52 protein-coding genes, 1 pseudogene and 1 riboswitch (1 of these 54 cut by a window edge) are annotated in these 56,218 nt (G+C 71.8%); of the genes and pseudogenes, 24 read left to right on the forward strand and 29 right to left on the reverse strand.

Going from position 1 to position 56,218, the window contains the following annotated elements; all coding sequences use genetic code 11:
* Positions 1-242: 242 nt before the first annotated feature.
* Positions 243-842, reverse strand: a complete 600-nt coding sequence (locus ABZ956_RS27530; RefSeq protein ID WP_361899154.1) for a sigma-70 family RNA polymerase sigma factor — start codon at positions 840-842, stop codon at positions 243-245.
* Between ABZ956_RS27530 and ABZ956_RS27535 the strand changes: the two genes are divergently transcribed.
* A complete protein-coding gene (locus tag ABZ956_RS27535; RefSeq protein WP_361899157.1) occupies positions 766-1,068 on the forward strand; it encodes a zf-HC2 domain-containing protein in 303 nt (100 codons plus the stop codon). The genes ABZ956_RS27530 and ABZ956_RS27535 overlap by 77 nt on opposite strands.
* A 144-nt stretch (positions 1,069-1,212) precedes the next feature.
* Here the strand turns inward: ABZ956_RS27535 and ABZ956_RS27540 are convergent, their stop codons facing one another.
* The 3 genes from ABZ956_RS27540 to ABZ956_RS27550 form a co-directional block, all read right to left on the reverse strand.
* Positions 1,213-1,884, reverse strand: a complete 672-nt coding sequence (locus ABZ956_RS27540; protein ID WP_361899164.1) for a hypothetical protein — start codon at positions 1,882-1,884, stop codon at positions 1,213-1,215.
* A gap of 690 nt (positions 1,885-2,574) precedes the next feature.
* Positions 2,575-3,129 (reverse strand): hypothetical protein, encoded by a 555-nt coding sequence (locus ABZ956_RS27545; RefSeq protein ID WP_361899167.1) that lies wholly within the window; start codon positions 3,127-3,129, stop codon positions 2,575-2,577.
* Positions 3,130-3,150: 21 nt separating this feature from the next.
* A complete protein-coding gene (locus ABZ956_RS27550; RefSeq protein WP_361899170.1) occupies positions 3,151-3,387 on the reverse strand; it encodes a holin in 237 nt (78 codons plus the stop codon).
* Between the two features lie 239 nt (positions 3,388-3,626).
* Between ABZ956_RS27550 and ABZ956_RS27555 the strand changes: the two genes are divergently transcribed.
* The 4 genes from ABZ956_RS27555 to ABZ956_RS27570 all read left to right on the forward strand — a co-directional run bounded on the left by ABZ956_RS27555 (position 3,627) and on the right by ABZ956_RS27570 (position 7,939).
* On the forward strand, positions 3,627-4,895 hold the full coding sequence (locus ABZ956_RS27555) for a GAF domain-containing protein (RefSeq protein WP_361899173.1): 1,269 nt from the start codon (positions 3,627-3,629) through the stop codon (positions 4,893-4,895).
* 74 nt (positions 4,896-4,969) lie between these two features.
* Positions 4,970-6,493, forward strand: coding sequence for an aldehyde dehydrogenase (gene adh, locus ABZ956_RS27560; RefSeq protein ID WP_361899176.1), 1,524 nt, complete (start codon positions 4,970-4,972; stop codon positions 6,491-6,493).
* Between the two features lie 405 nt (positions 6,494-6,898).
* A complete protein-coding gene (locus tag ABZ956_RS27565) occupies positions 6,899-7,303 on the forward strand; it encodes an FKBP-type peptidyl-prolyl cis-trans isomerase (protein ID WP_058047731.1) in 405 nt (134 codons plus the stop codon).
* Between the two features lie 234 nt (positions 7,304-7,537).
* Positions 7,538-7,939, forward strand: a complete 402-nt coding sequence (locus tag ABZ956_RS27570; protein WP_361899179.1) for a hypothetical protein — start codon at positions 7,538-7,540, stop codon at positions 7,937-7,939.
* Between the two features lie 72 nt (positions 7,940-8,011).
* Here the strand turns inward: ABZ956_RS27570 and ABZ956_RS27575 are convergent, their stop codons facing one another.
* A complete protein-coding gene (locus ABZ956_RS27575) occupies positions 8,012-8,332 on the reverse strand; it encodes a hypothetical protein (RefSeq protein WP_361899356.1) in 321 nt (106 codons plus the stop codon).
* 169 nt (positions 8,333-8,501) lie between these two features.
* Between ABZ956_RS27575 and ABZ956_RS27580 the strand changes: the two genes are divergently transcribed.
* Positions 8,502-9,710, forward strand: a complete 1,209-nt coding sequence (locus ABZ956_RS27580) for a PP2C family protein-serine/threonine phosphatase (RefSeq protein WP_361899182.1) — start codon at positions 8,502-8,504, stop codon at positions 9,708-9,710.
* A 20-nt stretch (positions 9,711-9,730) separates the two neighbouring features.
* On the opposite strand, the gene ABZ956_RS27585 is transcribed toward ABZ956_RS27580, so the two are convergent.
* From ABZ956_RS27585 to ABZ956_RS27610, 6 genes are all read right to left on the reverse strand, one after another.
* Positions 9,731-11,797 (reverse strand): iron ABC transporter permease, encoded by a 2,067-nt coding sequence (locus ABZ956_RS27585; protein ID WP_361899185.1) that lies wholly within the window; start codon positions 11,795-11,797, stop codon positions 9,731-9,733.
* Positions 11,798-11,801: 4 nt separating this feature from the next.
* Positions 11,802-12,779 carry an iron-siderophore ABC transporter substrate-binding protein gene (locus ABZ956_RS27590; protein WP_361899188.1) on the reverse strand — a complete coding sequence of 326 codons (978 nt, stop codon included), beginning with the start codon at positions 12,777-12,779 and terminating at the stop codon, positions 11,802-11,804.
* A complete protein-coding gene (locus tag ABZ956_RS27595) occupies positions 12,776-13,636 on the reverse strand; it encodes an ABC transporter ATP-binding protein (RefSeq protein WP_361899190.1) in 861 nt (286 codons plus the stop codon). The genes ABZ956_RS27590 and ABZ956_RS27595 overlap by 4 nt, the downstream gene beginning before the upstream one ends.
* Before the next feature lie 82 nt (positions 13,637-13,718).
* Positions 13,719-14,354: a pyridoxamine 5'-phosphate oxidase family protein gene (locus tag ABZ956_RS27600; RefSeq protein ID WP_361899192.1), complete on the reverse strand. Its 636-nt coding sequence runs from the start codon at positions 14,352-14,354 to the stop codon at positions 13,719-13,721.
* A gap of 39 nt (positions 14,355-14,393) precedes the next feature.
* Complete coding sequence (locus ABZ956_RS27605) at positions 14,394-15,482, reverse strand: globin domain-containing protein (RefSeq protein ID WP_361899195.1); 1,089 nt, start codon at positions 15,480-15,482, stop codon at positions 14,394-14,396.
* Positions 15,483-16,127: 645 nt separating this feature from the next.
* Positions 16,128-17,153, reverse strand: coding sequence for a helix-turn-helix domain-containing protein (locus tag ABZ956_RS27610; RefSeq protein WP_361899198.1), 1,026 nt, complete (start codon positions 17,151-17,153; stop codon positions 16,128-16,130).
* Positions 17,154-17,225: 72 nt separating this feature from the next.
* Between ABZ956_RS27610 and ABZ956_RS27615 the strand changes: the two genes are divergently transcribed.
* From ABZ956_RS27615 to ABZ956_RS27635, 5 genes are all read left to right on the forward strand, one after another.
* Complete coding sequence (locus ABZ956_RS27615) at positions 17,226-17,819, forward strand: WHG domain-containing protein (RefSeq protein ID WP_361899201.1); 594 nt, start codon at positions 17,226-17,228, stop codon at positions 17,817-17,819.
* Positions 17,816-18,652: an alpha/beta hydrolase gene (locus ABZ956_RS27620; protein WP_361899204.1), complete on the forward strand. Its 837-nt coding sequence runs from the start codon at positions 17,816-17,818 to the stop codon at positions 18,650-18,652. Before ABZ956_RS27615 ends, ABZ956_RS27620 begins: the two co-directional genes overlap by 4 nt.
* A gap of 283 nt (positions 18,653-18,935) precedes the next feature.
* A complete protein-coding gene (locus ABZ956_RS27625; protein ID WP_361899207.1) occupies positions 18,936-19,958 on the forward strand; it encodes an alpha/beta fold hydrolase in 1,023 nt (340 codons plus the stop codon).
* Between the two features lie 221 nt (positions 19,959-20,179).
* Positions 20,180-20,899 (forward strand): hypothetical protein, encoded by a 720-nt coding sequence (locus tag ABZ956_RS27630; protein ID WP_361899210.1) that lies wholly within the window; start codon positions 20,180-20,182, stop codon positions 20,897-20,899.
* A 19-nt stretch (positions 20,900-20,918) separates the two neighbouring features.
* The gene (locus ABZ956_RS27635; RefSeq protein ID WP_361899213.1) at positions 20,919-21,713 is read left to right on the forward strand and encodes a class F sortase; all 795 of its coding nucleotides are present in this window, start codon (positions 20,919-20,921) and stop codon (positions 21,711-21,713) included.
* 10 nt (positions 21,714-21,723) lie between these two features.
* On the opposite strand, the gene ABZ956_RS27640 is transcribed toward ABZ956_RS27635, so the two are convergent.
* Entirely contained in the window at positions 21,724-22,374 is a 651-nt protein-coding gene (locus ABZ956_RS27640) for a DUF4291 domain-containing protein (protein ID WP_361899216.1), read from the reverse strand.
* A gap of 166 nt (positions 22,375-22,540) precedes the next feature.
* Here ABZ956_RS27640 and ABZ956_RS27645 point away from each other — a divergent pair, with 166 nt between their 5' ends.
* Positions 22,541-22,963: a DUF779 domain-containing protein gene (locus ABZ956_RS27645; RefSeq protein ID WP_361899219.1), complete on the forward strand. Its 423-nt coding sequence runs from the start codon at positions 22,541-22,543 to the stop codon at positions 22,961-22,963.
* Between the two features lie 71 nt (positions 22,964-23,034).
* Here the strand turns inward: ABZ956_RS27645 and ABZ956_RS27650 are convergent, their stop codons facing one another.
* The gene (locus ABZ956_RS27650; protein ID WP_361899358.1) at positions 23,035-25,215 is read right to left on the reverse strand and encodes an EAL domain-containing protein; all 2,181 of its coding nucleotides are present in this window, start codon (positions 25,213-25,215) and stop codon (positions 23,035-23,037) included.
* A gap of 514 nt (positions 25,216-25,729) precedes the next feature.
* Between ABZ956_RS27650 and ABZ956_RS27655 the strand changes: the two genes are divergently transcribed.
* A complete protein-coding gene (locus ABZ956_RS27655; protein ID WP_361899222.1) occupies positions 25,730-26,866 on the forward strand; it encodes an MBL fold metallo-hydrolase in 1,137 nt (378 codons plus the stop codon).
* A gap of 12 nt (positions 26,867-26,878) precedes the next feature.
* Here ABZ956_RS27655 and ABZ956_RS27660 read toward each other — a convergent pair whose 3' ends face one another.
* Positions 26,879-28,252: a peptidase C39 family protein gene (locus tag ABZ956_RS27660; protein WP_361899224.1), complete on the reverse strand. Its 1,374-nt coding sequence runs from the start codon at positions 28,250-28,252 to the stop codon at positions 26,879-26,881.
* A gap of 169 nt (positions 28,253-28,421) precedes the next feature.
* On the opposite strand from ABZ956_RS27660, the gene ABZ956_RS27665 reads away from it, so the two are divergent.
* Both ABZ956_RS27665 and ABZ956_RS27670 read left to right on the forward strand, forming a co-directional pair.
* On the forward strand, positions 28,422-29,045 hold the full coding sequence (locus ABZ956_RS27665; protein WP_361899226.1) for a hypothetical protein: 624 nt from the start codon (positions 28,422-28,424) through the stop codon (positions 29,043-29,045).
* Between the two features lie 532 nt (positions 29,046-29,577).
* Positions 29,578-31,494, forward strand: a complete 1,917-nt coding sequence (locus tag ABZ956_RS27670; RefSeq protein ID WP_361899229.1) for an AAA family ATPase — start codon at positions 29,578-29,580, stop codon at positions 31,492-31,494.
* A gap of 38 nt (positions 31,495-31,532) precedes the next feature.
* Here the strand turns inward: ABZ956_RS27670 and ABZ956_RS27675 are convergent, their stop codons facing one another.
* The 10 genes from ABZ956_RS27675 to ribD form a co-directional block, all read right to left on the reverse strand.
* Positions 31,533-32,642 (reverse strand): hemolysin family protein, encoded by a 1,110-nt coding sequence (locus ABZ956_RS27675; RefSeq protein WP_361899232.1) that lies wholly within the window; start codon positions 32,640-32,642, stop codon positions 31,533-31,535.
* Positions 32,639-33,988: a hemolysin family protein gene (locus ABZ956_RS27680; protein WP_361899233.1), complete on the reverse strand. Its 1,350-nt coding sequence runs from the start codon at positions 33,986-33,988 to the stop codon at positions 32,639-32,641. The genes ABZ956_RS27675 and ABZ956_RS27680 overlap by 4 nt, the downstream gene beginning before the upstream one ends.
* Before the next feature lie 159 nt (positions 33,989-34,147).
* Complete coding sequence (locus ABZ956_RS27685; RefSeq protein WP_361899236.1) at positions 34,148-34,591, reverse strand: PH domain-containing protein; 444 nt, start codon at positions 34,589-34,591, stop codon at positions 34,148-34,150.
* A 49-nt stretch (positions 34,592-34,640) separates the two neighbouring features.
* Positions 34,641-35,489, reverse strand: a complete 849-nt coding sequence (gene hisG / locus ABZ956_RS27690; protein ID WP_361899239.1) for an ATP phosphoribosyltransferase — start codon at positions 35,487-35,489, stop codon at positions 34,641-34,643.
* Between the two features lie 53 nt (positions 35,490-35,542).
* Positions 35,543-35,812: a phosphoribosyl-ATP diphosphatase gene (locus tag ABZ956_RS27695; RefSeq protein WP_071963644.1), complete on the reverse strand. Its 270-nt coding sequence runs from the start codon at positions 35,810-35,812 to the stop codon at positions 35,543-35,545.
* A gap of 33 nt (positions 35,813-35,845) precedes the next feature.
* Positions 35,846-36,331 carry a 6,7-dimethyl-8-ribityllumazine synthase gene (gene ribH, locus ABZ956_RS27700; protein WP_361899242.1) on the reverse strand — a complete coding sequence of 162 codons (486 nt, stop codon included), beginning with the start codon at positions 36,329-36,331 and terminating at the stop codon, positions 35,846-35,848.
* Positions 36,332-36,399: 68 nt separating this feature from the next.
* Positions 36,400-37,695 (reverse strand): bifunctional 3,4-dihydroxy-2-butanone-4-phosphate synthase/GTP cyclohydrolase II, encoded by a 1,296-nt coding sequence (locus ABZ956_RS27705; RefSeq protein ID WP_361899245.1) that lies wholly within the window; start codon positions 37,693-37,695, stop codon positions 36,400-36,402.
* Positions 37,692-38,351: a nicotinamide mononucleotide transporter family protein gene (locus ABZ956_RS27710; protein ID WP_361899248.1), complete on the reverse strand. Its 660-nt coding sequence runs from the start codon at positions 38,349-38,351 to the stop codon at positions 37,692-37,694. Before ABZ956_RS27710 ends, ABZ956_RS27705 begins: the two co-directional genes overlap by 4 nt.
* Positions 38,348-38,959, reverse strand: coding sequence for a riboflavin synthase (locus tag ABZ956_RS27715; RefSeq protein ID WP_361899251.1), 612 nt, complete (start codon positions 38,957-38,959; stop codon positions 38,348-38,350). The genes ABZ956_RS27710 and ABZ956_RS27715 overlap by 4 nt, the downstream gene beginning before the upstream one ends.
* A 1-nt stretch (position 38,960) precedes the next feature.
* Entirely contained in the window at positions 38,961-40,094 is a 1,134-nt protein-coding gene (gene ribD / locus ABZ956_RS27720; RefSeq protein WP_361899254.1) for a bifunctional diaminohydroxyphosphoribosylaminopyrimidine deaminase/5-amino-6-(5-phosphoribosylamino)uracil reductase RibD, read from the reverse strand.
* A 205-nt stretch (positions 40,095-40,299) separates the two neighbouring features.
* Positions 40,300-40,430: riboswitch (FMN riboswitch) on the reverse strand.
* Between the two features lie 247 nt (positions 40,431-40,677).
* Between ribD and ABZ956_RS27725 the strand changes: the two genes are divergently transcribed.
* On the forward strand, positions 40,678-43,089 hold the full coding sequence (locus ABZ956_RS27725; RefSeq protein WP_361899257.1) for a glycosyl hydrolase family 18 protein: 2,412 nt from the start codon (positions 40,678-40,680) through the stop codon (positions 43,087-43,089).
* Positions 43,090-43,132: 43 nt separating this feature from the next.
* On the forward strand, positions 43,133-44,353 hold the full coding sequence (locus tag ABZ956_RS27730) for an MFS transporter (RefSeq protein WP_361899260.1): 1,221 nt from the start codon (positions 43,133-43,135) through the stop codon (positions 44,351-44,353).
* 85 nt (positions 44,354-44,438) lie between these two features.
* Here ABZ956_RS27730 and ABZ956_RS27735 read toward each other — a convergent pair whose 3' ends face one another.
* Positions 44,439-45,167 carry a hypothetical protein gene (locus ABZ956_RS27735; protein ID WP_361899263.1) on the reverse strand — a complete coding sequence of 243 codons (729 nt, stop codon included), beginning with the start codon at positions 45,165-45,167 and terminating at the stop codon, positions 44,439-44,441.
* 122 nt (positions 45,168-45,289) lie between these two features.
* Positions 45,290-46,684, reverse strand: a complete 1,395-nt coding sequence (locus tag ABZ956_RS27740) for a solute carrier family 23 protein (RefSeq protein WP_361899266.1) — start codon at positions 46,682-46,684, stop codon at positions 45,290-45,292.
* A gap of 212 nt (positions 46,685-46,896) precedes the next feature.
* Between ABZ956_RS27740 and ABZ956_RS27745 the strand changes: the two genes are divergently transcribed.
* The gene (locus ABZ956_RS27745; protein ID WP_361899269.1) at positions 46,897-47,589 is read left to right on the forward strand and encodes a DUF5995 family protein; all 693 of its coding nucleotides are present in this window, start codon (positions 46,897-46,899) and stop codon (positions 47,587-47,589) included.
* A gap of 34 nt (positions 47,590-47,623) precedes the next feature.
* Here the strand turns inward: ABZ956_RS27745 and ABZ956_RS27750 are convergent, their stop codons facing one another.
* Together ABZ956_RS27750 and ABZ956_RS27755 are read right to left on the reverse strand one after the other, a co-directional pair.
* Positions 47,624-49,330, reverse strand: a complete 1,707-nt coding sequence (locus tag ABZ956_RS27750; RefSeq protein ID WP_361899272.1) for an NAD(P)/FAD-dependent oxidoreductase — start codon at positions 49,328-49,330, stop codon at positions 47,624-47,626.
* Positions 49,331-49,394: 64 nt separating this feature from the next.
* Positions 49,395-50,195: a carbon-nitrogen hydrolase family protein gene (locus ABZ956_RS27755; RefSeq protein WP_361899275.1), complete on the reverse strand. Its 801-nt coding sequence runs from the start codon at positions 50,193-50,195 to the stop codon at positions 49,395-49,397.
* 608 nt (positions 50,196-50,803) lie between these two features.
* Here ABZ956_RS27755 and ABZ956_RS27760 point away from each other — a divergent pair.
* From ABZ956_RS27760 to ABZ956_RS27785, 6 genes are all read left to right on the forward strand, one after another.
* Positions 50,804-51,502, forward strand: a complete 699-nt coding sequence (locus tag ABZ956_RS27760; RefSeq protein WP_361899277.1) for an HAD-IA family hydrolase — start codon at positions 50,804-50,806, stop codon at positions 51,500-51,502.
* Entirely contained in the window at positions 51,465-52,163 is a 699-nt protein-coding gene (gene rpe / locus ABZ956_RS27765; protein ID WP_361899280.1) for a ribulose-phosphate 3-epimerase, read from the forward strand. Before ABZ956_RS27760 ends, rpe begins: the two co-directional genes overlap by 38 nt.
* A 131-nt stretch (positions 52,164-52,294) precedes the next feature.
* Positions 52,295-53,128, forward strand: a complete 834-nt coding sequence (locus tag ABZ956_RS27770; protein ID WP_361899283.1) for a mycofactocin-coupled SDR family oxidoreductase — start codon at positions 52,295-52,297, stop codon at positions 53,126-53,128.
* A 2-nt stretch (positions 53,129-53,130) separates the two neighbouring features.
* Positions 53,131-54,285 carry a transaldolase gene (gene tal / locus ABZ956_RS27775; protein ID WP_361899286.1) on the forward strand — a complete coding sequence of 385 codons (1,155 nt, stop codon included), beginning with the start codon at positions 53,131-53,133 and terminating at the stop codon, positions 54,283-54,285.
* Positions 54,282-55,529, forward strand: coding sequence for an MFS transporter (locus ABZ956_RS27780; RefSeq protein WP_361899289.1), 1,248 nt, complete (start codon positions 54,282-54,284; stop codon positions 55,527-55,529). The genes tal and ABZ956_RS27780 overlap by 4 nt, the downstream gene beginning before the upstream one ends.
* A gap of 22 nt (positions 55,530-55,551) precedes the next feature.
* On the forward strand, positions 55,552-55,848 hold the full coding sequence (locus ABZ956_RS27785; protein ID WP_361899292.1) for an antibiotic biosynthesis monooxygenase family protein: 297 nt from the start codon (positions 55,552-55,554) through the stop codon (positions 55,846-55,848).
* A 15-nt stretch (positions 55,849-55,863) separates the two neighbouring features.
* Here the strand turns inward: ABZ956_RS27785 and ABZ956_RS27790 are convergent.
* A pseudogene (locus ABZ956_RS27790) lies at positions 55,864-56,218 on the reverse strand (IS5 family transposase) (it continues 467 nt past the right edge of the window).

Here is a 56,218-nt window from a genome sequence, read left to right on the forward strand (position 1 = left end):
ACCCACCCCCCCCGCCCACCCCCCTCCCCCCCTGCTCCTGAGAACCGGGGGCCGGCGGGCGCAGCCCCCGAAACCCACCCACCCCGGCCACATCCAGCCTGTCCGGCGCTTGAGGACCGGGGGCCCGGGGGCGGAGCCCCCGGTTACGGGAAGGGGCGGGATCGGGGAAAGGACAGCCCCCCCCAACGGCGCCGGGGGCCGAGGCGCACACACGCCCCGGCCCCCGGCCACCCCGCACCCGCCTACCCGGCAAGCGCAGCCACCCGCACAGCGGGCATCCGCCGCACAACGGCCTCCCTCTCCGCCGCGTCCAACTGCACGATCAGCGCCTCCCGCGCCCGCGCCACCCGCGACCGCACCGTCCCCACCGGACACCCGGCGACGACGGCAGCCTCCGCATACGGCAACCCCAGCAGCTGCGTCAGCACGAACGCCTCCCGCCGCTCGTAGGGCAAACGATCCAGCAGCTGCGACAGGGCGACGCCTTCGTCGAAGCCCGGCAGCTCCGCCGACTGCGCCCGCTCGGCGGCCGACTGCCAGTCGTCCGTGTCGGACAGCCGCGGCCGCGCCGCCTGGAACCGCAGCCGGTCCACGACCGTACGGCGCGCGATGGACAGCAGCCACGTACGGGCCGACGAGCGCCCCTCGAAGCGCGGCAGCGACCGCAGGGCCCGCAGGAACGTCTCCTGCACAAGATCATCGGCACCCTGCGGATCGTTGCTCAGGCGCGCCACGTACCGCCGCACGTCGCCCTGCGTGGCGCGGATGAACCGTTCCACCGCGTCGGCGTCGCCGCCGCGCGCCGCCAGGGCCCAGGCGGTCACCGTCTCGTCGTCACGCACGACGGCCCCCGGTGGGGAGGGCCGTACCCGTGCCGGGGACGATGGCGGGGTGCATTGCAGTGAGTTTCGTACCGCTATATCCGCGCGCGTCGACGGCGAGGAGCTGCCGCCGGGCATCTCCCCGGCGGCACTCGACGCGCATCTGGGCAGCTGCGCCGAGTGCCGCGAATGGGGCGCGCGGGCCCGCAGGCTGAAGGGGCTGGCGGTGGGCCTGGGCCTCATGTGAGAGGCCGGGCTGTGTGAGGGCAGGGGTCATCGCCCTGGGTCCTTCCTGAAATCCGGGCGCCCGGCACTGAGGGAACGTGCGGCGGGCCGGCCCGGTGACGTGATCCGACCTGGTCGGTCGCACGCCGGCCGGCCCCCGAGGGGGTCAGCAGGCGGCGACGCGGGCCGGCGGACCACGCGTGGCCAGGACGTGGGCGTACAGCAGCTGGCGCAGCCGCTGGTCGGCGCGGTCGAGGCGGGCGCGGACGCGGGGCGGGCCCGTGCGTACCGGTACGTCGTGGAAGAGGAAGAGCAGCGGCGCGCGGAGGCGGGCGCCGATGGTCCGGCCGAGCCGGAAGGCGGCCTGTTCGCCGCCGGAGAGCCAGGCGCCGCAGATCACGGCGACGAGGATGTGGGCGGACCACATGCCGAGGGCGCCATGGCCGCCGTGCATGCCGCCCATGGCGTGATCCATGGGCGGCATGGAGCCGTCCATGGCCGCGGGGCCGCCGCCGCCCATGGCGTGGCCCGTCCCGCCGCACATGGCGGACGAGCCCAGGGCGCCGAGGTCCACGACCACTCCACCGGCCGCGTGGGCGGCTTCCCGGGCCGCGTTCTGGGCGACGTTCTGGGCGAGGGTGAAGAAGGAGTGGAGCCCGGTCTGGGCGCCGACCGTGGCGAGCGTGATCAGGAGGGGGCCGCGTTCGCGGCCGGCCAGGAACCAGGCGCAGGCGCCGGTCGTCGACAGCGCGACGGCGATGGCCCACCACGGGACGGTGGCCTGGGACATGACGGCGTGGCCCAGGGCGGCGAGCAGCACGCAGACCGCTGCGAACACACCGGCTCGCAGCGCACGTGGACCTTGCCCGGTCTCCTGCCCTGCTCTCATGACGGAGACATCGTTGCACCCGCCCCGCGCGGCCCGACGGCGGGGGGCGCGCTGACGCCCGTACGACCCCCCGCTCGGGCGCATGGCTCCGCCCCGTACCGTCCGCCCGGCGGTACGGGGCGGTGGGCCGCCGGCTCGGGGGGAATGACCGGCAACCCGGTCCCGTCGCGCCAGTGGGACTCGCGCTGTCGAGTGAACCGCGCGAAGAGCCCGGGCGGCAGCGTGTGGAGGGGGGTGGTCGCGGGTGCGCGGCGCACACCCCGTGTGGATTGCGGACTTCCGGTAGGCGGCGGGCAGGGTCGCTTGCCGGGCCGGTGGCGCCCGCCGGGCGGAGAACGCCCGCTGGACCCGCGGCGCCCGCCGGACCCCTGGCACCCGCCGGGCCGGTAGCGCCCGCCCAGCGGAGATCCCCCGCTGGGCCCCTGGCTGCTGCCGGGCCGGTGTCGCCTGCCGGGCCGTGGCGCCAGCCGGGCTGGGATCGCCCGCCGGGCCGGTGGCGCCCGCCGGACCCCTGGCGCCCGCCGAACGGAGAGCACCCGCCGGGCCGGTCCCCTGTCGCCCGCGCCAGCCGGCCGCTGCGCGGCCGTGCCGCCCGCCGCCCGCCGCCCGTTCTCACACCTCGCGCTCCCAGACCAGCCTTCAGCGCTCCGCGCGGGCGGCACCGAGGGCGGGAGCGGGCTCGGGGGGCCGTACGGCGAGGCTCGCCCCGCAGCCGGTGCAGAGCCGGTGTGCGGTGAGCCCGTCGTGCCAGGGGCGTGTGCCGCGGCCCGGGCCGCACACCGGGCATGCGGACAGGTCTCCGGCGGGGGCGCGGAGAATGAGCGGCATCACCGCCGCGAGCGGTTCGGCCGGGTGGCACTCCGGGTCGGGGTACCGCAGCACGCGCCGCAGTGCGGGCGGGTCGGGAACGCGTACGCCGGCGGCCTTCTGCGCACGGCGGCGGACCTGCCACCCACGGAACTCCGCCCGCCAGATCTCCCGCGCGGCGTGCAGCTCCTCGACCGCCCGCACCACCGCCTCCGGGTCCATCCCGGGCGCGGCCGGAATCCCGGCGCTGCGGCACAGGTGGTGGTAGGTCGCGGAGAAGCCGTACGGGGCGAACTCCCCGAGGCAGGTGCGCAGCGCGCCGAAGCGCCGCACCGGTGAGCGCGTACGGTCGTGCGCCCGCAGGCGGTGTGTGGCGAAGCTGCCCATCCGCCCGAGCGTAGTCAGCCCTCAGGCCCGGTCGCCGCTCCGCCGGCGCGGCAGCCACGCGGCGGTGCCCTTCTCGCCGAAGCGGCTGCCGATCGCCCCCTTGATGACGGAGAGCGCGGCGGGCAGTGAGGCGATGGCGGCGGCCTTGATCGCCGAGACGTCGGTGAGATCGAATCCGTCGGCTATGAGCAGACCGAGGAAGGTGGTCACGTAGGCGGCGAGGGTACGTTCGGCGATGTCGACAAGCACCTTGCGCATGAATGTGTTTCCGTTTCAGGGAGTTCTCGGAGGGCTTCGGACGTGCGGCGAGGAGCGGGAGTTGATCCGTCCTCAGGTGGCAGACTCGCTGTTGTGACGTGTGCACCGCAAGCCCCTCCGGCGGGCCAGGAGGCGGCTGCTCCACGGCTGTTCGACGCCAAGGCGTGCAGCAGTATCGTCACGGCGACGGCCGGCGCGGACCGTCGCTCCACCGAGCCCGGACCGCGAGGAGGGGCCCCATGGACGACACGGTCAACCCCTGGCTGGCGCTGGCGTGCGGCGTCGATCCCGCCGAGCGATGCCGTGCGGTCCGCGGCGCGCACGCCGCGTTCGTCTCCGGCGGCGAGCTGAACCCGCACGTGCGCACGGTGGTCGCCGACTCCTGGCGCCGCTCCGCGGCCGCCCTGCCCGCACCGGAGTTCACGGTTCCGGTCGATCTGGCCGACGCCGCGCTGGAGAGCCACCGCCGGGCGCATCCGCTCGCACGGGCCATGCCGCTCTTCCGTGAACTGCTCGGTTCCATCGCCGACGACGGGGCCCATCTGCTCGCGGTCTGCGACGCGAGGGGCCGCATGCTGTGGGTGGAGGGGCACCGGGGCGTACGGAAGCGCGCCGAGGGCATGAACTTCGTTCCGGGCGCCCTCTGGGACGAGCGGCACGCCGGCACCAACGCACCCGGCACGGCGCTCGCCCTGGACCACGCCGTACAGATCTTCGCCACCGAGCACTACAACCGCCGGGTCCAGCCGTGGACGTGCGCCGCCGCCCCCGTCCACGACCCGTGCACCGGGCGGCTGCTCGGCGCGGTGGACATCACCGGCGGCGACCATCTGGCGGGCCCGCACAGCCTGGCCCTGGTCCAGGCGACCGCACGGGCGGCGGAGGCACAGCTGGCGGATGCCGCGGCCGGACCGCGCCACACGCTGTCCGTACTGGGCCGGGACGAGGCCCTCCTGGTGGCGGACGGCCGGCGATTACGGCTGGGCAGACGGCACAGCGAGATCCTCGCCCTGCTGGCGGCCCACCCCGACGGCCTGCCCGGCGACCGCCTGGCCGTGGCCCTGTACGGCGAACGCCCGGTGCCCGCGGTCACCCTGCGGGCGGAGCTGTCGCGGCTGCGCCGCCTGGCGGGCGAACTGGTGGCTTCGCGCCCGTACCGGCTGAACGTCGCGCTGGACACGGACGTGGCGGCGGTGCAACGGGAGTTGGATGCCGGGGACCTCCGGGCGGCCCTGCACGCGTACGACGGCCCGCTCCTCCCCCTCTCCGAGGCGCCGGGCGTGTGCCGGATGCGCCGGCTGCTGGAGGACCGGCTGCGGCGGATGGTGCTGGGCAGCGCCGACGCGGGGGCACTGCAGCTGTGGGCGGACAGCCCGTGGGGCGAGGACGACCTCGAGGTGTGGGAGCGGCTGCTGGCCGCGCTCCCGGAGAGCGCGGCGCACCGCGGCTCGGTGGCGGCGCGGGCCCGGCGCCTGCGTGCAACGTTCGCGCAACCCGCGCGCGGCTAGCGTCCTGACGGCGCCGGCACGCCACCGCGCGCCCTGCGCACCCCTCGCACCCGTCACGAAAGGGCCACTCCACCATGACCCGCTACGCCAACCCGGGCTCCCCCGAAGCCGTCGTCACCTTCCGGCCGCGCTACGACCACTGGATCGGCGGCGAGTACGTACCGCCCAAGCAGGGCGGCTACTTCGAGAACCCGACCCCCGTCACAGGCCGCCCCTTCACCGAGGTCGCGCGCGGCACCGCCGAGGACGTCGAACGCGCCCTGGACGCCGCCCACGCCGCCGCCCCCGCCTGGGGCCGCACGTCCCCTGCCGAACGCGCCGCTGTGCTGAACGCCATCGCCGACCGCATGGAACGCAACCTCGAGGCCCTCGCCGTCGCCGAGTCCTGGGAGAACGGCAAGCCGGTCCGCGAGACCCTCGCGGCCGACATCCCGCTCGCCATCGACCACTTCCGCTACTTCGCCGGCGCGATCCGCGCTCAGGAGGGCAGCCTCTCCGAGCTCGACGAGGACACGGTCGCGTACCACTTCCACGAGCCGCTGGGCGTGGTGGCCCAGATCATCCCGTGGAACTTCCCCCTCCTGATGGCGGCCTGGAAACTGGCCCCGGCCCTGGCGGCAGGCAACGCGGTCGTCCTCAAACCGGCCGAGCAGACCCCGGCCTCGATCCACGTCTGGCTGGACCTGGTGGCGGACCTGCTGCCCCCGGGCGTGGTCAACATCGTCAACGGCTTCGGCGCCGAGGCCGGCAAGCCTCTGGCCTCCAGCCCCCGCGTCGCCAAGATCGCATTCACCGGCGAGACGACGACGGGCCGCCTGATCATGCAGTACGCCTCCGAGAACCTGAAGCCGGTGACGCTCGAACTCGGCGGCAAGAGCCCGAACATCTTCTTCGACGACGTCTCGGCCGCCGACGACGACTTCCTCGACAAGGCCCTGGAAGGCTTCACGATGTTCGCCCTCAACCAGGGCGAGGTCTGCACCTGCCCGTCCCGCGCCCTGATCCAACGCGGCCACTACGCACCGTTCCTGGAAGCGGCCACAGCCCGCACCGAGGCGATCGTCCCCGGCCACCCCCTGGACACGGACACCATGATCGGCGCCCAGGCGTCGAACGACCAGCTGGAGAAGATCCTCTCCTACCTGGACATAGGCCGCCAGGAAGGCGCCCGCACCCTCACCGGCGGCGCCCGCGCCGAACTGGGCGGCGAACTCGAGGGCGGCTACTACGTCCAGCCCACCATCCTCGAGGGCCGCAACGACATGCGCGTCTTCCAGGAAGAAATCTTCGGCCCCGTGGTGGCGGTGACCCCCTTCACGGACTTCACCGACGCCATCACCCTGGCCAACGACACCCTCTACGGCCTGGGCGCCGGCATCTGGACCCGCAACGGCACCACGGCCTACCGCGCGGGCCGGGCCATCCAGGCAGGCCGCGTCTGGACGAACTGCTACCACGCCTACCCGGCCCACGCCGCTTTCGGAGGATATAAGCAGTCGGGGATAGGACGGGAAGGCCACAAGATGATGCTGACCCACTACCAGCAGACGAAGAATCTTCTAGTGAGCTACTCGCCGAAGAAACTGGGCTTCTTCTAAGCGAGCAACAAAGCTGTCAAACGGAAGAGTTGCGGGCCGAGCTTCCTCCCACAGCCAGCAGGACGCAAGCATGCCGCTTGCCCCATTGGGACGCTTCGGCCCAGTTTGCTCATCCGTCTGATCAAGGCTTCCGGCCCAGTCACGGCCCAATGTCGGCTTTGCGCAACCAACGCGGCCCCGGGACAGGCACCGTCGTCTGCGCCTCGTCTCGTTCGGTCGATTGCTGCGTGACCGTGCGTGCGGGGTCGCGTTCATCGGCTATGCGAAAGATCATCACGTGTGGCCGCCGGATTTGGTGTGCTCCGGGAATCGGCATTCTCGGTAGCGTGACCATCTGCCGCATGAGGTGCCCACGTGTCCGGCTGGTCCGTGCGGGGGCTTTCGACCGAGAGTGATGAGGCTGCAATGAGTGAACTGACGAAGCCCGAGGTCGACGTTCCGGAGGGTGACGCTCCTACCGAGCTGACCATCCGGGACCTGGTCGTCGGGGACGGGGCCGAGGTGAAGCCGGGCATGGTGGTCAGGGTCCACTATGTCGGGGTGACCTTCGAGTCCGGGAAGGAGTTCGATGCCTCCTGGGACCGGGGCCAGCCATTCAAGTTCGCCCTGGGCAGTGGCAGGGTCATCAAGGGCTGGGACCGGGGGGTGAGGGGGATGAAGGTCGGCGGTCGGCGCGAGATCATCGTTCCCCCGCGTCTCGGCTACGGCAATCAGTCGCCCTCGCCGTTGATCCCGCCGGGCTCGACCCTGGTCTTCGTGGTGGACCTGCTGGACTCGTATTCCAGCACAGCCGGGTGGAGCAACGCCTAGTGACCCTGGCCGCTCCTCCCCTTCGTCGCGCTGCGCCGCCTCCCGGGGTTGGCGTAGGGGAGCTTGGTAACGGTCGATGGTGACCCTGAAGAGTCCAGCGGAAAGGGAATTCACCCCGCTACCCGGCGGCAGGCGAACACGACACCCGAGGACAGAACACCCATTCCCTGAATTGGCGTCAACTACCCTCCCTGCACTAGAATTTACGTACCAACAAAAGGGGAGGCGCCATCCATGGGCACCAAATTCATTGAGGTAGACGAATCCCACAAGGGTCAGCCCAATGTGGAGGAAGGGGTTAAGACGATCGAGGTCGGCGGTCAGACGATTACGACGCCGATTTTCGTTCAGCGGATCGATTTCGACGACCTCGCGCCCGAGGTGACCGACAATCTGACCACGGTCAAGTTCGCCGTGACGGTGACCGAGGAAATGGAGGACCTGACGGGGGAGGTGGATGAGGACGGTTCTCCGGTGACGGAGATCAAGGAAATCCAGGTGCCCAAGTGGCTCGAGGTCGACCTGGGGGCCGAATCCCTGAAGCAGTACGAGGAGGCCATGGCGCCCTTCTTCGCCGCCGCCCGCGAGACCGAGGCACCGACCGTGCCCGCGCCCCGCAAGCGCCGGAAGAAGTGACCTCGCGCCCCTCTCCTGCCGCCAGGAGAGGGGCTCCGTTGTTCGGAGGCCGTGTGTGCGTCGTGCCGTGTTCTACGGTGTGCCGTGGCCGTCGAGGAAGCGCAGCAGCACAGTGGCCTCCGCGCGGAGCCGCGTGGCTCGGTCCGCATGAACCGGCGCGGTCAACTGGGCCGCGACGTCCAGGCGTTCGGTGGCCTCGGCCCGTACGATAGCCACCACATCGCACTCGCTCAGCTCACGTCGTGCTGCCTCGGTGGCGCCGGCCCCGACCGGCGACTGTTCGAGGGCCATGCCGCGCATGTCGGCTTCGTCCACGGGCACCGCCTCCGCGTTGTCCAGTGCGGCGAGCGTTGCGCGCAAGGCGCTCACCGCTGCCTTGTCGCGGGCGCGCATCGCTTCCGGTAGGGCTTGACGCATACGAATACGTAGGGACATGCCAGGACCCTATGTCCCCGATCGCACCCACTCGGTCGCACCCCACACGCTCGCACCCCACGCGATCGTGCTCGACGTGAGAGAGGTCGGGATCGGTGTGAAACTGGGAGCGGAAGGGGTGATCCCCGTGCCGGATCCACCGCTCGCGCCCGCCGGCCCCGACACCGCCATCGACGAGATTCGGCTGGAAGAGCTGATCATCGAGGCGCAGACCACCCTGCCGGTCGAAATGCCCGGCCTGGCGAACCGGTGCGCCTCGGCCCTCGGTCTGGGCACCGTGCTGATCTACCTCGTCGACCTGCAACAAGAGCTGCTCATCCCACTCGACGAGGCCATGGAGCCGCTGCCGGTGGACCGCTCGTTGGCCGGCTGGGCGTACCGCACGGTCTCCCCGCGCGTGACCGACGCCGACGACGGTGTGGTCGTCTGGCTGCCTCTGATCGACGGTGCGGAGCGGCTGGGCGTGCTGGCGGTGCAGGCGGCCTCGCTCGACGGGGTGCGGCTGCGTCGCAGCCGGATGCTGGCCTATCTGTTCGGCATGCTGATCACTTCCAAGCGCGCCTACAGCGACTGGCTCGCCGCCCGCACCCGCACCGCGACCATGCGGTTGCCGGCCGAGATGCTGCGGGCCTTCCTGCCGTCCCACACCATCGGCAGCAGCAGGTGCGTGTCGACCGCGGTCCTGGAGCCGGCGTACGACGTCGCCGGTGACGCCTTCGACCACTCGGTCGTCAAGGACATCCTGCACACGATGATCCTCGACTCCATGGGTCACGATCTGAACTCCGGTCTGACGACGTCGGTCGCCATGGCCGCGGCGCGCAACGCCCGCCGCGGCGGTGGTGACCTGGCCGACGTCGTCAGCTCCGTCGATCAGGCGCTCGCCCAGTGGCTGCCCGACCATTTCTGCACCGGCGTGCTGTGCCGGCTCGACGCGCTCACCGGGGTGCTGCGCTGGGTCAACTGCGGTCACCCGCCGCCGCTGCTGATCCGTGGCGAGCGGGTGCTCGACGGGGCGCTGGACAGTCCGCCGCAGCCGCCGATCGGCCTGGCCGGCCAACTCGCCCCGGCGCCCCGGCAGGTCCATGAGACGACACTGGAGCCGGGGGACTGCGTCCTGCTCTACACCGACGGTGTCGTGGAGGCTCGCGACGCGGAGGGGGCGGAGTTCGGTCTCGACCGGTTCACCGACTTCATCATCCGCTCCTCCGCCGCCGGCCAGCGCCCGGCAGAGGTACTGCGGCTGCTCATCCACGCCATCCTCGACTACCAGCGCCACCGGCTGCGGGACGACGCGACCATCCTGCTCTTCGAATGGCGCCCGCAGTACCAGTGACGCCGCCCCGCCGTGCCCCCCTACCGGCGGCTCCGCACCAGCAGGTACAGGAAGTACGGCGTGCCGATCACCGCGGTCATGAGGCCGGCGCCGAGTTGGGCCGGTGCGATCACCGTCCGGCCCACCAGGTCCGCGGTGCAGACGAGGAGGGCGCCGAGGAGCACCGCGACCGGAACCACCCGGGCGTGCTGCCGGCCCACGAGGGCACGGGCCGCGTGGGGTGCCACGAGCCCCACGAAGCCGATCGTGCCGGCGGCGGCCACGGCGGTGGCGCTGAGCAGGACGCTGAGGAGGAGGAAGCCGAGGCGTCCGCGTCCCAGGTTCAGGCCGAGCAGCCTCGGGGTGTCCTCGTCCAGCGAGACGAGGTCGAGTTCGGTGCGTCGCGTGAGAGCGACGGCCATGCCCACGGTGAGGACGGCCGCGAGGGGCACCGTGTCGGACAGGGATCTCCCGTAGGTGGAACCCGACAGCCAGGTGAGCGCCTTCGTCGCGTTGAACGGGTCGGTGAGGATGATGAGCAGGCTGACCAGGGCGGTGGAGGCGGTGGCGGCGCCGAATCCGACGAGGACCAGCCGGTTCTGCTGGAATCCGTCCCGCGCGGCGAGCCCGAAGACGAGGACGGAGCTGAGCGCGGCGCCCGCGAACGCCGCGGCGGCCACGCTCCACGACCCGGCCAGGGGCACGGTCGTGACGAGGAGTACGGCGCCCAGCGCGGCGCCGCCGGAGACGCCCAGGGTGGCCGGTTCCGCGAGGGGGTTGCGGGTCACGGCCTGGACGAGGGTGCCGGCGAGGGCGAGCGCCGCACCGGCGAGGAGGGCGGCGAGGACGCGGGGCACCCGGGTGTCGAGGACGAAGGCGGTGGTCCGCCCGGCCCGGCCCTGTGCCCAGTTCAGCACGTCGCCCAGCAGCAGCTTGCTGTCTCCCAGCAGCACGGCGGCGACCGTCACGCCGACGAGCACGACCGCCAGGACGGTCGTGGTGGTGAGGAAGACGGCCCGGCTCCTGATGCGCAGCCGGTCGGGCGCGGTGGCTCCGGCCGTGTCCCGGACCCGGGTCGCCATGACGATCAGGAAGACGGCGCCGACGAGGCTGGTGACGACGCCGGTCGGCACGGCGACCGCCAGGTCCGCCGGTACGACGGCGCGCAGCAGCACGTCGGAGCCGAGCACCAGGGCCGCACCGGTGAGACCCGCGGCGGGCAGGCTCCCGCGCGTCCGGGTGAACCCGCGGAACCTGCGGGCGAGGGGGCGGACGAGGGCGGGAGCGCACAGGCCGACGAAGCCGATGGGTCCGGCGAGGGTGACCGCGGCCGTGGAGAGCAGGGCGGCGAGCACGACGGCGGTGAGCCGGGTGGCCCGGACGGGGACGCCGAGGCCGCGGGCCGCGTCGTCGCCGAGGGCCAGGGCGTCGACACGGCGGGCGAGGAGCAGCAGCCCGATGACGCCGACGATGCCGATCGGCGCCATCTGCAGCACGCCGTCGAACCCGTTCTGGGCGATGCTGCCCTGGTTCCACTGGAAGATGCCGTCCGTCTGCCGGGGGAACAGCAGGAGCAGCCCCTCGGTGGCGGCGGTGAGGCCGAGGGTGAGGGCGCTGCCCGCGAGGACGAGCCGGACGGTGCCGGTGCCCAGGCCGGACAGCCCGAGGACGACGGCCGCTGCCGCGAGGCCGCCGGCGAAGGCGACACCGGAGGAGGCCAGCAGGGGGAGCGAGACGCCGGTGGCGGCGGCGAGGCCGAGGGCGAGGTAGGAGCCCGCGTTGACGGCGAGGGTGTCGGGCGAGGCGAGGACATTGCGGCTGACCGCCTGCAGGGCGGTGCCCGCCACGCCGAGCAGGGCGCCGACGAGCAGGCCGGCGGTCATCCGCGGCAGCCGGGAGGCGATGAGGACGGACGCGTCGGCCGGATCGGACCGGCCGGTGAGCGCCTTCCATATCTCCGGCGTGCCGACGGACGCCGTGCCCTGCGTGATGTCCACGGCCGCGAGGGCCATGACGAGGAGCACCAGGGCGGCCGTCACCGCGGCCGCGCCCGTCCGGGACGTGGTCGCGGGCGGCCGGGTGGCGGGGGTGGTTGCGGTGACGGCCATGGCGTTACTTGGTCAGTGCGGCGACGACGGCGTCGATGTACTTGCTCATCGACTCGGGACCGCCGAACATCCAGATGCCGTCGGGCAGCCGGTGGACATTGCCCTTCTCCACGAACGGCAGGGAGGTCCACACCTTGTCCTGGGCCAGGGCACCGGTGAACGGCGTGCTGTTCTTGTCGCCGTCGCTGCCGATGTAGGCGAAGCGCACGTCGTCGCCCAGCTTGGTGAGGCCCTCGACATCGGTGGAGCCGAGGCCGTAGCTCTCGTCGCCCTTGACCGTCCAGGCGTTCTTCAGGCCGAGCTTGTCGTTGACTCCGCCGATGAGCGAGCCGCTGGTGAAGGGCCGGATGGTCACCTGGTTGGAGACGACGTAGCCGTCGGCGAAGGCGAACTCGGTGCCGGCGCGGCCGGCGTCGGCGAGGGCCTTGCGGCCGGCGTCGATCTTCGTCTGGAACTGCTTCTTGAGCTTGTCGGACTGCTCCGTGGTGCCGGTGGCCCGGGCGATGAGGTCCAGGTTCTTCGTCATCCGCCCGACCGGGTCGGAGGCCTCGGCGGCGCGCACCGCCAGGACGGGGGCGACCTTGCGCAGCTGCTTCATGGCGGCCGCCGGCAGATCGGTGGTGGCGACGATGAGGTCCGGCTTCAGGGCGGCGATGGTGTCCATGCTGGGCTCGCCGCGCGTGCCGATGTCCTTGGGCTCGTTCTTCAGCGGGGCGGCGGTGTCCCAGGTCTTGTAGCCCTTGACGTCGGCGACGCCCACCGGGGCGACGCCCAGCGATATCAGGCTCTCGACGACGTTCCACTCGGTCCCGACGACCTTCTTGGCGGGCCCGTCGAGCTCCACCTTGGCGCCCGTGTCGTCGGTGAGGGCGATGCGCTCGGCGCTCTTCCCGGAGTCGTCGGACGCGGGCTCGGTGGTACCGCAGGCGGCCAGGGTGAGGGCCGCGGCGGTGGCGGCCGCGGTGAGGAGAAGGCGTCTCATGAGGTGGTGCTGAGCCTTTCGCTTCGCGAGTGGTGTCGGCCGATCGCGCGGGTGCGCAGCCGGCCGGTGAGGGGGTCGGTGTCGACCTCGATGCGGATGCCGTAGGTGTCGGTCAGCCGCTGGGGGGTCAGGACGTCCGCGGGGCCGCCGTCGGCGATGACCCGTCCCGCGTGGAGCAGGACGATCCGGTCGGCCACGGCCGCGGCCTGGTCGAGGTCGTGCAGGACGACGCCCACGGCGATCCCGTGGTCGTCGGCCAGGTCGCGCATGAGGTCGAGGAGTTCGACCTGGTACCGCAGGTCGAGGTAGGTCGTCGGCTCGTCGAGCAGGAGTACGCCCGTCTCCTGGGCGAGGCAGCCGGCCAGCCAGACGCGCTGGAGCTGTCCGCCGGAGAGGTGCTCGGCCCCTCGTTCGGCGAGTTCCCCGACGCCCGTCATGGCGAGCGCGCGGTCCACCGCGGCCCGGCCGCCGGGGTCGTCCTTGCCCCAGCGTCCCCGGTGCGGGTAGCGCCCGAAGTCGACGACGTCCCGTACGGTCAGCCCGCTCGGCGTGGGGCGGCCCTGAGTGAGCAGGGCGACGTGGCGCGAGAAGTCACGGGGGCTCAGCGCGAGGCCGTCGGTTTCGCCGTCGATGACGAGCGTGGCGGTCCTGGGCCGCTGCAGCCGCGCGATCGTGCGCAGCAGCGTCGACTTGCCGCTGCCGTTCGGCCCCACCAGGACGGTCACCTCGCCGGGCCGCAGCGTCAAGGAGGCGTCGTGGACGACATCGACGCCCTCGTACGCCACGGTGACACCGGTGGCCGACAGTTCATGACCATGGGGAACCTTGGCCGCCGCGGTCTCTTGAGTTACTCGCACGACGGGAAGGTTAGCCTAACCTTATGAAGCGGAAAAGGGGCTTCCGGATCCAGCCCGTTCCCGGTCCGGCGCGCCTCGGGATTCAGGCTCCGTACGAGTTCACGGAAGGTTCGGCCCACTGCGGCGCATAGGGCTGGGTGAAATAGTCCGCGTCCTTGGGGCGGGCCGCGTCGCGGCCGGCGGGGCGGGGAGCCGGCTCCAGGTGGGGTATGTACTTGGAACAGTGGATATAGGCCTCCTCGACGGTGAGGTGGACCCACATTTCCGGACCGCGCCCGGGCGCGACGTCAGTGGGCAGGCCGGGATGGATGCTGCGCAGGTCGTCGTCGCCGTAGAGATGCGCCACGCCGTTGACGTGAAGTCCCACATGATGGTGGGTGAAGTCCACGAAAAGCATGCCGAGATGAGGATTCTCGAGCATGTTGCCGGCGCTCGCCATCACTCCGTTACCGCGGAATTCGGGGTAGGCGAGCGTCTGGGCGTCGAGTACGTGGACGAATCCCGGCGGCCCGGCCCGAAAGCTGGAATCGCACTCCCCATGGGAGTCGGCGGTGGCCAGGAAGACCATGGCCTGACGACCGATGAAGTCCCGCATCTCGGGCGTCAGATGACGACGCACCTGCCGGTCGTAGAACCGGGCGGCACGGTCGGCGGTGCCGAGATGGTGCTGCAGCTGGTGTTCACCCGCTGATCCGAAAGGCGGCGGCGGCAAGGTCACGAGGGGATCTCCTGGCGGGGCGGATAAGAGGGGTGCGGCTCAGGGGGTGGACAGGACGGGCGTCTCGAACGGGTCGTGGTGGATGCGGTCGGGCCGGGTGCCCTGGAGGGTGAGCGCCTCCTTGGCGGAGACGACCATCTGGGCCGGACCGCTGAGAAAGACGTCGCTCTCGTACCACGGCCCGTACTCGGCCAGTACGTCCGGCAGGGACCCACGGATTCCGGGGATGTACTCGTCGGAGACCGCGGCCCTGATGGTCAGCCAGTGGTGCCGTTGGGCCATCCGGAGCATGTCGTCGACCCCGTACAGCTCGGCCCCGGTCCGGGCGCCGAGGAACAGCTGCACTTGATGACGTCCGCCCCGGCGGGCGACTTCCTCGATGAGCGCGCGGATCGGGGCGAGACCGGTGCCGCCGGCCACGAAGAGCAGTTCTCTGTGTACGGCCGCGTCCAGGACCATGTCGCCCATCGGGGAACCCAGGTGCAGCACGTCCCCCACCGCCGCGCGGTGCACCAGCGCGTCACTGACCGAGCCGCCGGGCACCGCCCGCACGTGGAAGGTGAGCGTGCCGTCCTCGCGAGGCGCGTTGGCGGCGGAGTAATAGCGCCACCGCTTCGGCCACCAAGGCGTCTCGACGCTCACATACTGGCCGGCGGCGTACGGATAGGGCAGGTGGGGGCGTACGGTGATCTCGGCGATGCCATGGCCACGCGTGACACGGTGCACCACCGTGGCGGGCCACACGGCGGGCCGTACCGCCTCGTCCTCCTCGGCCGCGCTGATCATGACGTGGGCGACTATGCCGTACGCCTTCGTCCAGGCGGCGGCGATCTCCGGGGTCCACGCGGAGCCGGCGTACCGGGCCAAGGTGGCGAGGAGGCACTCGCCCACGGCCGGGAAGTGCGCGGCGAGGGTGCCGAACTTTCGGTGATCGCGGCCGAGGTTTCCGCAGAAGCGGACGAGGTTCTCGGCGTCGTCGACCAGGTCCACGATGCGCAACAGCGCGCGCAGGAGGCGATCACGCTGGGGGTCCATCCCTTGCGGGAACATCGGGCGGACTTCGGGGTAGCGAGCGAACAGGATCGCGTAGAAGTAGACCGTTATCTCCCCCGCGTGGGGCTCGACCACGGACAGGGAAGTCCTTATCAGTCCTATTTCGTGGTCCGACAAAGGCGCTTCGGCGGTCTCCGGCTCTCCCGTATGTACGGCCTGGGCAGGTTCTACCGGTTCCGCCGGAAACGGGCGCGCGGACGCGCCGCTCGGACGACGACCGATCCGGAACCTCAAGGGGTCTGCGCTCTTTCGCTGAATCTCCACCGAGAGGAAGCGACATGGGGGTCGAATGGGGCCAACATGAGTCCTCATTGGAGTACAGAGGTGACGAAGCGGACGGAGTGCTTCCGGATGTCACACGATCCTCAATGACGATCACGAAGTGGGGTAGGTCCATACCCACTAGAACTCGGGGCAAGAACTTGTGGAATTGCACTGGCCATAAACATCCGGTGTGAGGATTTACGGCATATATCGAGCGGGCGGCGGCTACTGCCGCCCCGGTCGCGGCGCGCCTCCGGATCCCGCGGCCGAAACCGATCGCGTCCGTGTGGCGCCGATTGCGGCAGTACGTCGTACCTGCAAGGAAAACCCCCGTATTTCCTTGCAGGTACGCTCACCGCAGCATGCGCCGGAGGCCGGTCCGCCTCGCCGGGCGCAGCTGTCAGCCAGCATGCCGGAGACGATGTCGGAAGTCGTTAGCACGGCGTCCCCGGCTTCTTAGCAATGAGTCCACTCGGTCGCCTCAAGGCCACGGAGGCATTGGTGGCGATAGTTCTTGGGCGGCATGCCGTAAGCGGTGCGGAACGCTCGGGTGAAGTCGGCGGCGCGGGGGAAGCCCCAGCGGGCGGCGATGGCGTGGATGGCGACAGAGCGCATCGCGGGATCGGCGAGGTCGCGCCGGGCGCGTTCCAGGCGCTGGTGGCGGATCCAGGCCGCGACGGTCTCGTGCTCGTCCTGGAAAAGGCGGTGCAGATAGCTGGTGGAAATGTTGTGCGCGGCGGCGATCGCGCGCGGAGTCAACCCCGGGTCGTGCAGGTTCCGTTGGACATGGGCCCGGATACGCAGCACCAGGGTCCGGCTGCGGGATTCCGGCGGAAGGGAGCGGTCGGCGTCCAGAGCGTGAGCGAACAGCGCGGACAGCAGGTCGATCACGACCGTTCCCAGACGCGGGCCGTCGGACGGCAGGTAGGAGCTGGTGTCGGCCGTCAGCTGGGTGAGGAACTGGACGAGCAGGGCGCCCACCCCCTCCCGTCCGGACATCCCATGGGCGAACAGCCGGTCCATCTTGTGCTGGGGCAGATGCAGGAGCGACTTGGGGATCTCGATCCCGATCCCCGAGAACAGATCGGTTCCGTTGACGGAAGTGCCTTCGGAGGTGACTTCCGAGGTGACTTCGAAGGCTCGTGAGCTGTCGAAAGCCTGTATCTCGTACGGCCCGTACTGAGCCTTCTGGTCGGCCCAGGCGACCCGGTTGGTGCCGTGCAGGGGGATGCCGATGTGGTACTGCTCGGGATCGGACTGGCGGATGAGCTTCGGAGTCCGGCGAAACCGGAGGGCCTGATGGGTCGTCGGCCAGACGTGCACCGCGCCGAGCTCCACTACACGCTGACGCGCGCGGTAATCGGCCGCGTAGGGGCTGTGAAGGTCCAGCGGCGCGTGGGTCCGGCCGATGCGCTCCCGCCAGTAGTCGAACCGGTCCGCACCAGGTAGGTCTTCGGTCCGGAACTCGGTCTCGGTCAGCATTCCGTCTCCTCCGCCTCGTGGCCTAGGACCCCTAGGGTATAACTAGAACCCCTAGGAACACGTGGAGGGCATATGGCACGGGCCGGGTTGTCGGCGGAGCGGGTGACGCTCGCGGGTGCCGAGCTGGCGGACGAGGTCGGGCTCGACCGGGTGACCATGTCGCAGGTGGCGCGGCGGCTCGGCGTGCGGGACGCGAGCCTGTACACGCACGTGCGCAACCTGGAGGATCTGCGCGGACGGATCGCGCTGCTGGCGGCGGACGAGAAGACCATCCGTATCGCGGAGGCGACCGCCGGGCGGTCGGGCAAGGACGCGCTGGTCGCGTATGCCAACGCCTGGCGGGAGTACGCCCACCGGCATCCGGGCCGCTACATGGCGACGCAGACCCCGATCCAGATCGACCCGGAGCTGGCCGCGCGGGCGCCCGGACCGCGGCGCGCGGTCGAGCTGACCTACGGCATGCTGCGCGGCTACGGACTGGCCGAGCCCGACCTGACCGACGCTGTCCGGTTGTTGCGCAGCACGTTTCACGGGTTCGTCGCCCTGGAGGCCGCGGGCGGGTTCGGGCACGAGCGTTCGCCGCGGCAGTCCTGGGTCCGCGCCCTCGACGCCCTGCACACCCTCCTGGAGCACTGGCCCCCGTCCCGAGAAGGAGACCCCTCATGACCGACCGGACCATCGGCAACCTGCGCGTGAACGGCGCGACCCTGCACTACGAGGTACGGGGCCGGGGCCCGCTCCTGCTGCTGATCCCCGGAGGGACGGGCGGCGCGGCCTCCTTCGACGACGTCGCGGACGACCTGGCCGCCGAATACACCGTCGCGACCTACGACCCGCGCGGCATGTCCCGCAGCCCGCTGGACGACCCGGAAGCCGAGCAGCGCGTGGCCGAGCACGCCGACGACGCGTTGCGGATGCTGGACCTGCTGTCGCCCGGTGAGCCCGCCCGGGTGTTCGGCGGCAGCTCGGGCGCGATCGCCGCCGTGCACCTGCTCACCACCCGTCCCGATCGCGTCGAACGCCTCGTGGCGCACGAACCGCCGCTGGTGGAGGTCCTTCCGGACGTCCTCGAACACCGTGCGCTCCTAGCACGCGTGGAGGAGACGTTCCGTACCGAGGGGCTCATGCCGGCGATGGCCGTGTTCGCCGCCGGCCTGAAGAAGGACGGCGACACGGCCGGGCCGAAGACCGAGGTCAAGCTTCCGCCCCAGGCGGCGGCCCGGGCCGAGCGGACGATGGCCGACCTGCCGTACTTCGTCGGACGCATCGTGCCCGGCTTCATGTCCTACGCGCCGGACATCCACCGCCTGGAGACGCTGTCGGACCGGCTCGTGCTCGCCTGCGGCCAGGACTCACGCGGCGAACTGCCGTACCGTCCGGCGGCGCTCCTGGCCGAGCGGCTGGGCACGGAGCTCCTGCACTTCCCCGGCGGCCACACCGGCCTGACCACGCACCCCGCCGAGTTCGGCGAACTCCTGCGGAAGGTCTTCCGCGCGTAGCCCCGGCTCCGCCACCGGGGGCTCATGGCGCCCCCGGGCGCCTGCCCCTCCCTGTGGCGATGTTCACGGCCGTTCCGGGAACGCCGAGGGCCCGCTCACCCCTCCACAAGGGCACATCACCTTGCCATGTGCCCTCCGGGGCAGCGGACCCTTGCGGAGCCAGCCGATGACGCGTTCACCTTCCGGTACTCACCCACCACGGGGGCCTCGCCGGCCGTGGGCGAGGCGATGGGGCATCGTCGCGGCGTGCGTCGTCGTGCTCGGGCTGATCGCCTGGCCCGTCATGAGCCACTTCGAGATACCTCCGTTCACGGACAAGGGCGACCCCGTCAGCTACGGCAAGGTCGATCCGGGCCGGTCCCAGGACACGGGGAATGGCAGAAATGGCGGAAATGGCGGCAAGAACGGGAGTGGCGACAAGGCCGCCGACTCCAAGGTGCTGATGCCGACCGGTCCCGCCGCTGCCTTCAAGAACGCGAGGACCCTGGAGGACGGCACCCACGTCAGCGTCGTCACCCTCGACGGCAAGAAGTCGGGCTTCAAGGGGAAGGTGTGGGTCTGGGCTCCCAAGGAGTACACGGACGACCCGAAGTACGCCACGAGTGGCTTCCCCGTCATGATCGCTCTGCCCGGCGGGCCCGGCTACGGCACCAACTATTGGTGGGCCGGATTCAGGTTCCAGGAGAACATGGCCAAGTGGTACAAGGAGGGCAAGAGCAAGCCGTTCCTGCTGGCCATGCCGGTACTGAATCCGGGGCCGGACGACAAGGGAATCTACTGGGACGGCAGTGACATCCCGGGGCAGCCGAAGATGGGTACCTGGCTGACCGAGGACGTCCCGGACCTGATGAGGGCCAATTTCCGTACCCTGAAGTCGCGCGACGGCTGGGCTTTCATGGGCTCTTCCACCGGTGGATTCGCCGGGCTCAAGGCCGTACTGAAGCACCCGGACAAGTTCAAGGCCGTCATCGCCAACGGGCCGGACGTCGTCCCCGACTCTCCCCTCTGGAACGGTCACGAGAAGGAGAAGGCGGAGAACAACCCCGAGGTCCTCGCCAAGCGGCTGATCGACACCAAGGGGCCGGACGTCTATCTCGCCTTCCAGGTCGGCACCAGGGAGAGCAACAAGCACACGTTGCCCGACGTCAAGAAATTCATGGCCACCTACACCCAGGGCCCGGTCCACACCTACCTGCACACCATCGAGGGCGGCAGGCACGACGGCGCCTCCTATGCCCCGAATCTCGGCAAGGGCCCCATCGAGTGGATCAGTGAGCACATAGCGGGGCCGACGCCCGCCTCCTGACGACGCGTCCCCCGCCCACCTCGCGCAAGGGCCTTCCACCTGCGGCGCGGGGGCTCGGTTCGGCGCCGCCGCCCAAGCCTCCGCCGCCCGGAATTCAGCCGAAATCCCGGGCCATGCCACCCATCCGGCCGGAATCCCTTACCGAATGGAGCAATACGGCTACCCTGCGGATGCTCCGCCCGGGTTGCCGGGTGAACCTCGGAAGCAAGGAGGTACACCCCGTGAAATCAATCCGTACCGCACTCTGCGGCACTCTTACGGCAGTTGCCGTCTGCGCGGCCCCCGCCGCCTACGCCCTCAACGACCCGTCCGCCAAGGCCGGGACGGTTGAGCTGTCCACCACCAAGGTCGACAGTCGCCTCGCCACCACGCACGACGACGATGACGACTGCGACGACGATGACGGTCGCAAGCACAACAAGGGCCGCGACCATCACAACGGTCGTGACGACGACGACTGCGACGACGACCACGACAAGGGCAAGCACAGCAAGGGCCACCACGACGGTCGTGACGACGACTGCGACGACGAGGACAACGGCCGTGACGACCATGACGGTCGTAAGCACCACGACCGGGACGACCACGACAAGGGCCACGACAACGGCCGGGACGACCACGACGACCACGACAAGGGTCGCGACCACGACAAGGGCCGTGACCACGACGACCACGACAAGGGCCGCGACCACGACCACGGCCGCGACCACCACAACGGCGGACGCGACCACGACAACGGGCGCGACCACCACGACGGCGGCAAGGAGCACCACGGCCGGCCGAGTCACCACGCGCACGCGGGTGGTGGCGCCACGGCCAACGTGGCCGGTTCCGAGTCCTCGGCTCTCGACACCCCGGCACTCGCCTTCGCGGGTGCCACGGTGGGCATCGCCGGCGGGCTGATCTGGTACCGCCGTCGCGCCAACGCGGCCAAGCAGTGACAGGAAGCGAATCCGCGATATGTCAGAGGTGCGCACAGGCGGCTACAGCCGTCTGCTGACAAGGGTGGCCTGGGCGGCATTGCTCATGGCCCTGTGGCTACTGGGCAACGGCAACACCGAGGAGCCGATAACCACGGCCCCGAAGACCGGTGACGTCGCCACCGCAGGCCGCCCTCCCGCGCACAGCCTGCCCCCGGCACACGGACCGTTGCCGGGGGCAGGCCCCCGGACGCTCGCCATCAAGGCGATCGGGCTCCGGGCCCCCATCGAGGCGCACGGACTCGACGCGCTGGGCGGCGTCGAGGCACCCCCGTACGAGCGGCCCAACGCTGTCGCCTGGTACCAGGACGGGCCTCAACCCGGCAGCAGTGGCGCCGCCGTCCTCGTGGGCCATGTCGACACCAAGCAGTCCCCCGCCGTCTTCTACGAGCTCGGCAACGTCAAGCGCGGACAGAAGATCAACGTCACGCGCACGGACGGAACGGTCGCCGAGTTCACCGTCGAGAGCGTCACGACCGTCGCGAACGACCAGTTCGACGCCGACAAGGTCTACGGAGCGCCCGACCTCAAGCGCGCCGAGCTGCGCCTGATCACGTGCGGCGGGGACTACGACCGCGCCCAGCACGAGTACACCGCCAACGTGGTCGTCTCCGCGTATCTGACCGGAGCCGGCCGGGTGCCCCCCGGCGCCGTCACGCCGACCGCCCCGGGGAACGGCCAGGGGACCGACTCCGGAGCCGACCCGGACTCCGGGTCGGGAGCCGGATCCGCGGGCACCGCGGACCCGTCCGACGAACCCGGCGCGGCCACCTGACCGAGGGGCCTCAGGGCCGCAGGCGCGACAGCGGTCCGTCCTCGTCGGCCACCTCGTACGGGCGCTCCCGCGGCAGCAGCCGGGCCGCCTCGTCCACGGCGCCCTCCGCCACGAGCCCGCGGATGCGCTTCGCGAGCGGGGTGACGTCCCTGATGGCGACCGTCCACTCGTCCGCGTAGCGGCGGGCCGCCTCGCCCGACAGCCCCAGTTGCAGCGAGCGATACGGCAACGCCCGTAGCCACAGGTCGCGTTCGGGGTCCCACTGGACGCGCGTCGGAGCGGCCTTCAGCTGCTTCTTCCAGGTCGCCCGGTCGGCGTGGAGGCCGCGTTCGTAGTGCGACAGGCAGGCGTGGCGCAGCGCCCACTCGAAGCCCTCGCGGCTGATCTCTATGGCCAGGACGGTCTCCTGGCCCTCCTTGGCGCCCCAGCCGCAGCGGTACATCATCCACAGGAACGACGGCTTGATCCATGTCATCCGGTCCCGCTTCCAGGCGGCCGGGAAGCGGCCGTCGCGCGCCGCGGGCAGCCCGAGCCGCGGGGCGTAGGCCTGGTAGACGGTCACGGTGTCCGCCGTGTGCAGGGCCCGTATCCGGTAGCGCGGCTCCGCCTCCCCCGGGGCCTGTCCGCCGAGCCGTTCCTCTGTGACCTGTGGTTCTTTCACCCCGACAGAATGGGGTAACCGGCCCGCGTGTGCCACCGCATTACCGCGCGGTGCGCGCCGTACCCCTGGCGATCAGTTGGCGGCACGGGCAGGCTGTCGTCCCCCAGCACATCGAGGAGGGATATTCCATGATTTCGCACTTACCCCGCACGCCCGGGTGCCCCTCATGAACGAGAGCGTCTCCCGCATCGCGCTGACCCCTGCGGCCGCCCGGCTTCTGCGTCAGTTGCGGGCCAAGCACGGGCCGTTGATGTTCCATCAGTCCGGCGGCTGTTGCGACGGCAGCTCGCCCATGTGTTATCCGCGCGGCGAGTTCCGCACGGGCGGTTCCGATGTGCTGCTGGCGGAGCTGACCGTGGAGGAGGTGGAGGAGCCGGTCGGGTTCTGGATGTCGGCCGAGCAGTTCGAGCGCTGGCGCCACACCCACCTGACGGTGGATGTGGTGCCGGGGCGCGGCAGCGGCTTCTCGCTCGAGGCGCCCGAGGGAGTGCGGTTCCTGATCCGCTCACGGCTGCTCACCGACGAGGAGGCACGCCTGCTCGACGGCCGCGGGCGCGAGGCACCCGTGCCCGGCAGCCGGCCGAGCTGACCCGACCGGCCCCGGCACTCCCCCCTGCCACCCCTCCCACCCCGGACAAACGCGTACGACGCGTACGACCCCTACGACGCCGCGTCCGCCAGCGACAGCGTGTGCAGGCGCTCCGGCGGCCCGGGGCGGGCGTAGTACCAGCCCTGAGCCGTGTCGCAGCCCAGTAAACGCAGGTGGTCGGCCTGGGTCCCCGTCTCCACGCCCTCGACCGTGACCGACAGGTCGAGGGTGTGGGCCAGGGAGACGATCCCTTCGACGATCTTCACGTCGACGGGGTCGGCCGGCGCGCGCTGCATGCCGCGGGTGAAGGAACGGTCGAGCTTGAGCGTGCTGACCGGCAGCCGGCGCAGGTACGACAGGTTCGAGTAGCCCGTGCCGAAGTCGTCGAGGGCGATGTCGACGCCGAGGTCGGCGAGCTGGCGCAGGGGGCGCAGCTCCTCCTCGTCGGCGCCGATGAGGGCGTTCTCGGTGACCTCCAGGCACAGGGCGGAGGGGTCGAGGCCCACGTCGGCGAGGACGGCGACGGTGTCGGCGACCAGGGCGGGGTAGCGCAGCTGGGAGGGCGAGAGGTTGACGTTGACGCGCAGGGGGGCGCGGCGGTCGCCCTCGGTGTGCCAGGAGCGGGCCTGGCGGGCGGCCTCCTGCAGGACCCAGCGGCCGAGCGGCACGATCAGCCCGGTGCTCTCGGCGAGCGGGATGAACTGGTCCGGGCCGAGCACCCCGTGCACGGGGTGCAGCCAGCGCACGAGGGCCTCCGCGCCCCGTACGGTGCCGTCCTCGAGGCGTACGAGTGGCTGGTATTCGATGAAGAACTCGCCGTTGTCGAGGGCGGCGGGCAGGCAGTTGGTGAGGCTGTGCCGGGCGATGACGCGGGCGTCGCAGGCGGCGTCGGCGAGTTCGTAGCGGTTCCCGCCGGCGGCCTTGGCCCGGTACATGGTGATGTCGGCGCTGCGCAGCACCTCGGCCGCGCCGAGCTGTCCGCCGCGGCCGTCGACGACGCCGATGCTGGCGCGTACGGACAGGTCCCGGCCGTCGAGGTGGACGGGCTCGGCGAGCGCGGCGAGCATGCGGCGGGCGAGGGCGGTCACGTCGCCGGCGGCGCCGGGGCCGGTGGTCAGGGCCACGAACTCGTCGCCGCCGAGGCGGGCCACGAGTTCGTGCGGGGCGGTGGCGCAGGCGCGCAGCCGGTCGGCGACGGCGACGAGCAGCCGGTCCCCGACGGTGTGGCCGAGGCTGTCGTTGACCGATTTGAAGCCGTCGAGGTCGAGGTAGCACAGACCGAAGCCCCCGGTTCCGCCCCCGCTCTCCCCCAGCGCGCCGTCGAGGCGCTCGAAGAAGAGGGTCCGGTTGGGCAGTCCGGTGAGAGCGTCGTGGGTGGCCTCGTAGCGCAGGCGCTCGTGCAGCTGCCGGCGTTCGGTGATGTCCTCCAGGAGGGCTATCTGGTACTGGGGTTCACCGTCGGCGTCGCGCAGGAGGGAGACCGACAGATCCGTCCACAGGACGCTGCCGTCGCTGCGGTAGAACGGCTTCTCGACGCGGTAGTGGTCGCGGTCGCCGCGGGCGAGCTCGCGGTAGAGGCCCCAGATCTCGGGGGAGTCGTCGGGGTGGACGAACTCGCCGACGTTGCGGCCGTTCGCCGTGCGGCCGGGGCTGCGGAACATGCGCATCAGCGCTTCGTTGACGTCCATGATGCGGCCGTCGACGTCCGCTATGCCGACGCCGACGGCGCTGCCCTCGAAGATCGCCCGGAAGCGTGCCTCGCTGGCGTGCAGGGCGCGTTCGGTCTCGCTCTGCGCGGCGCGGGCGGTGCGGGAGGCGGCCGCCTGCTCGGCACGGGCGCGTTCGGCCAGCGCGCGGGCGAATCCGGTGGCGACGGCGTGCTGCACGCGTGAGCAGCGGGCGCGGGTCTCCTCGGCCGGCATGGGCTGGTCGGGCGGGAGGTAGAGGACGAGGTAGGCGTCGATGACGCCGAGGATCAGCGGCAGGGCCTCGGGGTCGGTGCAGTGCGCGCGGACCAGTGCCGCGCCGACCTCGCCGGCGGGCCGGGGGTCGAAGGGGCGGGCGTACAGGGTGTCGCGCAGCACGCCGGCCAGGGGGACGAGGTAACGCTCGAACTGAGCCCGTGTCATGGGGCGCACCATGACGCCCGCCGTGGCCGGGTAGACCGCACGGCTCCAGATGGCGGCGAACCGCCGCAGCCGGTCGTCCCGGAAGCCGGGGCCGGCCTTGCCCACGGCCATGGCGGTGCCCATGGCCGAGTCCACGGCGCCATACGAAACCGGGGTGACGGTTTGATCCACGGACAGCATTCTGCCACTGGACATTCCGGTCATGGCCGCCACCCCACCCCCGCGAGCCCGGCTTTCGCCGGATCTCCGTGCGTGGCGCCTGGGCGCACGGCATTCTCACGAGGGCTCGTCAGCCACGGAGAACCGACCGCGCGGTAGCCGCGCACGGGCAGGTCGACGCCCCGGGGGGCCGGGGTGGGACGCTCCATCAGAGTGTGTCTCCAGCTCAATCGCAGGAATGTCGTGGGGTGTTGAGCGAAGGCTACTGATCGTTCGTTCGAATGGAAGCAACAAGCGGAAATGGGTCATCCGCATTCGGCCAACGCCCGTGTTCACCCCTGTGGGGTGCCCCTCACGACGGCGCGAAACCCTCCTCGCGCGTGAGATGCGTCTCCTGTGACCTGCGCGAACGCCGCAACCCGGGCGCCTGCGGCGCGCGTCAACGTTTCGTCATGATCTTCAGGAGGGGCGGAAAGCCATGTGCGGTACGTGTGCGGGTCTCGGCGGCCAGGCGAGCGGGACGGGCGGGGCGGGCGGCGCGGATGAGCCCGGCGGGGCTCAGGTCGGGCGGCGCGGGCTGCTGCGGGGCGCGGTGGCGGGCGCGGCGGGCGGCCTGGCCGTCGGGGCGGGCCTGGGCGCCGCGCCCGCGCAGGCGGCCCCCACGGCCGGCGGCGACGTGCGGGAGGAGACCCGGCGGCGGCGCGAGCGCGCGGCCGGCTCGGGGGCGAGACTGCGCTGGCTGGGAGTGGCCGGCTGGGAATTGTCGTTCAACGGCCACCACATCCTCGTGGACCCCTACCTCTCCCGCCAGGAGTACCGCGTCCCGGGCGGTGAGGCCATCGACGCCAAGGGCGCGCTCCGGCCGGACGCGGCGGTGGTCGAGGAGGTGGCGGCCCGGCACCTGAGCGGCGCGCCGGAGCTGGTGCTGGTAACCCATGGCCACTTCGACCACCTCCTCGACGTGCCCCAGTTGCTCGACCGGGGCGGCGACTGGGCGAAGGCCACCATCCGGACGCTGTGCGGCGAGACGCACCGGCACCTGCTGGCCGGCATGGGGGTGAGCGCCAGGCGCCTGGAGAGCTGTGTGGTCGTCAGCGGAGGCGAGTACCTGCGCTTCCCCGCCGGCCGCGACGAGGCGCCGGCCTACACGGTGGAGGTCTTCCGCAGCCTGCACAGCCAGTACGGCTCCTACGGCTACTTCGCCCCCGGCACGCTCGTCTCCCGGCCCGCCAGGCCGCGCACCCTGGCGGACCTGGTCGAGGGCGGCTCGCTCGCCTACCAGGTCACCCTGGGCGCCGACGGCCTGCGGGTGATGTTCCTCAGCGGCACGGCCAACTTCGCCGAGCGCGAGGTCGCCGGGGCGCGTCCGGACGTACTGGTGCTGGGCGTCAGCGGGCACACGGCCGTGCACCAGTACGTCGAGCGCGCCATGAGGGCGCTGGGCAACCCGCCGGTCGTCGTACCGAGCCACCACGACTCGATGCTGACCCGGCTGACCTCGCCCGGCATCGGATCGACCGTCGACACCGGGGCCGTGGAGAACCTGCGCCGGATCGTCGAGCCCCTGGGCAGCCGCGTGCTTCAGCCGCGCCACCTGCGGCAGCTGGAGCTCTAGCCCGGCCGCGGCTCAGCGCACGCCCACCGACGCCAGCGCCCGCGCCTGACGGGTGGTCGGACGCAACGGGAAGTAGAGGTAGCAGATGCCTCCCGTGCCGCTTCTGACCTCCCCCTGGGCGTTGTGGCGCTTGGTGCGCAGCCAAATGGTCTCGAACTGGCGGCGTTTGTAGACCCGTTCCACCGCCGCGTTCGACGGGCTGGCCGGGTCGTTGGCGATCACGTCGCCCTCCTCGGTGAAGCCGACCACGCACATCAGGTGGCCGGCCGTGCCGTAGCCGGCCCCGTCGAGTTCGGAGGCGAGGAAGGACTGGGAGGTGATCAGCGGGATCCCGGCCTTCACCAGCCGCTCGGCCTCGTTCAGCGAGCGCAGGCGCGTGACCACCGCCTGGAAGTCGTGGTACGTGGCGGCGTACGCGGCGTTGAACGGCCAGTTGCCGCAGCCCTTGTACTGGTAGTCGTAGGTGTGGCGGGCGGCGTGGCAGACCTGGGGGTCGGCGTAGGCGGGGTTGACCCAGGCGAGGTCCTCGGCGGTGGGCCTGCGGCCCCAGTACTCGAGCACCATCTGGGAGGAGGTGGGGCTGCACCACGCCTCCCCGCCGTTGTCGTACTCCGGGTACTGGCCCTTGTGGATCTCCTGGGAGTAGCGGGGCACCCTCAGCTTGTGGCCGGCCCCCTCCCCCGGCCGCGAGGCGGGCACCGTGAAGCGGTCGGGGATGTCGGAGCCCATGGCGCCCAGCCGCCAGACGGTGGGCGTCAGCCGGCTGCCCGGCTTGCGGTGGAGGGTGAGCCGGAGCTCGTAGGAGGCCAGGCGCAGCCCGCTCGCCGGGTCGTCGACGGCGAGGGTGTCGGTGGAGACGCTGCTCTTCTTGTCCCCCTGCCCGTCGACGCTGGTGCGCCGTATGTCCCCGGCCGCGTCCCCGGAGGTCCAGCGGCCCATCACGTACCAGGGCGAGCGGGTGCCGTCGGTGTACGTGGCGCGCAGCTCGGTCTGGAGCCAGGTGCCGGCGGGGGTGCGGGCGTTCCAGGACACGACGATCTCGGTCGCGGGCGCGGGCAGGGCGCTGACGGGGGAGAGCCAGGTGGCGTACTCCCAGCGCCCCGTGGTGCCGGTGTGCGGGTCCCGGTATTCGAGGGTGCCGATCGGCCGGTCGAGGACCAGGCCGGGGCGGTCGCCGCCGAGGACGCGGGTGCCGGCGCCCCGGCCGCCGGCCCACTGGGGAAAGGTGGTCCAGGCCCGGTAGTCGACGGAGCCGGCCGGCCGCTCCGGGCCGCCGCCGCGCGCCGCGGCGAAGGCGGACGCGACCGAGGACAGGGGCGAGGCGGCCGCCGTGACCGCGAGGGCTGCGGCGAGCACGGTGCGGCGGGGTGTGGGTCTGCTGGACATGACGGTGGTCCCCCAGTCATGGGTGGATGGGGCTGCGGGCACGGTCCGGCCGGTAAGGAGAACAGGGGCCGCACCACTATCGCGCCGCGCGGACGGTCCAGGCCAGTGATTCCCCGTGCGGCGCGCCCTCAATGCCCGGGCGGGCGGGGACCGGTCCTAGGGTGGTCCGGTGAACGATCTCCACGGCCGGGGTCCGGGCCCCGGGCCCTCCCCCGACCCGCTCGACGCCCTGGCCCGCCGGCTGCGGGCGCTGCCCCCCTCCGTCGGCCCGGTGCGGCTGGTCGCCGTGGACGGCCACGCGGGGTCGGGGAAGACCACCTTCGCCGGGCGGCTGTCGGCCGCCCTGGGCGGCGCGCCCGTGCTGCACCTGGACGACCTGGCGACGCACGAGGAGCTGTTCGAGTGGATCGGGCGGCTGCGGGAGTGGATCCTGGCGCCGTTCGCGCGCGGGGAGGACGCCCGCTACCGCACCTACGACTGGGTGGCGCGCGCCTTCACCGAGGAGCGCGTCCTGCGGGCCGCGCCGGTCGTGCTGGTGGAGGGCGTCGGGGCGGGGCGGCGCGCGCTCCGCCCTTACCTGGCATGCCTGTTGTGGATGGAGTTGACGGATGAGGGCTCCTGGGAAAGGGGTCAACTCCGCGACGGTCCCGAACTGACCGAATTCTGGGACGGCTGGAAGCGAGCGGAGCGCAGGCATTTCACAACCGACCCCACCCGCCCGTACGCGGAACTACTGGTACTACAGCGAAAAGAGGGTTACATGTTGCTGCCGGGGCCTCAGAAAACCGACTGATCCGGGCCGTACCTCACCCTGAGTGAGCGCCCGCCGTCGGTCCGCTCCCCACCTGCGAGCATTCCCCGCCGAGTGCCCCAACTCGGCTTGACCCGGGGGGCGTACAGGACTTACGTTCTCAATGTGCGGCGGACGAAAGCCGCTTGCAGCAGCGAAGCCCCCGGTTGTTCCCCCGTGATCGGGGGCTTCGTACTGCGTCCCGCGCAGCGATTTGAGCCCTTTGTTCCGCGAAACCCTCCCGGCGCGTCACCCTGGGTGACCGCTCTCCGGGTCGCTTTCGCGACCGCCCCCGGCTCACGCCCACGCGGCGATCTGCGCCCCCGCACCCTTCGGCCGACCCCGACCGCGCAGGTACGATGCGAGGCGGCGCACCCATCGGCGGGCGGCTCCGGGCACCGCCTCGGGCACCCTCGACGGGACCGCGCCGGTACGGCCGGCAACTCCCGTCCACAGCACAGTAGTTCGGAAAGGCGCGGCCAAGGCACTCGCCCGGCGCACGGCACGCTACGGGGGCAGGTTTGTGGGGGACGTGATGGATCTCGGCATGCAGGGCCCGCCCGCCCCGGCCGATCTCGCCTGGCTGCGCGCCGTCGACGCCTACACCATGGGCGCGTACACCGAGGCGGAGAAGGAGTTCAGGGCCGCCGTCCGCGTCGACCCGGGAATGGCCGACGCCTGGCTCGGCCTGCACGCGCTGCGCGCCGAGACCACCACCGCGCTGCTGCGCATGTACCGCCACCGCGACCGGTTCGGCGAACAGCGCTCCCGCCACCGACGCCCCCTCAACTCCTGGTACTGGCTGGGCTGGTGGGTACAGCCGGTGCTGGAGAGCCACCGCGACCTGCTGCTCGCCCACGCCTCCCACTGGCTCGACGGCCGTCACGTGCCCGAGCTGGACCGGGCCCTCGCCGGCTGCCCGCCCGTCGAGACCGACCCCCAGGTGCGCTTCCTGCACGCCTGCCGCGCCTATCTGGTCAAGGACTGGGAACAGCTCGTACGCCACACCGAACCCCTCCTCGACGACCCGCTGCTCGGCATCGAGGCCGGGCTCTTCGGCGGCATGGCCCGGGTGCGGCTGGAGATGTACGGGCACGCCGAACCGCTGCTGGCCGCCGCGCTGATGCGCTGCCGCAGCGAACAGCCGCAGCGCAAGGAGCTGCGCTACTGGCTCGCCCGCGCCCACGAGGGCACCGGCCGCAGCGCCGCCGCGCTGCCCCTGTACCGCGCCGTGCACCGCGTCGACCCCTCCTTCATGGACACCTCGGCCCGGCTCACCGCCATCGCGGACGGCGACGGACTGGACGACGAGCACGTGGACCTGCCGCCCGTGCCCCTGGGCGCGTCCCTGCCCGATCCCCCCGACGCGGGCGGCGAACCGGAGGCCCAGACCGCTCCCGACCCCCTCGAGGGCCGCGACGTCCTCACCGGCACCGGCCCCGCCCCCACCGGCAACGCCCCCGTCGAGGCCGACGGCGTCCGCGAGAAGCTGCGCGTGCCCGCCCAGCCCGGTCCCCCGCCGCTGCCCGGCCGCTCGGACCCCGTCCTGCTCGCCAAGGCCCTGGCCGAACTGGAGCGCATGGTCGGCCTGGAACCCGTCAAACGACAGGTGCGGGCGCTGTCCGCGCAGCTGCACATGGCCCGGCTACGGGCCGGCCAGGGCCTGCCCGTCCAGCCCCCCAAGCGCCACTTCGTCTTCTCCGGCCCCTCCGGCACCGGCAAGACCACGGTCGCCCGCATCCTCGGCCGCGTCTTCTACGCCCTCGGGCTGCTCGGCGGCGACCACCTCGTCGAGGCCCAGCGGGCCGACCTGGTCGGGGAGTTCCTGGGCCAGACCGCGGTCAAGGCCAACGAACTGATCGACTCCGCCCTCGGCGGCGTGCTCTTCGTCGACGAGGCCTACAGCCTCTCCAACTCCGGCTACAGCAAGGGCGACGCCTACGGCGACGAGGCCCTGCAGGTCCTCCTCAAGCGCGCCGAGGACAACCGCGACCGCCTCGTCGTCATCCTCGCCGGCTACCCCGAGGGCATGGACCGCCTGCTGGCCGCCAACCCCGGCCTGCACTCCCGCTTCACCACCCGCGTGGACTTCCCCAGCTACCGCCCCGCCGAACTCACCAGCATCGGCGAGGTACTGGCCGCCGAGAACGGCGACGCCTGGGACGAGGAGGCCCTGGAGGAGCTGCGCAGCATCAGCGGCCACGTGGTCGAACAGGGCTGGATCGACGAGCTCGGCAACGGCCGCTTCCTGCGCACCCTGTACGAGAAGAGCTGCGCGTACCGCGACCTGCGCCTGTCGGCCTATCCGGGCACGCCCACCCGCGACGACCTGGCCACGCTGCGGCTGCCGGACCTGATGCAGGCGTACGGGGAGGTGCTGTCGGGCCCCGGCTGGGGCTCCCCGCGCCGCCGCCAGGGCGACGCGCGGGATCCGCAGGATCCCGCGCCCTGATGCCGGACGGGCTGCGTTCAGCCCGTCCGGGTGCGAACTCAGCCCGCCATCGCCTCCTGGGCCTGCGGCACGCGCGCTTCCGTGACGCGGACCGCCGGAGCGGGCGCCGTCTCGCGGTGCGCCGGATCGCGCACCTCGCCGACCAGCTTCTCCAGCACGTCCTCCAGCGCCACCAGCCCCAGCACGCGGCCCGACGCGTCCGTCACCGCCGCCAGGTGCGCGGCGGCCCGGCGCATCACCGTCAGCGCGTCGTCGAGCGGCAGTTCCGCCCGCAGCGTCTCGACGCGCCGCCAGATGTGCTGCGGCACGGCCCGGTCCCGGTCCTCCAGGTCCAGCACGTCCTTGACGTGCAGGTAGCCCATCACGGCGCTGCCGGCACGGCCCGTCGCGCATATCGGGAAGCGGGAGTAGCCGGTGCGTACCGTCAGCTCCTCGACCTGGCGGGGCGTGACCGAGGGGTCGACCGTCACCAGCGTGGCCGGGTCCAGCAGGACGTCCGTGACCGGGCGGCTGCCCAGCCCCAGCGCGTCCTCCAGCCGCTCCTGCTGTTCCGGCTCCAGCAGCCCGGCCTGGCGGGAGTCCTCCACGAGGTGGGTCAGCTGCTCGCTCGTGAAGACCGCCTCCACCTCGTCCTTGGGCTCGACGCGGAAGAGCCGCAGCACGCCGTGGGCGCACGCGCCCAGCAGCCGGGTGACCGGCCGGCACAGCCGGGCGAACGTCACCAGCCCCGGCCCCAGCCACAGGGCCGCCCGGTCGGGGGCGGACATGGCCAGGTTCTTCGGCACCATCTCGCCGATGACCAGGTGCAGGAAGACCACCAGGGCCAGCGCGATCACATAGCCCAGCGGATGGATGAGCCCCTCGGGCAGCCCCACCGCGTGGAAGAGCGGCTCGAGCAGCTTCGCCACCGTCGGCTCGGCCACCGCGCCCAGCGTCAGCGAGCAGACGGTGATCCCGAACTGGGCCGCCGCCATCATCTGCGGCAGGTTCTCCAGCCCCGTCAGGACCGTACGGGCGCGCCCGGAGCCCTCGGCGGCCTTCGGCTCGATCTGGCTGCGGCGCACGGAGACGAGCGCGAACTCGGCGCCGACGAAGAAGCCGTTGGCGAGCACCAGGAGCACCGCGAAGAGCAGTTGCAGCACGTTCATCGCCGCGCCCCCGTCAGGCTTTCGGCACGGACCTCGGTACGGACGAACCGCACCCGTTCGGCGCGGTGGTGTCCGACCCGGCGCACCGAGAGCCGCCAGCCGGGCAGCTCGGCGCCGTCCCCGGGGGCGGGGATGCGGCCCAGCAGGCCGGCGACGAGTCCGGCGACCGTCTCGTACGGGCCGTCGGGCGCCTCCAGGCCGATGCGCCGCAGCGCGTCGACGCGGCAGCCGCCGTCGGCCTCCCACGCCTGGCGGCCGTCCTCGCAGGCCACCGGGGCCAGCTGCGGCCGCCCGGCGTCGGCGGCGTCGTGCTCGTCGCGGACCTCGCCGACGAGCTCCTCGACGATGTCCTCCAGCGTGACCACCCCGGCCGTGCCGCCGTACTCGTCGACGACGACGGCTATCGGCTGCTCGCTGCGCAGCCGCTCCAGCAGCGGCTGTACGGGCAGGGTTCCGGGGATGAGCATGGGGGCGACGGCGATCCGGCCGACGGGGGTGCGCAGCCGTTCGTGGCCGGGTACGGCGAGCGCGTCCTTGAGGTGGACCATGCCGACGACCTCGTCGAGCCGCTCCCGGTAGACGGGGAAGCGCGAGAGGCCCGTGGCACGGGTGAGGTTGAGGACGTCCTCCGCGGTCGCGGTGGACTGCAGGGCGCTGACCTTCACCCGGGGGGTCATCACATGCTGGGCGGTCAGCCCGCCCAGCGACAGGGTGCGGACGAAGAGGTCGGCGGTGTCCTGCTCCAGGGCGCCGGCCAGGGCCGAGTGCCGGGCGAGCGAGACGAGTTCGCCGGGGGTGCGGGCGGACGCCAGCTCCTCGGCGGGCTCGACGCCCAGGGCCCGTACGAGCCGGTTGGCGACGGTGTTGAGCAGGGTGATCACGGGCCGGAAGAAGTGGGCGAACAGGCTCTGCGGGCCGGCGACGAACCGCGCGACCTGCAGCGGCCGGGAGACGGCCCAGTTCTTGGGCACCAGCTCGCCGACGACCATCTGGACGGCGGAGGCGAGCAGCATGCCGGTGACGACGGCGACGCCCGGGGCGGCGCCGTCCGGGAGCCCGGCCGCGGTGAGGGGGCCGGTGAGCAGCCGGCCGAGCGCGGGCTCGGCGAGCATGCCGACCACCAAGGAGGTGATGGTGATGCCCAGTTGGGTGCCGGAGAGCTGGAAGGAGAGCTCGCGCAGCGACGCGACGACGGTGCGGGCCCGCGGGTCGCCGTCGGCGGCGGCCCGCTCGGCCTCCGGCCGCTCCACGGTCACCAGGCCGAATTCGGCGGCGACGAAGAAGCCGTTCGCGAGGATGAGGAGCAGCGCTGCCGCGAGCAGCAGAAGAGACACGGTGATACTCATGACGCCGCCTCGCTGTGGGGGGCGGCGCAGGTACTACAGGACGGTCCGTCCATTGCCGGAGTAAGTCACTCCTCGGTTCGCAGGTGTGCCCCGGTGCGGGGCGGGGCACGTGTGTGCCCGTGACACCAGAGTAATCATGGAACCGGGAGCCGCGCCGGTTCAGGTCGCGGAGCGGCCCGTGCCGTGCGTCTCGGCGAGCGCGCGCAGGGCACGGGCGTCGGCGATGGCCTGCTGTTTGGCGATGCCGGTCTGGATGCCCATGGCGGGCAGGCTGGTGCCGTCGGAGAGGTCGAGGTAGACCCAGGGGTCGCCGGCGCGCAGATTGACCCGCACGATCTGCGCCCAGGCCAGCCGCCGGGTCGTCGTGAGGTTGGTGACGGTGACACCGTCCTCGGTGGCGACGACCTTGGGGCGGCTGAGCAGCCCGAGCACGGCCAGGCCCAGGAGGCCGGTGCAGATGAAGGTGGTCCGGTCCCCCGCGGTGAACGACTCCAGCATCAGCGAGAGCGCCGTGAGCACGGCGAACAGGGCGCCGCCGATGCTCAGCAGCACGACGCGGGTACGGGTCGGGCGGAAGGTGACGGGCAGCTCGGGGGTGGACACGTCGTGGGTCGCCTTCGTGCGGATACGGGCCGGGCGGGGAAGGGGGCGCTCAGAGGCGGCAGGCGTGGATGCCCGTGGTGAGGATGGCGCGGGCGCCCAGTTCGTACAGCTCGTCCATGATGCGCTGGGCGTCCCTGGAGGGGACCATCGAACGGACCGCGACCCAGCCCTCGTGGTGCAGGGGGGAGACGGTCGGCGACTCCAGGCCGGGGGTCAGGGCGACGGCGCGCTCGACCTGCTCGACGCGGATGTCGTAGTCCATCATCACGTAGCGCCGGGCCACCAGGACGCCCTGCATGCGGCGGAGGAACTGCTGCACCTTGGGGTCGTCGGCGGGGGCGCCGTGGCGGCGGATGACGACGGCCTCGGACTTCAGGATCGGCTCGCCGATGATCTCCAGGCCGGCGTTGCGCAGGGTGGTGCCGGTCTCGACGACGTCCGCGATGACCTCGGCGACGCCGAGCTGGATGGCGGTCTCGACGGCACCGTCGAGGTGGACGACGGAGGCGTCCACGCCGTTGTCGGCGAGGTGCTTGGTGACCAGGCCGGAGAAGGACGTGGCGATCGTCATGCCGCCGAACTCGCTGACGTCCTTCGCCGTGCCGGGGCGGGTGGCGTAGCGGAAGGTCGAGCCGGCGAAGCCGAGCTGCATGATCTCCTCGGCCCGGGAGCCGGAGTCGAGCAGCAGGTCGCGGCCGGTGATGCCGATGTCGAGCTTGCCGGAGCCGACGTAGACCGCGATGTCGCGGGGGCGCAGGAAGAAGAACTCGACCTCGTTGTCGGCGTCGACGAGGACGAGCTCCCTGCGGTCCTTGCGCTGGCGGTAGCCGGCCTCATGGAGCATCGCCGACGCAGGCTCGGAGAGAGAACCCTTGTTGGGGACGGCGATGCGCAGCATGAGGTGGTTTTCCTTTGTGGAGTGCGGTGCTGAAGGGGGGTGGGTGGTGCGGGTCAGAGGTGAGCGTATACGTCGTCGAGGGAGATCCCCCGGGCCACCATCATCACCTGAAGGTGGTACAGCAGCTGGGAGATCTCCTCGGCGGTGGCCTCGGCGCCTTCGTACTCGGCGGCCATCCATACCTCGGCGGCCTCCTCGACGACCTTCTTGCCGATGGCATGGACGCCCTTGCCCACCAGCTCGGCGGTGCGGGAGGTGGCGGGGTCGCCGGAGGCCTTCTGCTGGAGCTCGGCGAAGAGCTCCTCGAACGTCTTCTTGGACATGGTGGTCCTACCCTACGGGGTCCACCCGGTGGGTCAGTGCCAGGGCTCGGACACCGAGCGCAGGATCATCGCCGTGGAGACGGCCGCGGTGACCGCCTCGTGGCCCTTGTCCTCGGCCGAGCCGTCGAGCCCGGCGCGGTCCAGGGCCTGCTCCTCGGTGTCACAGGTCAGCACGCCGAAGCCGACGGGCACGCCGGTGTCGACGGAGACCTTGGTGAGCCCCTGGGTCACGCCCTCGCAGACGTAGTCGAAGTGCGGGGTGCCGCCGCGGATGACGACGCCCAGGGCGACGATCGCGTCGTAGCCGCGGCCGGCGAGGACCTTGGCGACCACCGGCAGCTCCCAGCTGCCGGGTACGCGCAGCAGGGTGGGCTCGTCGATGCCCAGGTCGTGCAGGGCGCGCAGGGCGCCGTCGACGAGGCCGTCCATGACCTTCTCGTGCCACTGCGCGGCGATCACGGCCACCCGCAGGTCCTGGCAGTTCTTCACACTCAGCTCGGGTGCGCCCTTGCCGCTCACGTGTCGCTCTCCTCGTTCGGTACGTCGGTCGTACGTCGGTTCGGTGGATCGGTGGTGCTCGGGGTCGGCTACTGGTTGCCGCAGGCGGACACGTGTTCGGCGTCCAGCCAGGGCAGGTCGTGTCCCATGCGGTCGCGCTTGGTGCGCAGGTAGCGCAGGTTGTGCTCGCCGGCCTGGACGGGCATGGGCTCGCGGCCGGTGACCTTGAGACCGTGCCGGACGAGGGCGGCGGTCTTGTCGGGGTTGTTGGTCAGCAGGCGCAGCGAGCGCACGCCGAGGTCGGTGAGGATCTGGGCGCCGGCGGCGTAGTCGCGGGCGTCGGCCGGCAGGCCGAGCTCGAGGTTGGCGTCGAGCGTGTCGCGGCCGTCCTCCTGGAGCTCGTAGGCGCGCAGCTTGGGCAGCAGGCCGATGCCGCGGCCCTCGTGGCCGCGCAGGTACAGCACGACGCCGCGGCCCTCGGTGGTGACGCGCTCGAGGGAGGCGTGCAGCTGGGGGCCGCAGTCGCAGCGCAGGGAGCCGAAGATGTCGCCGGTCAGGCACTCGGAGTGGACGCGCACCAGGACGTCCTCGCCGTCGCCGAGGTCGCCGGCGACCAGGGCGATGTGCTCGACGCCGTCGACGGTGGAGCGGTAGCCGTGGGCCCGGAAGTCGCCGAAGGCGGTGGGCAGCCGGGTGGTGGCCTCGCGGCGGACGGTGGGCTCGCTGGACTTGCGGTAGGCGATCAGGTCCTCGATGGAGATGATCGACAGGCCGTGCTTGCGGGCGAAGGGGACCAGCTCGGGCAGGCGCAGCATGGCGCCGTCCTCGCCGGCGATCTCCACGATGGCGGCGGCCGGGCGCAGTCCGGCGAGGCGGGCGAGGTCGGTGCCGGCCTCGGTGTGGCCGTTGCGGACCAGGACGCCGCCGGGCTTGGCGCGCAGCGGGAAGACGTGCCCGGGGCGGACGAAGTCGCCGGGGACGGCGGCGGGGTCGGCCAGCAGGCGGATGGTGGTGGCGCGGTCGGCGGCGGAGATGCCGGTGTCGGTGCCGTGGTCGCGGCTCGCGTCGACGGAGACGGTGAAGGCGGTGCGCATCGACTCGGTGTTGCGGTCGACCATCTGGGGCAGGTCGAGCCGGTCGAGGTCGCGTTCCTCCATGGGCACGCAGATCAGGCCGCGGCACTCGCTCATCATGAAGGCCACGATCTCGGTGGTGATCTTCTCCGCGGCGACGATCAGGTCGCCCTCGTTCTCGCGGTCGGCGTCGTCCACGACGACGACGGGCCGGCCCGCCGCGATGTCGGCGATCGCCCGCTCGACGGGGTCGAGGGTGAGGACGTCGGCGTCACCGTCGTCGGTGTCGTACCAGCTCTGAACGGCGGTCATGCCGTTACTCCTTCCACAGCGGTTGCGGGCCGGGCGCTCGCCCGCGAACGCAGCCACCAGTCGCGCAGGCCCCACAGGACCAGGACGAGGTAGACGATGTAGACGAGGCCGGAGAAGGCGAGCCCGCTGTCGAAGGCGAGCGGCACGCCGACCACGTCGACCAGCAGCCAGGCGAACCAGAACTCCACGAGCCCGCGGGCCTGGGCGACCATCGCGGCGAGGGTGCCGACGAAGATGTACGCGTCCGGCCAGGGGTTCCAGGACAGTTCGGGTACGGCGGTGAACAGGGAGCCGACGGCGAGGGTACCGACGGCGGTGCCGGCGAGCAGCAGGGCGCGCTCGCGCCAGGTGGCGAAGCGGACGGCGATGGAGCCGTCCTGGGCGTCGCGCCGGCCGCCGGTCCACTGCCGCCAGCCCCACAGGGCGACGGTGATGACCAGGAGCTGCTTGCCTATGCCGCCGCTGAGGTGGGCGGAGGCGTAGGCGGCGACGAGGATGAGGCCGGACAGGAGCTGGGCCGGCCAGGTCCATACGGAGCGGCGCCAGCCGAGGGCGAGGGCGGCGAGGCCGATGGTGTTGCCGATCATGTCGGACCAGATCACATGCTGGCCGAAGGCGGCGAAAGCCTCGCCGCCCAGCCAGTCGAGGGTGCTCATGCGGCCGGCTCCTTCGTGCCGCGCTGCCCCAGGAGGCGCTCGACGTACTTGGCGAGGACGTCCACCTCGAGGTTGACCGGGTCGCCGGCCTGCTTGATGCCGAGGGTGGTGAGGTCGAGGGTGGTGGGGATGAGGCTGACGGTGAAGTGGTCGTCGCCGGCCTCGACGACGGTCAGGCTCACTCCGTCGACGGTGATGGAGCCCTTCTCCACGACGTAGCGGGCGAGTCCGGCCGGGAGGGCGATCTTGACGATCTCCCAGTGCTCGCCGGGCACGCGTTCGACGATGGTGCCGGTGCCGTCCACGTGGCCCTGGACGAGGTGGCCGCCGAGGCGTCCGCCGAGCGCCATGGGGCGCTCGAGGTTGACGCGCGAGCCGGGGGCGAGGGCGCCCAGGCTGGAGCGGTCGAGGGTCTCGGCCATGACGTCGGCCGTGAACTCGCCGTCCGCGGTCTCGACCACGGTGAGGCAGACGCCGTTGACGGCGATCGAGTCGCCGTGCTTGGCGCCCTCGGTGACGACGGGGCCGCGCAGCCGCAGCAGCGAGGAGTCGCCGAGATTCTCGACGGCGACGACCTCACCCAGCTCTTCGACGATTCCGGTGAACACTTCAGCTCTCCTCGGTGGCGGAGACGGGGACGGATACGGGGGCGACGGGGGTGGCAGTGATCCGCAGGTCGGGGCCGACGCGGGCGACGTCGGTGATGTCCAGGCGCAGGGCCTGTGCGATGGTGCCGATCCCGGCGTCGCCGAGGGCGGAGGGCCCGGCGCCCAGCAGGGCGGGGGCGAGGTAGCCGACGACGCGGTCCACGGCCCCGGCGGCCAGGAAGGCGCCGGCGAGGGTGGAGCCGCCCTCCAGCAGGAGGGAGCACACGCCGCGTGCGTAGAGCTCGGCGAGCAGGGCGTGGACGTCGATGCCGGTCGCGTCGGCGGGCAGGCGGGCGGTCTCGACGCCGGGCAGGTGAGTGGTGTCGGCGTCCTCGCCGACGACGATCAGGGTCGGTGCCGCGTCGTCCAGGACCCGGGCGCCGGGCTTGACGGTGGCGCGGGTGTCGACGACGACGCGCAGCGGCTGGGTGACGGGGTCCCGGCCGGGCACGGGGCCGCGGACGGCCAGGTGGGGGTCGTCGGCGCGCAGGGTGCCGGAGCCGACGACGACGGCGTCGGCCTCGGCGCGCAGCCGGTGCACGTCGGCGCGGGAGGCGGCCGAGGAGATCCAGCGGCTGGTGCCGTCGGCGGCGGCGCTGCGGCCGTCGAGGGTGGCGGCGTACTTCCAGACCACGAAGGGGCGCCGGTGCAGCACGGAGGTGAGCCAGGCGGCGTTGCCGGCCGCGGCCTCGTCGGCGAGCAGCCCGCCCTCGGTGTCGACGCCGGCCGCTTCGAGGGTGGCGGCGCCGCCCTTGGCGGTGGGGTTGGGGTCGGCGACGGCGTAGACGACGCGGGCGATGCCGGCGTCCAGGAGCGCCTGGGCACAGGGGCCGGTGCGGCCGGTGTGGTTGCAAGGCTCCAGGGTGACGACGGCGGTGCCGCCCCGGACGTCGTGGCCGGCGTCGGCGGCGGCGCGCAGGGCCTCGACCTCGGCGTGCGGGCCGCCGGCGCGGCGGTGCCATCCCTCGCCGGCCGGGCGGCCGGCGGCGTCCAGGACGACGCAGCCGACGACGGGGTTGGGGCTGGTCGAACCGAGGGCGCGGGCGGCGAGCGCGAGGGCGCGTCGCATCGCGTCGGCTTCGGTCGCGGTGGCCACCGGGGTCCTCCTGCCTCTTCGGGCACGGACTCCGGGGCTGTCGTACGGGACGACGATGAGCGGGTACGCCACGGCGGTGACCACGGAGCCGGGGACGGGAGGAGGGGGTGGCCGGATCCCGGAGGATTTCCGGGACGTCCCGGGAACTGCCAGGACGACTGCCACCCATCCGCGTCACCGGTGACGGTGTGCCGATGCGTGCCCGCCGCGCACTGCCTCCCATCCGGACTTTAACCGTCGGTCCAGGAATTTCACCTGGTCAACCGGCCGCTGGCTGCGGACGGGTCGCGGACTGTAACCGCCGGTTCGGACTTTCACCGACCCCGGAGTGCGCTGCGTACAAATGAATCGCGTCCGAGCGTACGCCGCGCGGCGCCGCGGTGTCCACGGGGACTTGACAGAGTGCGCCGCCTCACACCTGGCCGTACGCCGGGCCCGGGCGACCTCGCGCCGACTTGGTCCATACCTATTGACGCACTGGTCTAGTCCTCTTAACCTCTGCCACACCTCCGAGGAGTACGGCCCGCCGGTACGCGCGCACCACGGGCCACAGCACGTCGCACACCCCCCACGCACCGCTCTGATGAGCCCCCCACTGGAGGACCCGATCGTGTTGTTCCGCAAGAGACCCCTCAGACCCCGCGCCCGCAGGAGCGTCGCCCTCGCATCGGCGGGCGCCGTTCTGGCCGGGCTGCTCACGGGCACCCTGTCCGCGACCGCCTCGCACGCCGGAAACACCCAGAGCACCGAGAACGCCGAGGACAACGCCGCCTGCCGCCCCGACGGCCTCTACGCCACCCCCGGCGTCGACGTCCCCTACTGTTCGGTCTACGACACCGCGGGCCGCGAGAAGATGGGCACCGACCACCAGCGCCGCGTCATCGGCTACTTCACCGGCTGGCGCACCGGCAGGGACGGCACCCCCGCCTACCTCGTCCCCGACATCCCCTGGGACAAGGTCACCCACCTCAACTACGCCTTCGCCCACGTCGGCCCGGACGACAGGATCTCCGTCGGCGCGGACGGCGCCGCCAATCCCGCCACCGGGATGACCTGGCCGGACGTCCCCGGCGCCGACATGGACCCCGCGCTCCCCTACCAGGGTCACTTCAACCTCCTGAACAAGTTCAAGAAGCGGCACCCGCAGGTGAAGACGCTCATTTCGGTGGGCGGCTGGGCGGAGACCGGCGGCTACATCGACGAGAACGGCAAACGCGTCGACTCCGGAGGCTTCTACAAAACGGCGACGAACGCCGACGGATCGGTCAACCAGGCCGGGATCGACACCTTCGCGGATTCGGCCGTCGCCTTCATCAAGAAGTACGGATTCAACGGCGTCGACATCGACTACGAGTACCCGACCTCGATGAAGGACGCGGGCCACCCCTGGGACTGGCCGCTGGCCAACGCCCGGCGCGGCGGGCTCAACAAGGGCTACGCGGCCCTGATGAAGACGCTGCGCGAAAAACTCGACCGGGCCGGCGCGGCCGACGGAAAGCACTATCTGCTGTCCGTCGCCGCGCCTTCCTCCGGCTATCTGCTGCGCGGCATGGAGACGTACCAGAGCACGAAATACCTGGACTACGTCAACGTGATGTCCTACGACCTGCACGGCGCCTGGAACGAATTCGTGGGCCCGAACGCCGCGCTGTACGACGACGGAAAGGACGCCGAGCTCGCCAAGTGGGGCGTCTACAGCGCCGCCCAGTACGGCGGCACCGGCTACCTCAACGGCGACTGGGCCTACCACTACTTCCGCGGCGCGCTGCCCGCCGGCCGGATCAACCTCGGCCTGCCGTACTACACGCGCGGCTGGAAGAACGTCACAGGCGGCAGCGACGGGTTGTGGGGAACGGCCAAGGCGACCTCCTGCCCCGCCGGTTCGGGCCTGACAAGCTGCGGCGACGGAGCCGTGGGCATCGACAACCTCTGGCACGACAAGGACGACGCCGGCAAGGAGTCCCCGGCCGGCTCCAACCCCATGTGGCACGCGAAGAACCTGGAGAAGGGCGTCGCCGGGGACTACCTCGGCCGGTACGGCTTCCCCGCCGGCACCAAGCCCACCGGCACCTACGCCCGCCGCTACGACGCCACCCTGACCGCCCCCTGGCTGTGGAACGCGGACAAGAAGGTCTTCCTCTCCACGGAGGACGAGCAGTCGGTGAAGGCCAAGGCCCAGTACGTGGTCGACAAGGGGCTCGGCGGCACGATGGTCTGGGAGCTCGCCGGCGACTTCGGCTGGAACGCGGGCAAGGGGCAGTACGAGCCCGGCTCCACGCTCACCACCACGATGTACGAGGCGTTCAAGTCCGCCCCCGCCTACGGGGCGAAACGGGCGACGACCGACCTGCCCGGCCAGGCCGTCGACATCGGGGTGAGCTTCACCCAGTTCCCCCTCGGCGACTCCAACTACCCCATCAACCCCAAGATTCACCTCACCAACAACACCCGGACGACCATCCCCGGCGGCTCGGAGTTCCAGTTCGACTACGCGACCTCCGCGCCCGGCAACGCCAGGGACCAGTCGGGCTGGGGCCTGAAGGTCGTGCGCAGCGACCACTCCGCGCCGAACAACATCGGCGGCCTCAAGGGCGACTACCACCGGGTCTCGGTGAAGCTGCCGGCCTCGCAGCCGCTCGCGCCGGGCGCCTCGGCGGACCTCGACTTCGTCTACTACCTGCCGACGTCGACGCCCTCCAACTGGACCGTGACCTTCGGCGGCCGGACCTACGCCCTGACCGGCGACCTGGCCCGCGGCACGAGCGTCGTCGAGCCGGGCGGCCCCACGCCCACCCCGACCGGCACCCCGAGCCCCACGAGCACCCCCACCGGCGGCGCCTGCACCGCCCCGTCCTGGGACAGGGCGGCCTCCTACAACGGCGGTGCCACCGTCTCGTGGAAGGCCCATTCCTGGAAGGCCAAGTGGTGGACCCGGGGCGAGGAACCCGGCACCACGGGCGAATGGGGGGTCTGGCAGGACCTGGGCGCCTGCTGATGCACTGAGAGCGCGCAGCGGGCGGGAGCCGACGAGGAGCGGAATGGGCGAGAGCACCGACGGCACGGACACCAGGGACCGTACGGACCCCCGGGTGCGGCGGGCACGGATCGCGATGGCGGCGGTCTTCGCCGTGCACGGCGCGGTCACGGGCACGTTCGCCACCCGCGTCCCCTGGATCCAGGAACACGTGGGCGTCAGCGCGGGGCAGCTCGGCCTCGCGCTGGCCTTCCCCGCGATCGGCGCCTCGCTCACGATGCCGCTCGCGGGGAGGGTCGGCCACCGCTTCGGCTCGCGCACGGCGCTGCGCGCCCTCCTCGCCCTGTGGTGCGCGTCCCTGGCGCTGCCGGCCCTCTCCCCCGGCATGCTCGCGCTCTGTGCGGCGCTGGCGGTGTACGGGGCGACGTCGGGCCTGGCGGACGTGGCCATGAACGCGCTCGGCGTGGAGACCGAGGACCGGCTCGGCCGGTCGATCATGTCGGGGCTGCACGGCATGTGGAGCGCCGGCGCGCTCGCCGGCTCCGCGGCGGGCACGGTCGCCGCGCACGCCGGCACCGATGCCCGCGTCCATCTGGCGGTGGCGGCCGGCGTGCTCGTCCTGCTCGGCTCGGTCGTCTGCCGCTGGGTGCTGGACGTCCGTACGGGGGTCGCGGAGCATCCGCCGCCGCGGTTCGCCCTGCCGCCCCGCTCGGCGGTGGTCATCGGCGCGGTCGGTTTCTGCGCGGTCTTCGCGGAGGGGGCGAGTCTGGACTGGTCGGCGGTCTACCTCCGCGACGTCATCGGCTCCGGCCCGGGCGTGGCCGCCGCCTGCACCACGGCTTTCGCCTGCACGATGGCGGTGGCCCGGCTGGCGGGCGACGCGGCAGTGCGGCGGTTCGGCCCGGTGCGGACCGTACGGACGGGGGGCGTGCTGGCGACCGCGGGCGGGGTGCTGGTGGTCCTGGCGGACGATCCGCTGCCGGCCGTCGCGGGGTTCGGTCTGCTGGGGCTGGGCATCGCCGTCGTCGTACCGCTGGCCTTCGCGGCGGCGGGGCGCAGCGGGCCGGAGCCCAGCCAGGCGATCGCGGGCGTCGCGACGATCACCTACACCTCGGGGCTGATCGCGCCGGCCGCCATCGGGCAGATCGCGAACGCCACGTCGCTGGTGGTGTCCTTCGCCCTGGTGACCGTGCTGGCGGCGGGGCTGGTGGCGGGGGCGGGCGTGCTGCGGGCCCCGGCCCGGGACGCCGCGCTCTCCCGCGGGGCCCCGGCGGCCAGGCACTGACCGCACACGCCGCCGCGGGCCGTGTACCGAACCCCGGGGGGTCGGCCACGGCCCGCGGTGGAGGGGAACCGTCAGGCGCTGCGGATCAGATCAGGATGCCCCAGCCGTGCCCGCCACCGTGGTGCTTGTTGTTGTGGTCGCAGTCACGGTCGTGGTTCCCTCCGCGGTCCCACTTGTTGTCGTCGCAGTCGCGGCCCTTGTTGTGGTGGCCGCCACCGCCCCAGCGGTCGCAGTCGTCGCCGTGGCGGTCCCAGCCGCCCCAGCCACCGTGGCCGCCGCCCCACTTGTTGTTGTGGTGGTCGCCCCAGCCCCAGCCGCCGTGGTTCTTCCACTTGCCGATCCAGATACCACCCCAGTTGTTGCCCCAGTCGCCCCAGCCGCCGCGGTGGCTGCTGTAGCTGTGGTGGCTGTAGCTGCGGTAGTGGTGGCTGTGGTCGCAGTCGCGGTCCCGGTGCTTGCGGCCGTGGTCGCAGTCGCGGTCCCGGTCACGGTCCCGACCGCGGTCGCAGTCGCGGTCCCGGTCACGGTCCCGGTCCCGACCGCGGTCGCAGTCCCGGTCCCGGTCGCGACCGTTGTCGCGGCCCTTGTTCTTGTCCTTGTCGCGACCCTTGTCCTTGTCGCGACCCTTGTTCTTGTCACGGTCCCGGTCGTTGTCGCGGCCCTTGTCCCGGTCACCGTCGTGGTCGTCGTCCCAGGTCCATGCCTGGTTGCCGGACGCGACCTGCGGCGCGGCCTGGGCCACTCCGGCCACCGGAACGATGGTGGCGCCGGCGAGGATCGCGGCGGCCGCGGTGCGGCCGACGAGCTTGCGCATGTGTGTCTCCTGAATTGCAGGAAATCGGACACAAGACGCATACCTCGCATGAACCGATAAACATCCAGCGGTCGTGGCCATACAGCCCTACGAGGTGTTTATTGCGCCGATCGCAGCAACGGTCAGGCCGTACCGCTCGTGCCGCTCGTACCGCGGTCGTACTCGGTGGTGCCGCCGTCCAGGAGGGCGGGCTCCCGGCGGGCGGCGGCCCGCGAGAGCCAGCGCAGGCTGTGGTAGCCGGTGAGCACGATGAGGGTGCCCAGCGCGATGCCGCTGAGCTCGAAGTTGTCGGTGAACTTCAGCGACACCCCGCCGATGCCGATGATGACGCCCGCGGCCGTCGGCACGAGGTTGAGCGGCTGGGCGAAGTCGACCTTGTTCCGCACCCAGATCTGAGCGCCGAGCAGGCCGATCATCCCGTACAGGATGACGGTGATGCCGCCGAGCACGCCGCCCGGGATGGCGGCGACGACCGCGCCGAACTTGGGGCACAGACCGAAGAGCATCGCGAAGCCGGCGGCGGCCCAGTACGCGGCGGTCGAGTAGACGCGCGTCGCCGCCATGACGCCGATGTTCTCCGCGTACGTCGTGGTGGCCGGACCGCCCACCGCGGTGGAGAGCATCGTCGCGCTGCCGTCCGCGACGATGGCCATGCCCATCTTGTCGTCGAGCGGGTCACCGGTCATCTCGCCGACGGCCTTGACGTGCCCCGCGTTCTCGGCGACGAGCGCCACCAGCACCGGCAGCGCGACCAGGATCGCGGAGGCGGAGAAGTTCGGGGCGTGGAAGGACGGCACGCCGATCCAGTCCGCCTGGGCCACGCCGGAGAAGTCGATGCGCCAGTGGTCCGTCACCTTGCCGGAGCCGTCCGCCGAGTGGATCTTGCCCGCGGTCCGGTCGAGGACCCAGGACAGCGCGTAGCCGAAGACCAGGCCCAGGAAGATCGCGACACGCGACCAGAAACCGCGCAGCACCACCAGCGCGAGGCCCGTGAACAGCATCGTGGCGAGCGCGGACCACTGGTCCTGCGGCCAGTACGTACCCGCCGCCACCGGGGCGAGGTTGAAGCCGATGAGCATCACGACCGCGCCGGTCACCGCGGGCGGCAGCACCGCGTGGATGACCCGCGGGCCGAGGACCTGGATGACCACTCCGCAGCCGGCCAGGGCGGCACCCACCACGAGCATGGCGCCGGTCAAAGTGCCGGCGTCCCCGCCCTGGCCCGCGATGACCGCGGACACCCCGACGAAGGAGAGCGAGGAACCCAGGTAGCTGGGCACGCGCCCCCGCGTCATCAGCAGGAACAGCACCGTCGCCACGCCCGACGCCATCAACGCCAGGTTGGGGTCCAGCCCCATGAGGACCGGCGCGACGAAACACGCCCCAATCATCGAGACGACATGCTGCGCCCCGAGCCCGGCAGTGCGCCCCCAGGACAGCCGCTCCCCCGGCTTGACCACCTCCCCGGGCTTCAGGTGCTTGCCATCGCCGTGCAGCTTCCACCCGACGCCCGCCATGACCACTCTCCATTTCGCAAGGCCCTACGCGCCGCAGAGACCAAGCGATTCATAGCCGATCGTCATGGCAGGGACAAAACCCGTGTGAGCACCGCGAGGCAGCGAATGCGGAGCGTGACAATCCGGCACGAACTACGGCCCTCGTTCACCCGTTCTGGTTAACTGTCCCGCGGATTCGCCTACGCTCCGTATTCGACTGTCACTCTGTGCGTATGACGATGACGCGGGCGCAGCCGGCGGTGCCCGCCGGTATCGACGGGGTACTGGCGCGGATGCGGGGGCTCGACGCCGCCCTGCCCCCGAGGGACGGGGTGGCCGTCTTCAACCGGGTGTATCTGGCGGTCACGGAGGAGATCGGCCACCGGGCCGCGGCCGGCGGGTTCCGCGACCGGCACGCCGCCGCCGACCTCGACGTGCGCTTCGCCAAGCGCTATCTGCACGCCGTCGACCAGGCGTCCATGGGCCGGCTGCTGCCCGCCTGCTGGCGGCCGCTGTTCCAGCTGCGCGGGCATCCGGCCGTGCAGCCCCTGCAGTTCGCGCTGGCCGGGATCAACGCCCACATCGGCCATGACCTGGCCCTGGCCCTGACGGAGACCTGCCGGGCGCTGGACGTCGAGCCGCGCGCCCTCGAGGGCGACTTCCATCGCATCGGGTCCATGCTCGTCGCCATGGAGGAGCGGATCCGCGAGGAGCTGATGCCGGGGCCGGATCTGCTGGACGTCGCCGATCCGCTGACCCACCTGGTCGGCTCGTGGACGCTGGAGGCCGCGCGGAACGCGGCGTGGGCCTCGTTCCGCGCGCTGTGGGCCATGCGGGAGCTGCCCGATCTGGTGGAGGAGCTCACCGACCGCGTCGACGCGAGCGTCGGCATGGTCGGCCGCTGTCTCCTGACGCCTCTGGGCTGACGCGCGGACATCCGTCCGCGCGCCGGCCCCCGGCTCAGTCCTCCGGCAGCTCGACGGGCGCGATCTCGTCGTAGACGTCGCCCGGACCGGGGTTGGTGGCGTCGGTGGAGCCACCGAACTGGTGCATCACGCCCCACACCGCGTTGAGCGCGGTCTGCACGGCGCCCTCGGCCCAGCCCGCGGTCCAGGAGATGTCGTCGCCGGCGAGGAAGATGCCGCGCTTGTCCTCGGGGAGGCGGTCCTGCATGAAGTGGGTGAACAGGCGCCGCTGGTAGCGGTAGTGCCCGGGCAGGTTGGCCTTGAACGCGCCCATGAAGTAGGGCTCGTTCTCCCAGGAGACGGTCACCGGGTTGCCGATGATGTGCTTGCGGATGTCGACGTTGGGGTAGATTTCGCCGAGCGACTTGAGCATGACCTCCAGGCGCTCGTTCGCCGACAGCGGCAGCCACTTGAGGCTGTCGTCGCACCACGTGTAGGACAGGCAGATGACGGCGGGCTTGTCCGGCCCGTTGTCGAGCAGGTAAGTGCCGCGCGTCATGCGGTCCGTGAGCGTCATCGACATGACGTCACGCCCCGTCTTCTCGTCCTTGTCCAGCCAGAACGGCCGGTCCACGGGCACGAAGAGCTTGGAGGACTCCATGTAGTGGGTGCGCTCCATCGCCGTCCAGTGGTCGATGGGGAAGAGCGTGTCGTCGCACGCGATCTTCGACAGCAGCATCCACGACTGGGCGGTGAAGATGGCCGCCTGGTACGTACGGATGTCACCGGTCGCGTCCGTGACCGTGATGCGGTTGCCGGCCGTGCGGTGCAGCCGGGTGACGGCCGGGCGGGGGGCGCCGCCGTGCAGCGAGGACAGCGAGGTGCCCGGCGCCCAGTGGACGATCTTCTCCGGCTCGCGGTCCCACAGGCGCAGGGGCAGCTGCTGGCTGCCGCCGACGATGCCGCGGTGGTGGTCGTCCGCCTCGGTGTAGACGACGCGCAGGATCTCCAGGATGGAGTTGGGGAAGTCGGTGTCCCAGCCGCCGGTGCCGAAGCCGACCTGGCCGAAGATCTCGCGGTGCCGGAAGGACTTGAAGGCCTCGGACTCGCAGAGGAAGCCGTAGAAGGTCTGGTTGTCGAGCTTCTCGACCAGCTTCGCCCAGATCTCCCGGATGCGCGGCACGTCGCGCTCACGCATGGCGCGGTTCATGTCGGAGAAGTCCGCGCCCTCCTCCAGGCAGGCGTTCCACGCGTTCATCACGTCGCGGTAGACCTGCGGGAGGTCGTCGATCTTCTCGGCGTAGTGGGACTCGCCCTTGAGGTCGACGACCGTGGAGGGGGTGTCGGGCGCGAGCGGGTTGGGGAACGGCTTGGTCTCCAGGCCCACCAGGTCGATGTAGTGCTGGAAGGCGGTGGAGGACGGCGGGAAGCGCATCGCGCCCATCTCGGCCGTCAGCTCTTCGTCACAGCCCTCGAAGCCGACCGTACGCAGCCGGCCGCCGATCTGGTCGGCCTCGTAGACGACGGGCTTGAGGCCCATCTTCATCAGCTCGTACGCCGCGATGATGCCGGACAGGCCGCCGCCGATGACGGCGACCTCGGTGCCGTGCTCGGTGGCCGGGATCTGGCCCAGGCCCGCCGGGTGGGCGAGGAAGTCGTCGTAGGCGAAGGGGAAGTCCGGGCCGAACATGGTGATCGGCGGCTCGACGGGCTGGGCCGGCTCGTGCTCGTCGTGGACGGCGGTGGGCACCGTGGACGTCATCGGCTGGACTCTCCTACTGGCAGGGGGGGTGGGGAGGGCGGGCGAAGCGGGGGCAGCCCGGGGGTCAGGTGAGCGAGCCGTAGAGCTCAGGGCGGCGATCGCTCAGGTAGGTGTTCTCGGCGCGCGAGGCCGCCAGCAGCGCCGGGTCGACGTCGGCGATGATCAGGTCCTCGCCGGCTCCGGCGCGCGCCCGTACCGTTCCGTCGGGCGCCGCGAGGCAGGACAGCCCGGCGAACTCGAGGTCGCCCTCGGCGCCGCAGCGGTTGGCGTAGGCGATGTAGAGCTGGCTCTCCCACGCGCGGGCGGGGATGATCGTCTGCGGGACGATCTCGTAGGGCCGCATCAGCGCGGTCGGCGCGAGCAGCAGCTCGGTCCCGGCCAGGGCGTGGGCCCGTACGGTCTCGGGGAACTCCACGTCGTAGCAGACCAGCAGCCCGAGCCGGACGCCGTCGAGGTCGGCCTGGACCAGCGGCTCCTCGCCGGGCGTGAAGTAGGTGCTCTCGTACGCGCCGAAGAGGTGGGTCTTGCGGTAGTGCGCGAGGCGGGCCCCGTCCGGGCCGACGAGCTGCAGCGAGTTGAAGATCGTCTCGCCGTCGCGCTCGGGGTAGCCGTAGCCGATGGCCAGCCCGTGCTCGGCGGCGATGCGGGCGACGGCCTGCGCGGCGGGGCCGGTGGCGGGCTCGGCCAGCTCGCGGACGGCCTCGCCGAGGGCGTACCCGGTCAGGTACAGCTCGTTGGTGAGCAGCAGCCGGGCGCCGGCGGCCCGGGCCCGCCGGGCGGCGGCGGCCAGGGCGTCGAGGCTGTCGGCGGTGGAGGAGGGAACGCCGCTGGGGCCTTGGTACAGCGCGATGCGCAGCGGCGTCATACGTCCTCTTGTGGCTGGTCGGGCGGGCGGGGCACACACGCGTTCGTGTAAACGAGTCGACGGTACGGTCCGGGATCTCGGCGGGACAAGGCACCGACGTTGCGCGCAGACGGCGGATTCGTTGCGCCTTTCATGGCTTTCACGGCGATTCGTTGCGCGGGGGTCGCGGCGGAGGGCTCCGGCCGGCCCGGCGGGGCCCTCCCGGGCCGCCCTCGCCCGGCACCGGGCCGCCGCTTCGCGAAGGGTGCCGGCGGCGTGGCGCAAGCACTCCCGGGTTGTTGGCCAGAACGTGTCGGGGAGTGACGGTCCGCCCCTCGCCGGACGACCGACCGTCCGGTCACCCGACCAGCGCGCATGGCCGCCCGGCTAGGCCATCCGGCCCGGTAAGGCCAGTCCCTGATTCGGCCAACTCCTCATCACCGCTTGGTAATTCACCGGAGCGTTCGGAACTTGCGTGTACAGTGCTGCGAAGACGAAGGCCATCGGCCCGAACCCCCACCGACCGGATCCCACCCCGTCGACGGAGAAACCTCGTCGGCGCATTCCCCCGCCGCGCGTGAGGCGTGCACGTCTTCTCCCGGAGCCCTGCGCACAAGGAAGTCGAGTTCATGAACTCCTCGTACAGCGCGATTCTTCTCGATCTCGACGGAACGCTCGTCGATTCCTATCCCGACGCCGAACAGTGCTGGGGCGAATGGGCCGACTCCGCCGGGGTCGGGGACCGCTTCGACCTCGCCAGGTATTACGGCCAGAAGCGGCACGACATCGTCCGCGACCTGCTCCCGCACCTGAGTGAAGAAGAGATCGCCGCCCATGCCGAGCACGTCCGGCTGGCCGAGCGCGAGTACACCTCCCGCGTCGTCGCCCTGACCGGCGCGCGGCGACTGCTCGACGCGCTGCCGCCCGCCCGCTGGGGGATCGTCACCTCCAATGACACCGAAGTCGCCAAGGCCCGCCTGACCAGCGCCGGCCTGCCGCTTCCCGGGGTGCTCGTCAGCGCCGACGACGTCGGGCACCCCAAGCCCCACCCCGAGGGCTTCCTGCTGGCCGCCGAGCGGCTCGGCATCGCCCCCGGTACCGCGCTCGCCGTCGACGACTCGCCCATCGGCCTCGCCGCGGCCCGGGCCGCCGGCATGACCACGCTCGCCGTGCGCTTCCGGCACGACGACGCCGCCCTGCGGGACGCCGACGCCATCGCGGACAACGTCGGAGATATTTCGGTGCGCTGTACGGACGACAAACTCGTCGTGGAAATCACCGGAGGACATCGTGGCCCTACGAATAGCCCCCAGTATTCTCGCCGCTGACTTCACACGTCTGGCAGAAGAGGCGGACGCCGTCGCCGACGCTGCCGACATGTTGCACGTCGACGTCATGGACAACCACTTCGTACCGAATCTCACGGTCGGACTTCCGGTCGTGGAGTCCCTGGTCAAGAACGTGCGATTACCGCTGGACATCCACCTCGGCATCGCCGCACCCGATCTGTACGCCCCGCACTACGCGGAGGTCGGCGCCGGCAGCGTGACCATCCACGCCGAGGCGACCACGACACCGGTGCGGACCCTGCGGGCCATCCGCGCCGCCGGGGCCCAGGCGGGCCTCGCGCTCAACCCGGCCACCCCCGTGGAGCCGTACACCGAGCTCCTGGGCGAGCTCGACACCCTCATGATCATGACCGTGGAGCCGGGATTCGGCAGCCAGGAGCTGCTCGACTACGTCCTGGCCAAGGTGCGCCGGGCCCGTGAGGCCATCGACCGGCAGCGCGGCTCCGGCCGGGAAGTGCCCCTGTGGCTGCAGGTCGACGGGGGCGTCAACGAACGCACCATCGCCCGCTGCGCGGAGGCGGGGGCGGACGCCTTCGTGGCCGGTTCCGCCGTTTACGCCGCCGCCGATCCCGACGAGGCGGTGCGCGCGCTGCGCGCCAAGGCCGAGGCGGCCCGCCGCCAGCCGGCCGAGGTCTCCTGAGCCACATCCGGCCACACCCGCCGCCCCTGCCCACCGCGGGCCGCGGGCACCACCTTTGTCTCCTCTCTCCGAAAAACATCCTCGCCACCCGCAACACCCTTGCCAACAGACGATGATGAAAGGGCTGGTACATGGGCCGCGTAGAAGGAAAGGTCGTCTTCATCACGGGGGCCGCCCGGGGACAGGGCCGCTCCCATGCCGTCCGGCTGGCGGAGGAGGGCGCCCACATCGTCGCCTCCGACATCTGCGAGGAGGTCGGCTCGACGCACTACACCCTGGCGACCTCCGACGACCTGAAGGAGACGGCCAGGCTCGTCGAGGCACGCGGCGGGCAGATCCTCACCTGCAGCGCCGACGTACGCGAACCCGCACAGCTCGAGGCCGTGGTCAGCGAGGCCCTCGCCCGCTTCGGCCACATCGACGTGGTGTGCGCCAACGCCGGCATCGGCTCGCTCGGCCGGGCCTGGGAGCTGTCGGACAAGCAGTGGCACGACATGATCGACATCAATCTGACCGGCGCCTGGAACACGGTCAGGGCCGTGATCCCGCACATGATCGAGGCCGGTCGCGGCGGCTCCCTCATCTTCACCAACTCCGTCGCCGGCTTCCTCGGACGCCCCAACATGGCCCACTACGCCGCGTCCAAGCACGGCCTCGTCGGCCTCATGCGCTCGCTGGCCAACGAGCTCGCGCCGCACTACATACGCGTCAACAGCATCCACCCGGGCAACGTGGACACCGACATGGTGCAGAACGTCACCGGGCGCCGCCTGCTGCTGCCGGACGTGGCCGACCCCTCCCGCGAGGAGTTCGCCGAGGCCGCCGCCAAGCTGAGCGTCATCCCCGTGCCCTGGGTGGAGTCCATCGACGTCAGCAACGCCGTGCTGTGGCTGGCGTCCGACGAGGCCCGCTACGTCACCGGCGCGACCCTGCCCGTCGACGCCGGCGCCTCCATCAAGGCATGACCATGACCGGGGGACAGACCGCACAGCCACTGCGCCGGCTCGCGGAGCACGGCGTCGCGATCTGGCTGGACGACCTCAGCCGCGCCCGCATCGCCTCGGGGAACCTCGCCGAGGTCGTGCGCGACAAGCACGTCGTGGGCGTCACCACCAACCCGACCATCTTCCAGAAGGCCATCGCCGCGGGCCTCGACAGCGGATACGAGGCCCAGTTGCGGGACCTGGCCCTGCGCCAGGTCACCGCGGAGGAGGCCGTACGCCTGATCACCACAGCCGACGTACGGGATGCCGCCGACATCCTGCGCCCGGCGTACGAGCGCTCGGGCGGGCACGACGGGCGGATCTCCATCGAGGTCGACCCCCGGCTCGCGCACCGCACGGCGGCGACGGTGGCCGAGGCCCGCCAGCTGTGGTGGATGGTGGACCGGCCCAACGTCCTCATCAAGATCCCGGCCACCCGGGCGGGGCTGCCCGCCATCACCCGGACCATCGCGGAGGGCATCAGCGTCAATGTCACGCTGATCTTCTCCCTGGAGCGCTACCGGGCGGTCATGGACGCCTATATGAGCGGCCTGGAGCAGGCCCGGGAAGCCGGCCGGGACCTGCGGGCGATCGAGTCGGTGGCCTCCTTCTTCGTCTCCCGGCTCGACACCGAGATCGACGACCGGCTGACGGCCCTGGGCACCGAGCAGGCGGCGGCCCTGCGCGGCCGGGCCGGGCTCGCCAACGCCCGGCTGGCCTTCCGGGCGTACGAGGACGCCGTCCGCACCGACCGCTGGCGCGCCCTCCTGGCGGCGGGAGCCAACCCGCAGCGCCCCCTGTGGACGTCCACCAGCACCAAGAACCCCGCCTACCCCGACACCTACTACACGGCCGGCCTGATCACGGCCGGCACGGTGAACACCCTGCCGGAGGACGCCCTGGACGCGTTCGCCGACCATGGCGAGGTCGCCGGGGACACCGTGCGCGGCGGCTACGCACAGGCCGACGAGGACTTCACCGCGCTCGCCAAGGCCGGCATCGACTACGACGACGTCGTGCGGGTGCTCGAGGACGAGGGCGTGGCGAAGTTCGAGGCGTCCTGGCAGAGCCTCCTCGACAGCGTCGCCGCGGCACTGGACCGGCTCTCCCGGACCGCTGAGGAGCCGCTGTCCGGATGACCTCTCTCGCTTCGGACACCACCCGGGCGGAGGGCAGGGCCTCGCGCGCCTTCGTCCTCCGCATCGGGCTGGCCTATCTGGGGCTGTACAGCACCGTACTGGCCGCCGCGCTGGTCACCCTCGCCCTGCGGATCGGCGAGGTCGACCCCGCGCACAAGGAGGTCGGCCTCGCCGTGGTCTCCAGCCTCGGCGCGCTGGTCGCCCTCTTCGCGAACCCGCTGTTCGGGCGGCTGTCGGACCGTACGACCTCCCGGTTCGGGCGGCGCCGGCCGTGGCTGGTGGGCGGCGTCCTGGGCGGGACGGCCGGCCTGGCGGTGGTCGCCCTGGTCCCCTCGCTGCCGGCCATCGCGTTCGGCTGGTGTTTCGCGCAGCTGTCGTTCAACGCGACCATCGCCGCCCTGGCCGCGACCATTCCCGAGCAGGTCCCGGTCGAACAGCGCGGCCTGGTCTCGGGCGTGGCCGGCTTCAGCCAGCGCCTGGCGGTCCCGGTCGGCTCGGGGGCGGCGGCGCTGCTGGCGGGCAGCGCGGCGGTGTTCCTGCTGCCTGCCGCGGTGGCCGTGGCCGTGGTCGTCCTGTTCGCCGTCACCTTGCGTGACCGGCCCGCCCCGGCGGGCCAGCCGCCCTTCACGGCGAAGGAGTTCTGGGGCAGCTTCTGGACGGACCCCCGCAGCCACCCCGACTTCGGATGGGTGTGGGTGACCCGCTTCCTCACCTACTTCGCCGCCGTGGCCCCCGCCCCCTACCTCGCCTTCTACCTCTCCGACCGGCTGGACACCTCCGCCGCCGACCTGGCCGCCACCGTGGCCCTGCTGACCACGATGAACTACGGGCTCAGCGCGCTGACGTCGGCCCTGGGCGGCTGGCTGTCGGACCGGGCCGGCCGGCGCAAGCCCTTCGTCACGGGCGCCGCCCTGCTGCTGACCGCCGGCCTCGGCGTCCTCGCCGCGGCCGACGGCCTCGCCCTGGTCTACGTCGCCCAGGCCCTGCTGGGCATCGGCTCCGGGCTGTACTTCGCCGTGGACATGGCCCTGTCGACCCAGGTGCTGCCCAGTTCCACGACGGTCGCCAAGGACCTCGGCGTCATCAACAGCGCCGACGTCCTGCCCCAGGTCGTCGGCCCGGCCCTCGCCCCGCTCCTGCTCGGCCTCGGCGGCGGCGGCAACTACACCGCGCTGTACGTCTTCACCATGGTCTTCGGCATCGCCGGAGCCCTGACCGTCACCCGCGTCCGAGGCGTCCGCTGACGCCCTCACCCAGGAGAACCCCGTGATCTACGAGTACGCCTACCTCTTCATCACGCCCGGCCGCGAGGCGGAGTTCGAGCAGGCGCTGCTGGCGGCCCGCCCCATCCTGGCCTCCGCCGAGGGCTGCACCTCGGTCGACCTGTACCCCGACGTGGAGACCCCGGGCTCCTACCTGCTGCGCGTCGGCTGGCAGAGCCTGGACCACCACCTCGTCGACTTCCCCAAGAGCCCGCAGGCCCCCGAGTTCGCGGCCGCCATCGAGCACTTCTTCGCCCGCGAGCCCGTCCTGCGTCACTTCTCCGCCTCCGCGCTGGACTAGGTTCTGTCTCTTCGATCATGATCGGAGCCAGATGAGAAGTGCTGCGACGGTGGCGGTGCCGAGATAGACGCATCCGCGTTTGTCGTAGCGGGTCGCGACAGCTCTGAACTGCTTGAGCTTGTTCACCGCTCGCTCGACAGTGTTGCGCTGCTTGTATCGCCCTAGGCTGAAACCCGGAGGCTGTCCGCCACGTGAGCCTTTGCGTAGGCGGGCGGCCCGGCTGTCGCTCTTCTCCGGGATCACGTGCCTGATGCCGCGACGTCGCAGGTAGGCGCGAATGATGCCGTTGCTGTAGGCCCGGTCCGCGCTGACGCTGTCCGGGGTACGGCGCGGACGTCCGGGTCCTGTGCGGGGCACGCGGATCTTGTCC

The sequence above is a fragment of the Streptomyces sp. NPDC046261 genome, from assembly GCF_040646235.1.
In the GTDB taxonomy this organism is placed as follows: domain Bacteria; phylum Actinomycetota; class Actinomycetes; order Streptomycetales; family Streptomycetaceae; genus Streptomyces.

What these genes read in the sequence shown, in the direction of transcription:
- ABZ956_RS27535 (WP_361899157.1), top strand. Translation starts at nt 766, where the DNA reads ATGAACCGTTCCACCGCGTCGGCGTCGCCGCCGCGCGCCGCCAGGGCC.
- ABZ956_RS27755 (WP_361899275.1), bottom strand. Translation starts at nt 50,195, where the DNA reads ATGACGCCGCTGCGCATCGCGCTGTACCAAGGCCCCAGCGGCGTTCCC.
- ABZ956_RS27680 (WP_361899233.1), bottom strand. Translation starts at nt 33,988, where the DNA reads ATGAGTATCACCGTGTCTCTTCTGCTGCTCGCGGCAGCGCTGCTCCTC.
- ABZ956_RS27770 (WP_361899283.1), top strand. Translation starts at nt 52,295, where the DNA reads ATGGGCCGCGTAGAAGGAAAGGTCGTCTTCATCACGGGGGCCGCCCGG.
- ABZ956_RS27695 (WP_071963644.1), bottom strand. Translation starts at nt 35,812, where the DNA reads ATGTCCAAGAAGACGTTCGAGGAGCTCTTCGCCGAGCTCCAGCAGAAG.
- ABZ956_RS27570 (WP_361899179.1), top strand. Translation starts at nt 7,538, where the DNA reads ATGGGCACCAAATTCATTGAGGTAGACGAATCCCACAAGGGTCAGCCC.
- ABZ956_RS27590 (WP_361899188.1), bottom strand. Translation starts at nt 12,779, where the DNA reads ATGAGACGCCTTCTCCTCACCGCGGCCGCCACCGCCGCGGCCCTCACC.
- ABZ956_RS27740 (WP_361899266.1), bottom strand. Translation starts at nt 46,684, where the DNA reads ATGGCGGGCGTCGGGTGGAAGCTGCACGGCGATGGCAAGCACCTGAAG.
- ABZ956_RS27705 (WP_361899245.1), bottom strand. Translation starts at nt 37,695, where the DNA reads ATGACCGCCGTTCAGAGCTGGTACGACACCGACGACGGTGACGCCGAC.
- ABZ956_RS27730 (WP_361899260.1), top strand. Translation starts at nt 43,133, where the DNA reads ATGGGCGAGAGCACCGACGGCACGGACACCAGGGACCGTACGGACCCC.
- ABZ956_RS27585 (WP_361899185.1), bottom strand. Translation starts at nt 11,797, where the DNA reads ATGGCCGTCACCGCAACCACCCCCGCCACCCGGCCGCCCGCGACCACG.
- ABZ956_RS27725 (WP_361899257.1), top strand. Translation starts at nt 40,678, where the DNA reads ATGAGCCCCCCACTGGAGGACCCGATCGTGTTGTTCCGCAAGAGACCC.
- ABZ956_RS27750 (WP_361899272.1), bottom strand. Translation starts at nt 49,330, where the DNA reads ATGACGTCCACGGTGCCCACCGCCGTCCACGACGAGCACGAGCCGGCC.
- ABZ956_RS27710 (WP_361899248.1), bottom strand. Translation starts at nt 38,351, where the DNA reads ATGAGCACCCTCGACTGGCTGGGCGGCGAGGCTTTCGCCGCCTTCGGC.
- ABZ956_RS27760 (WP_361899277.1), top strand. Translation starts at nt 50,804, where the DNA reads ATGAACTCCTCGTACAGCGCGATTCTTCTCGATCTCGACGGAACGCTC.
- ABZ956_RS27650 (WP_361899358.1), bottom strand. Translation starts at nt 25,215, where the DNA reads ATGGGCACCGCCATGGCCGTGGGCAAGGCCGGCCCCGGCTTCCGGGAC.
- adh (WP_361899176.1), top strand. Translation starts at nt 4,970, where the DNA reads ATGACCCGCTACGCCAACCCGGGCTCCCCCGAAGCCGTCGTCACCTTC.
- ABZ956_RS27660 (WP_361899224.1), bottom strand. Translation starts at nt 28,252, where the DNA reads ATGTCCAGCAGACCCACACCCCGCCGCACCGTGCTCGCCGCAGCCCTC.
- ABZ956_RS27620 (WP_361899204.1), top strand. Translation starts at nt 17,816, where the DNA reads ATGACCGACCGGACCATCGGCAACCTGCGCGTGAACGGCGCGACCCTG.
- ABZ956_RS27635 (WP_361899213.1), top strand. Translation starts at nt 20,919, where the DNA reads ATGTCAGAGGTGCGCACAGGCGGCTACAGCCGTCTGCTGACAAGGGTG.
- ABZ956_RS27645 (WP_361899219.1), top strand. Translation starts at nt 22,541, where the DNA reads ATGAACGAGAGCGTCTCCCGCATCGCGCTGACCCCTGCGGCCGCCCGG.
- ABZ956_RS27735 (WP_361899263.1), bottom strand. Translation starts at nt 45,167, where the DNA reads ATGCGCAAGCTCGTCGGCCGCACCGCGGCCGCCGCGATCCTCGCCGGC.
- ABZ956_RS27610 (WP_361899198.1), bottom strand. Translation starts at nt 17,153, where the DNA reads ATGCTGACCGAGACCGAGTTCCGGACCGAAGACCTACCTGGTGCGGAC.
- ABZ956_RS27565 (WP_058047731.1), top strand. Translation starts at nt 6,899, where the DNA reads ATGAGTGAACTGACGAAGCCCGAGGTCGACGTTCCGGAGGGTGACGCT.
- ABZ956_RS27655 (WP_361899222.1), top strand. Translation starts at nt 25,730, where the DNA reads ATGTGCGGTACGTGTGCGGGTCTCGGCGGCCAGGCGAGCGGGACGGGC.
- ABZ956_RS27670 (WP_361899229.1), top strand. Translation starts at nt 29,578, where the DNA reads ATGGATCTCGGCATGCAGGGCCCGCCCGCCCCGGCCGATCTCGCCTGG.
- ABZ956_RS27675 (WP_361899232.1), bottom strand. Translation starts at nt 32,642, where the DNA reads ATGAACGTGCTGCAACTGCTCTTCGCGGTGCTCCTGGTGCTCGCCAAC.
- hisG (WP_361899239.1), bottom strand. Translation starts at nt 35,489, where the DNA reads ATGCTGCGCATCGCCGTCCCCAACAAGGGTTCTCTCTCCGAGCCTGCG.
- ABZ956_RS27550 (WP_361899170.1), bottom strand. Translation starts at nt 3,387, where the DNA reads ATGCGCAAGGTGCTTGTCGACATCGCCGAACGTACCCTCGCCGCCTAC.
- ABZ956_RS27575 (WP_361899356.1), bottom strand. Translation starts at nt 8,332, where the DNA reads ATGCGCGCCCGCGACAAGGCAGCGGTGAGCGCCTTGCGCGCAACGCTC.
- ABZ956_RS27625 (WP_361899207.1), top strand. Translation starts at nt 18,936, where the DNA reads ATGAGCCACTTCGAGATACCTCCGTTCACGGACAAGGGCGACCCCGTC.
- ABZ956_RS27615 (WP_361899201.1), top strand. Translation starts at nt 17,226, where the DNA reads ATGGCACGGGCCGGGTTGTCGGCGGAGCGGGTGACGCTCGCGGGTGCC.
- ABZ956_RS27745 (WP_361899269.1), top strand. Translation starts at nt 46,897, where the DNA reads ATGACGATGACGCGGGCGCAGCCGGCGGTGCCCGCCGGTATCGACGGG.
- ABZ956_RS27780 (WP_361899289.1), top strand. Translation starts at nt 54,282, where the DNA reads ATGACCTCTCTCGCTTCGGACACCACCCGGGCGGAGGGCAGGGCCTCG.
- ABZ956_RS27555 (WP_361899173.1), top strand. Translation starts at nt 3,627, where the DNA reads ATGGACGACACGGTCAACCCCTGGCTGGCGCTGGCGTGCGGCGTCGAT.
- ABZ956_RS27545 (WP_361899167.1), bottom strand. Translation starts at nt 3,129, where the DNA reads ATGGGCAGCTTCGCCACACACCGCCTGCGGGCGCACGACCGTACGCGC.
- tal (WP_361899286.1), top strand. Translation starts at nt 53,131, where the DNA reads ATGACCGGGGGACAGACCGCACAGCCACTGCGCCGGCTCGCGGAGCAC.